The 57,553-nt window shown below is 63.1% G+C and carries 49 protein-coding genes and 1 tRNA gene (1 of these 50 only partly in view); 32 read left to right on the plus strand and 18 right to left on the minus strand.

What is annotated here, in order from left to right; all coding sequences use genetic code 11:
* Positions 1–56: 56 nt before the first annotated feature.
* Positions 57–133 (plus strand) — tRNA-Met (locus tag CHR90_RS03515).
* 134 nt (positions 134–267) lie between these two features.
* On the opposite strand, the gene CHR90_RS03520 is transcribed toward CHR90_RS03515, so the two are convergent.
* Both CHR90_RS03520 and CHR90_RS03525 read right to left on the minus strand, forming a co-directional pair.
* Positions 268–1,755: an aldehyde dehydrogenase family protein gene (locus CHR90_RS03520; protein ID WP_212668599.1), complete on the minus strand. Its 1,488-nt coding sequence runs from the start codon at positions 1,753–1,755 to the stop codon at positions 268–270.
* Positions 1,752–2,858: a mandelate racemase/muconate lactonizing enzyme family protein gene (locus CHR90_RS03525; protein WP_094407604.1), complete on the minus strand. Its 1,107-nt coding sequence runs from the start codon at positions 2,856–2,858 to the stop codon at positions 1,752–1,754. Before CHR90_RS03525 ends, CHR90_RS03520 begins: the two co-directional genes overlap by 4 nt.
* A 115-nt stretch (positions 2,859–2,973) precedes the next feature.
* Here CHR90_RS03525 and pdxR point away from each other — a divergent pair, with 115 nt between their 5' ends.
* The 6 genes from pdxR (at position 2,974) to CHR90_RS03555 (ending at position 10,259) form a co-directional block, all read left to right on the plus strand.
* A complete protein-coding gene (gene pdxR, locus CHR90_RS03530) occupies positions 2,974–4,458 on the plus strand; it encodes a MocR-like pyridoxine biosynthesis transcription factor PdxR (RefSeq protein WP_094407605.1) in 1,485 nt (494 codons plus the stop codon).
* Positions 4,459–4,624: 166 nt separating this feature from the next.
* Positions 4,625–5,692 carry an extracellular solute-binding protein gene (locus tag CHR90_RS03535; protein ID WP_094407606.1) on the plus strand — a complete coding sequence of 356 codons (1,068 nt, stop codon included), beginning with the start codon at positions 4,625–4,627 and terminating at the stop codon, positions 5,690–5,692.
* 93 nt (positions 5,693–5,785) lie between these two features.
* On the plus strand, positions 5,786–6,886 hold the full coding sequence (locus tag CHR90_RS03540) for an ABC transporter ATP-binding protein (RefSeq protein ID WP_094407607.1): 1,101 nt from the start codon (positions 5,786–5,788) through the stop codon (positions 6,884–6,886).
* Positions 6,883–7,764, plus strand: coding sequence for an ABC transporter permease (locus CHR90_RS03545; protein WP_094407608.1), 882 nt, complete (start codon positions 6,883–6,885; stop codon positions 7,762–7,764). The genes CHR90_RS03540 and CHR90_RS03545 overlap by 4 nt, the downstream gene beginning before the upstream one ends.
* 2 nt (positions 7,765–7,766) lie before the next feature.
* Entirely contained in the window at positions 7,767–8,630 is an 864-nt protein-coding gene (locus tag CHR90_RS03550; RefSeq protein WP_094407609.1) for an ABC transporter permease, read from the plus strand.
* Positions 8,631–8,651: 21 nt separating this feature from the next.
* Entirely contained in the window at positions 8,652–10,259 is a 1,608-nt protein-coding gene (locus tag CHR90_RS03555) for a GMC family oxidoreductase (protein ID WP_094407610.1), read from the plus strand.
* Here the strand turns inward: CHR90_RS03555 and CHR90_RS03560 are convergent.
* Positions 10,256–12,520, minus strand: a complete 2,265-nt coding sequence (locus tag CHR90_RS03560; protein ID WP_094407611.1) for a heavy metal translocating P-type ATPase — start codon at positions 12,518–12,520, stop codon at positions 10,256–10,258. The genes CHR90_RS03555 and CHR90_RS03560 overlap by 4 nt on opposite strands.
* A gap of 140 nt (positions 12,521–12,660) precedes the next feature.
* Here CHR90_RS03560 and CHR90_RS03565 point away from each other — a divergent pair, with 140 nt between their 5' ends.
* A complete protein-coding gene (locus tag CHR90_RS03565; RefSeq protein ID WP_094407682.1) occupies positions 12,661–13,107 on the plus strand; it encodes a MerR family transcriptional regulator in 447 nt (148 codons plus the stop codon).
* Here the strand turns inward: CHR90_RS03565 and CHR90_RS03570 are convergent.
* The 12 genes from CHR90_RS03570 to CHR90_RS03625 all read right to left on the minus strand — a co-directional run bounded on the left by CHR90_RS03570 (position 13,071) and on the right by CHR90_RS03625 (position 26,829).
* Positions 13,071–14,603, minus strand: coding sequence for an FGGY-family carbohydrate kinase (locus CHR90_RS03570; protein ID WP_094407612.1), 1,533 nt, complete (start codon positions 14,601–14,603; stop codon positions 13,071–13,073). The two genes, CHR90_RS03565 and CHR90_RS03570, sit on opposite strands and share 37 nt — an antisense overlap.
* Entirely contained in the window at positions 14,596–15,438 is an 843-nt protein-coding gene (locus CHR90_RS03575; protein WP_094407613.1) for a class I fructose-bisphosphate aldolase, read from the minus strand. The genes CHR90_RS03570 and CHR90_RS03575 overlap by 8 nt, the downstream gene beginning before the upstream one ends.
* Positions 15,429–17,153, minus strand: coding sequence for a glycerol-3-phosphate dehydrogenase/oxidase (locus CHR90_RS03580; protein WP_094407614.1), 1,725 nt, complete (start codon positions 17,151–17,153; stop codon positions 15,429–15,431). The genes CHR90_RS03575 and CHR90_RS03580 overlap by 10 nt, the downstream gene beginning before the upstream one ends.
* Positions 17,154–17,217: 64 nt before the next feature.
* Positions 17,218–18,201, minus strand: coding sequence for an aldo/keto reductase (locus tag CHR90_RS03585; protein ID WP_212668600.1), 984 nt, complete (start codon positions 18,199–18,201; stop codon positions 17,218–17,220).
* A gap of 13 nt (positions 18,202–18,214) precedes the next feature.
* Positions 18,215–19,174, minus strand: coding sequence for a sugar-binding transcriptional regulator (locus tag CHR90_RS03590; RefSeq protein ID WP_094407683.1), 960 nt, complete (start codon positions 19,172–19,174; stop codon positions 18,215–18,217).
* A gap of 28 nt (positions 19,175–19,202) precedes the next feature.
* Positions 19,203–20,207: an ABC transporter permease gene (locus CHR90_RS03595; protein ID WP_094407616.1), complete on the minus strand. Its 1,005-nt coding sequence runs from the start codon at positions 20,205–20,207 to the stop codon at positions 19,203–19,205.
* Between the two features lie 21 nt (positions 20,208–20,228).
* Complete coding sequence (locus CHR90_RS03600) at positions 20,229–21,743, minus strand: sugar ABC transporter ATP-binding protein (RefSeq protein ID WP_094407617.1); 1,515 nt, start codon at positions 21,741–21,743, stop codon at positions 20,229–20,231.
* Between the two features lie 71 nt (positions 21,744–21,814).
* Positions 21,815–22,828 carry a substrate-binding domain-containing protein gene (locus CHR90_RS03605; RefSeq protein ID WP_212668601.1) on the minus strand — a complete coding sequence of 338 codons (1,014 nt, stop codon included), beginning with the start codon at positions 22,826–22,828 and terminating at the stop codon, positions 21,815–21,817.
* A 188-nt stretch (positions 22,829–23,016) separates the two neighbouring features.
* Positions 23,017–24,159 carry an N-acetylglucosamine-6-phosphate deacetylase gene (gene nagA, locus CHR90_RS03610; protein WP_094407618.1) on the minus strand — a complete coding sequence of 381 codons (1,143 nt, stop codon included), beginning with the start codon at positions 24,157–24,159 and terminating at the stop codon, positions 23,017–23,019.
* Positions 24,159–25,199 carry an SIS domain-containing protein gene (locus tag CHR90_RS03615; protein ID WP_170941277.1) on the minus strand — a complete coding sequence of 347 codons (1,041 nt, stop codon included), beginning with the start codon at positions 25,197–25,199 and terminating at the stop codon, positions 24,159–24,161. Before CHR90_RS03615 ends, nagA begins: the two co-directional genes overlap by 1 nt.
* A complete protein-coding gene (locus tag CHR90_RS03620; RefSeq protein ID WP_094407619.1) occupies positions 25,196–25,957 on the minus strand; it encodes a GntR family transcriptional regulator in 762 nt (253 codons plus the stop codon). The genes CHR90_RS03615 and CHR90_RS03620 overlap by 4 nt, the downstream gene beginning before the upstream one ends.
* Entirely contained in the window at positions 25,954–26,829 is an 876-nt protein-coding gene (locus tag CHR90_RS03625; protein WP_094407620.1) for a glucosamine kinase nucleotide-binding domain-containing protein, read from the minus strand. The genes CHR90_RS03620 and CHR90_RS03625 overlap by 4 nt, the downstream gene beginning before the upstream one ends.
* Positions 26,830–27,008: 179 nt before the next feature.
* Between CHR90_RS03625 and CHR90_RS03630 the strand changes: the two genes are divergently transcribed.
* From CHR90_RS03630 to CHR90_RS03685, 12 genes are all read left to right on the plus strand, one after another.
* The gene (locus CHR90_RS03630) at positions 27,009–27,908 is read left to right on the plus strand and encodes an N-acetylmuramic acid 6-phosphate etherase (RefSeq protein ID WP_094407621.1); all 900 of its coding nucleotides are present in this window, start codon (positions 27,009–27,011) and stop codon (positions 27,906–27,908) included.
* Positions 27,909–27,992: 84 nt separating this feature from the next.
* Positions 27,993–29,258, plus strand: a complete 1,266-nt coding sequence (locus tag CHR90_RS03635; protein WP_094407622.1) for an ABC transporter substrate-binding protein — start codon at positions 27,993–27,995, stop codon at positions 29,256–29,258.
* Between the two features lie 71 nt (positions 29,259–29,329).
* Positions 29,330–30,259 carry a carbohydrate ABC transporter permease gene (locus tag CHR90_RS03640; protein WP_094407623.1) on the plus strand — a complete coding sequence of 310 codons (930 nt, stop codon included), beginning with the start codon at positions 29,330–29,332 and terminating at the stop codon, positions 30,257–30,259.
* A gap of 11 nt (positions 30,260–30,270) precedes the next feature.
* Positions 30,271–31,110, plus strand: a complete 840-nt coding sequence (locus tag CHR90_RS03645) for a carbohydrate ABC transporter permease (RefSeq protein WP_094407624.1) — start codon at positions 30,271–30,273, stop codon at positions 31,108–31,110.
* 64 nt (positions 31,111–31,174) lie between these two features.
* On the plus strand, positions 31,175–32,176 hold the full coding sequence (locus CHR90_RS03650; RefSeq protein WP_094407686.1) for an ABC transporter ATP-binding protein: 1,002 nt from the start codon (positions 31,175–31,177) through the stop codon (positions 32,174–32,176).
* 66 nt (positions 32,177–32,242) lie between these two features.
* Complete coding sequence (locus tag CHR90_RS03655; RefSeq protein ID WP_094407625.1) at positions 32,243–33,436, plus strand: ROK family transcriptional regulator; 1,194 nt, start codon at positions 32,243–32,245, stop codon at positions 33,434–33,436.
* Between the two features lie 159 nt (positions 33,437–33,595).
* Positions 33,596–34,642 (plus strand): D-xylose ABC transporter substrate-binding protein, encoded by a 1,047-nt coding sequence (gene xylF / locus CHR90_RS03660; protein WP_094407626.1) that lies wholly within the window; start codon positions 33,596–33,598, stop codon positions 34,640–34,642.
* Between the two features lie 80 nt (positions 34,643–34,722).
* On the plus strand, positions 34,723–35,925 hold the full coding sequence (locus tag CHR90_RS03665; RefSeq protein ID WP_094407627.1) for a sugar ABC transporter permease: 1,203 nt from the start codon (positions 34,723–34,725) through the stop codon (positions 35,923–35,925).
* A gap of 13 nt (positions 35,926–35,938) precedes the next feature.
* Positions 35,939–36,700, plus strand: a complete 762-nt coding sequence (locus CHR90_RS03670) for an ATP-binding cassette domain-containing protein (RefSeq protein WP_094407628.1) — start codon at positions 35,939–35,941, stop codon at positions 36,698–36,700.
* Positions 36,701–36,742: 42 nt separating this feature from the next.
* Positions 36,743–38,050 (plus strand): xylose isomerase, encoded by a 1,308-nt coding sequence (gene xylA, locus CHR90_RS03675; protein WP_094407629.1) that lies wholly within the window; start codon positions 36,743–36,745, stop codon positions 38,048–38,050.
* Between the two features lie 11 nt (positions 38,051–38,061).
* Complete coding sequence (gene xylB / locus CHR90_RS03680; protein ID WP_094407630.1) at positions 38,062–39,504, plus strand: xylulokinase; 1,443 nt, start codon at positions 38,062–38,064, stop codon at positions 39,502–39,504.
* Between the two features lie 166 nt (positions 39,505–39,670).
* A complete protein-coding gene (locus tag CHR90_RS03685) occupies positions 39,671–40,612 on the plus strand; it encodes an isoaspartyl peptidase/L-asparaginase family protein (RefSeq protein WP_094407631.1) in 942 nt (313 codons plus the stop codon).
* Here CHR90_RS03685 and CHR90_RS03690 read toward each other — a convergent pair.
* Entirely contained in the window at positions 40,609–41,505 is an 897-nt protein-coding gene (locus CHR90_RS03690) for a LysR family transcriptional regulator (protein ID WP_094407632.1), read from the minus strand. The two genes, CHR90_RS03685 and CHR90_RS03690, sit on opposite strands and share 4 nt — an antisense overlap.
* Positions 41,506–41,613: 108 nt before the next feature.
* Between CHR90_RS03690 and CHR90_RS03695 the strand changes: the two genes are divergently transcribed.
* Positions 41,614–43,113: a CoA-acylating methylmalonate-semialdehyde dehydrogenase gene (locus CHR90_RS03695; protein WP_094407633.1), complete on the plus strand. Its 1,500-nt coding sequence runs from the start codon at positions 41,614–41,616 to the stop codon at positions 43,111–43,113.
* A gap of 16 nt (positions 43,114–43,129) precedes the next feature.
* Positions 43,130–44,017 carry a 3-hydroxyisobutyrate dehydrogenase gene (gene mmsB, locus CHR90_RS03700; protein ID WP_094407634.1) on the plus strand — a complete coding sequence of 296 codons (888 nt, stop codon included), beginning with the start codon at positions 43,130–43,132 and terminating at the stop codon, positions 44,015–44,017.
* Between the two features lie 65 nt (positions 44,018–44,082).
* Here the strand turns inward: mmsB and rhaI are convergent, their stop codons facing one another.
* Entirely contained in the window at positions 44,083–45,375 is a 1,293-nt protein-coding gene (gene rhaI, locus CHR90_RS03705) for an L-rhamnose catabolism isomerase (protein WP_094407635.1), read from the minus strand.
* Positions 45,376–45,386: 11 nt separating this feature from the next.
* The gene (locus CHR90_RS03710; RefSeq protein WP_229671471.1) at positions 45,387–47,477 is read right to left on the minus strand and encodes a bifunctional rhamnulose-1-phosphate aldolase/short-chain dehydrogenase; all 2,091 of its coding nucleotides are present in this window, start codon (positions 47,475–47,477) and stop codon (positions 45,387–45,389) included.
* 246 nt (positions 47,478–47,723) lie between these two features.
* On the opposite strand from CHR90_RS03710, the gene CHR90_RS03715 reads away from it, so the two are divergent.
* From CHR90_RS03715 to CHR90_RS03760, 10 genes are all read left to right on the plus strand, one after another.
* Positions 47,724–48,515, plus strand: a complete 792-nt coding sequence (locus CHR90_RS03715) for a DeoR/GlpR family DNA-binding transcription regulator (protein ID WP_094407687.1) — start codon at positions 47,724–47,726, stop codon at positions 48,513–48,515.
* 75 nt (positions 48,516–48,590) lie between these two features.
* Positions 48,591–49,592 (plus strand): rhamnose ABC transporter substrate-binding protein, encoded by a 1,002-nt coding sequence (gene rhaS, locus CHR90_RS03720; protein WP_229671470.1) that lies wholly within the window; start codon positions 48,591–48,593, stop codon positions 49,590–49,592.
* A gap of 124 nt (positions 49,593–49,716) precedes the next feature.
* Positions 49,717–51,225 carry a sugar ABC transporter ATP-binding protein gene (locus CHR90_RS03725; protein ID WP_094407638.1) on the plus strand — a complete coding sequence of 503 codons (1,509 nt, stop codon included), beginning with the start codon at positions 49,717–49,719 and terminating at the stop codon, positions 51,223–51,225.
* Positions 51,226–51,227: 2 nt separating this feature from the next.
* On the plus strand, positions 51,228–52,199 hold the full coding sequence (locus CHR90_RS03730) for an ABC transporter permease (protein ID WP_094407639.1): 972 nt from the start codon (positions 51,228–51,230) through the stop codon (positions 52,197–52,199).
* Entirely contained in the window at positions 52,196–53,194 is a 999-nt protein-coding gene (locus CHR90_RS03735) for an ABC transporter permease (protein ID WP_094407640.1), read from the plus strand. Before CHR90_RS03730 ends, CHR90_RS03735 begins: the two co-directional genes overlap by 4 nt.
* Positions 53,194–53,508, plus strand: coding sequence for an L-rhamnose mutarotase (rhaM, locus tag CHR90_RS03740; RefSeq protein ID WP_094407641.1), 315 nt, complete (start codon positions 53,194–53,196; stop codon positions 53,506–53,508). The genes CHR90_RS03735 and rhaM overlap by 1 nt, the downstream gene beginning before the upstream one ends.
* A 3-nt stretch (positions 53,509–53,511) precedes the next feature.
* Positions 53,512–54,855 carry an FGGY-family carbohydrate kinase gene (locus tag CHR90_RS03745; RefSeq protein WP_094407642.1) on the plus strand — a complete coding sequence of 448 codons (1,344 nt, stop codon included), beginning with the start codon at positions 53,512–53,514 and terminating at the stop codon, positions 54,853–54,855.
* 51 nt (positions 54,856–54,906) lie between these two features.
* On the plus strand, positions 54,907–55,926 hold the full coding sequence (locus CHR90_RS03750; protein ID WP_094407643.1) for an LLM class flavin-dependent oxidoreductase: 1,020 nt from the start codon (positions 54,907–54,909) through the stop codon (positions 55,924–55,926).
* A 39-nt stretch (positions 55,927–55,965) separates the two neighbouring features.
* The gene (locus tag CHR90_RS03755) at positions 55,966–56,973 is read left to right on the plus strand and encodes a Gfo/Idh/MocA family protein (RefSeq protein WP_094407644.1); all 1,008 of its coding nucleotides are present in this window, start codon (positions 55,966–55,968) and stop codon (positions 56,971–56,973) included.
* Positions 56,974–57,042: 69 nt separating this feature from the next.
* Positions 57,043–57,553: the 5' portion of an AraC family transcriptional regulator gene (locus tag CHR90_RS03760; protein WP_094407645.1), read on the plus strand. It continues 365 nt past the right edge of the window; 511 of the gene's 876 nt are visible here — the first part of the coding sequence; the start codon lies at positions 57,043–57,045; the stop codon falls past the right edge of the window.

Genomic DNA, 57,553 nt, shown 5'->3' on the forward strand with positions numbered 1-57,553 from the left:
CGGTAGGACAAACAAGCGCGCTCAAGTAGGCGTAAGCCGATAGCGCAAAAAAATAACGCGGGGTGGAGCAGCCCGGTAGCTCGTCAGGCTCATAACCTGAAGGCCGCAGGTTCAAATCCTGCCCCCGCAACCAAAAAAGACCAAAATCCCCGCAAATCAAACGATCTGCGGGGATTGTTATCTCTTTATTCTGGGATCGGTGGAACTGCGGGTAGAGGCTGCTGCCGACCGCTCTATTTGGGGGCGGGGGCAGCAGATATCGCAGGATTAAATCCGCGCCACCACGCTTTTCAGTTTGCAGTAGCTGCGCAAGCCTTCCATGCCCTTTTCGCGCCCGAAGCCCGATTGGCGGTTGCCGCCGAAGGGAACCTCGATCCCGCCCGCGAAATATTCGTTGATATAGATTTGTCCAGCATCAACCTCCCGTGCGTAGCGATAGGCTTTGCTGAGGTCGCGGGTATAGATCCCCCCGACCAGCGCATAGCGGGTGGCATTGGCGGCGGCGATGGCTTCGTCGAAGTCTGACACGATCTGCACGGTTAGGACGGGGCCGAAGATTTCTTCCTGCACCAGCGGATCATGGCTATCGCGCGCCATCACCACGGTCGGCTCGAAGAACCAACCGCCGCTATCGCATTGGGCAATGGCACCGCCGGTCAGGAAGTGATTGCCTGCCGCTTTGGCGGCGGCCACATGGGCATTGATGCGGGCGAGATGTTCGGCGGAATTCACCGGCCCCATGTCGCAATCCGACAGACCGTGACCGAGGCGGATGCCCCGCACGCGGGTGCGCAGGGCATCGAGGAAATCATCGGCAATGCTGCGATCCAGGATCAGGCGGGAACCGGAGGAGCAAATCTGCCCGGCATTCTCGAAAATCGCTTCCATCAGCCCGTTGAGGGCAGCGTCCTGGTCGGCGTCGGCCAGCACGGTGAAGGGCGATTTACCGCCGAGTTCGAGCAGTAGGCGCGTCACATGATCGGCGGCGCTGCGCATCACCCACTGCCCCGTGACGACCGAGCCGGTGAAGGTGATGTGATCGACGCCGGGATGGGCGACCAGCGGTGCGCCCGCGTCCGCCCCGGTGCCGGTAACGACGTTCAGCACGCCCGCCGGCAGCCCGGCGCGGTGGAGAAGGTCGGCGAGCAGCAGGGCGGTCAGGGGCGTCTGCTCCGCCGGTTTCGCGACCACGCTGCAGCCTGCCGCCAGGGCCGGGGCGATGCCGCGCGCTGCGGTCGAGATCGGGTAATTCCAGGGGATGATTTGGGCCGCGACGCCAATCGGTTCTTCCAGCGAGAAGCCGATATAATTGCGGTCGAGCGGGAAGCGGTCGCCATGCAGCTTATCGGCGGCCCCGGCGTAATATTCGAACGCCCGGGCAACGCCGCGCACATCGCCCTCGGCCTCCGCAAGCCGCTTGCCGCTATCGAGCGTTTCGGCCACGGCGAGGCGCGGCGCTTCTTCCCGCACCAAGGCCGCGGCGCGGGCGAGGATGCGGCCGCGTTCTGCCGGGCTAGCACTCCCCCAGGGGCCTTTCAGCGCCTTGCGCGCGGCAATTACCGCGCGGTCGATATCCTCGGCAGTGCCCGCCGCAAACCGCGCGAAGGCGACCGCGCGGCCCGGATCGAAGCTCGCAAAACTCTCGCCGCTGGCGCCGGGAACGAAGGCCCCATCAATAAAATGCTGGGTCGGTAGGCCGCTGAGCGTGCCGGTAGCGACCGCTTCGGCGATCAGTTTATTCCGGTCAATGATCACGCTTCCACCTCGCTTACCTGATAGGTCGCGGCGTCAAGCCACGCCGGGTTGATCTCGATACCCCAGCCCGGGCCTTCTGGGATTTGCACCCTGCCGTCCTTGGCGACCAGCGGATTGCGCAGCAGCCCGGTTTCCCAAGGATAGTAATCCGGCCCTTCGATGGAGAACTCCACATAGGGCCCGGCATTCTGAATGGCGCCCATAATGTGCAGGGTGAAGGCGGTGACCAGCGATTGATTGGCGGAATGGGGGGTGACGGGAATGCCCGCCTTCGCCGCCATGTCGACCACTTTCAGGAAGCGGTTGACGCCGCCGATATAGCAGACGTCCGGCTGCACCACATCGACGACGCGGGTTTCGATCATGTAACGCCACAGGGTCAGGTCGCAGTCCTGCTCGCCGCCGGTCACGTCGAGATCGAGCGCTTCGCGCACCTCGCGGGTCCAATGATGTTCCCAATAGGGGCACGGTTCTTCGAAATGGACAATGCCGTGATCTTGCAGGAAATGGCCGACGTCGATGGCTTTTTTCGGCGAATAGGCGGAATTGCCGTCCACCAGCAGCGTGGCGTGATCGCCCAAGGCCTTGCGGACCATCGGGACGATGGCATCGGTACGGCCCGGCCATTCATCTTCGTCATGGCCGCATTCCTTGCCGACGCGGAATTTGAAGGCGGTATAGCCGAACTCCTGCTGCAAGCGCTTCATCCGGTCGGCCTCGGCCTCCGGGGTGATCTCGCCGCGCTTCATCGAGGAGGCATAGACCGGGAAGGGCCGGGGGGTGCCGCCCAACAGCTCGCAGACACTTTTGCCTTCGATCTTGCCGCGGAGGTCCCACAGGGCGGTATCAAGGCCGGTCAAGGCGCGGAAAAGATAGGAGCAGGGGAATTTATGTTCCCGTTCCGGGATCAGCGTTACCAGCGCGTCGATATCGAGCGCGTCTTGCCCCAAGGCCCAGCGGGCGACCTGACGGTGAAAGACTTGGGCGGTAATGTCGGAATTGTAATTGGACAATTGCCCCCAGCCCTGGCGCCCATCCTCGGTGGTGACGCGGACGAAGCCGCAGGCTTGATTGGCGAAGGTTTCGAGCCGTTTGATTTTCATGATGCCGCTGGCCACCCTGTCTCGGAAATCCGTATGGCATCGAATTTAAAGTGGAATGGTCTGTTTCTAAGGGCCATTCTGCCGAAAATAACCAGACCAATTTGCGAGGGGACCAATGGTCCGTTGGGCACGCGGGGCTTTACTCGAATCGCTAACGATCGACCGGTCGGTGCCGCGCCGTCTGGGGCTGCAAATCAGCAATGGTCTGCGCGATCTGATCGTCGCAGGCTCCCTTAAACCGGGCGACCGTTTGCCGGCGACGCGGACCTTGGCCAAGGAATTCGGCGTTTCCCGCGCGACCATTGTCGAAAGTTTCGACCGGTTGATTTCCGAAGGCATTTTGGAAACGCGGGTCGGGGCGGGTACCTATGTCGCCCAAAGCCTGCCCGCCGATCCGCTGCCGAAGACCGCGCCGACGCTCGACCCGCCCCCCGCCCACATTCGCCCAAAGGAGATGGACGGCGCCGCCAACCGCTTCGGTGAACGGCTGGTGCATGCGCCGCGCCCCTTCACGACGGCGATGCCCGCGCTCGATGCGTTTCCGATGGCGCAATGGGCGCGGCTGTCGGCGAAACATTGGCGCGGGCGGCGGAACGATATTCTGGGCTATCCCGAAGCCCTCGGCTATCGCCCGCTGCGGCAGGCCGTGGCGGCACATCTGCGCATCAATCGCGGCATCGTCTGCGATTGGCAGGAAGTGATCATCACGGCGGGGGCGCAACAGGCGTTTCATCTGATCGGCACGACCCTGGCCGCGCCGGGGGATCGGGTGTGGTTCGAAGAGCCGGGGGCGATTGGCGCGCGCAATTCGCTGATCCTCGCCGGGCTAGACCCCGTGCCGGTGCCGGTGGATGCCAGCGGCCTTGATGTGGAGGCCGGGGTCGCGCTGGCGCCGGAATTCCGCCTCGCCTTCGTGACGCCTGCCCATCAGCAGCCCTTGGGGATGAAGATGAGCCTGGAGCGCCGCCTTGCCCTGCTGCGCGCGGCGGGGGCGGCGGGGGCCTTTGTCATCGAGGATGATTGGGACAGCGAGTTCGCGTTCTCCGGTCGTCCGGTGCCGCCGCTGCGCAGTCTCGATACCGGCGGGCGGGTGGTCTATGTCGGCTCGTTCTCCAAATCGCTGTTTCCGGCCCTGCGCATCGGCTTTCTGCTGGCGCCCGACGGGCTGGCCGATCATTTCCGCCTCAGTCTCGATGCGGCGGCGCCCGGGGTGCCGACGGCATTACAGGCGATCTTGGCCGATTTTCTCGACGAAGGGCATTTCACCACCCACGTCCGCCGAATGCGCAAGCTCTACGCCGACCGGCATCAGGTGTTGCAGGCGGCAGCCGCCGAGCATTTAGCCGACTGGCTGGACGTTGTGCCGACCGATATCGGCATGCATACGGTCGGTTGGGTGAAGCCGCCGCTGAATGCCGACCGTTTGGCCCGCGCTGCCGCCGACCAAGGCGTAACCTTGACGCCCGTGGCGCGCTTTGCCCTGCGGCCCTATCCCAAGCAGGGTGTGGTGCTGGGCTTCAGCGGCTTTAGCGAGAGCCAATTGCTCACCGGGGTGCAGGCCTTGCGATGTGTGTTCGATACGCTTGCGCACACGCTATAGGGATCATTCGGATTTTGCGGTTTTCGTGCTACCTTACTTAAAGCGAAAATTGGTCTGCCACTTTTGCCAGAATGGCCCTATCTTCCAGACCAATCGCCCCGTAGCGTTTTTAAAAATAAGAATAGGGTTAGGGTTTCTTCACACGACTTTTCCGGGAGAGGGAAAAATGACGTTACGCCGTTTGCTGTCCAGCGTTTTCGCCGCCTCGGCGCTCGCCTTCGTGGCCATTCCGGCCGAAGCGCAGACCCTGCGCCTGCTGACCTGGGGCGATTATGCGCCGGAAGCGCTGATCAAGAAGTTCAAGGACGAAACCGGCATCACCGTGCAGGTGACGCTCTCCAACAATGAAGACATGATCTCGAAACTGCGGGCCACCGGCGGCGCGGGCTTTGATCTTGCCCAGCCCAGCCAGGACCGCATCACCGGCCCGCAGACCGAGTTTGGTTTCTATAAGCCGCTCGACCTCACGAAGATTGATACCAGCCAGTTCATCCCCGATCTGCTCGAAGCCTCGAAGAAGAATACGACGCTGGACGGCAAGGTCTATGGCGTCGCCCACCTGTGGGGTACCGCCGGTCTCGTGGTGAACAAGGCCAAAGCGCCGGACGTGAAGGGCTGGGGCGATCTGTGTACCGATGCCTATAAGGGCCGCGTTTCGATGCGCCTGAAGCGGATCGCTCTGCTTGGCATGGCTTATGCGAATGGCGACGATCCCTTTGCGGCCTATTCGGATAAGGCCAAATACGGCGCGATTATTGAAAAGGCTGGGGCCAAGCTGGCCGCCTGTAAGCCGAATGTGAAGGCCTATTGGACCGGTTCAGACGCGCTGAACAATATGCTGCGCTCCGGCGAAGTGGTGGCGGCGGAAGGTTGGGATTCCTCGGCCTTCAAGCTCAATGGCGAAAACCCGGATATCGTCTTCGTCGCCCCGACGACCGGCGCCCTGGGCTGGATCGATACTTTTGCGCTGCCCGCCAAGGGCCAGGCCGACGATGCCGCCTATAAGTGGATCAACTTCGTCATGCGCCCGGATAATGCGGCGGCCATCGTCGATGCATCCGGTAGCTTCTCTGCCTCGAAAGGGTCGGACGAAAAAGTGTCGGAAAAAATGAAGAAGCCGTTCCAAGCCTTCTTCCCGCCCGCCGTTATCGCCAATATCAAATGGTTCCCGGCGATCCCGGCTGGTCTTGAAGAAATGGAAGGCAAGATCCTCGATAAGATCGCGGCGCAGTAAGCCCCGATAACGGCCCCGCCGGATCGGTTGCCCCGGTCCGGCGGTTGCTGGCGAGGAGATAGGCCCAACGGGCCGCTGTTTCAGGATAGTCTGATGGCCTATGATCTCGAGTGCGTCGCGCTCGCGAAATCCTTTGCGGGTTTCACGGCGGTTGATCGCATTTCTTTGGAAGTGCCCCAGGGCACGTTTTTCTCGATCCTCGGCCCGTCGGGCTGCGGCAAGACCACGCTGATGCGCATGATCGCAGGGTTCGAGCCGCCAACCTCGGGCGATATTCGCATCAATGGCGCGTCGATTTTGGCGACGCCGCCGAACATGCGGCCCGTCAATATGGTCTTCCAGCATTTGGCGCTGTTCCCGATGATGAGCGTTGCCGAAAATATCGGCTACGGTCTGCGCTGCCGGGGTGTGGCACGCGAAGATATCGCCAAGCGGGTGGACGAGGTTTTAACGCGCATCGGCCTGCCCAATGCTGGGCCGAAGCGGATCAGCCAGCTTTCGGGCGGGCAGAAGCAGCGCGTGGCGATTGCCCGCTGCATGGTGCTCGACCCGGCGGTGCTGCTGCTCGACGAGCCGTTGGGCGCGCTTGATTTGAAACTGCGCGAGCATATGAAGATCGAACTCAAGCAGTTACAGCATCAGTTCGGCACCACCTTCGTTTATATCACCCACGATCAGTCGGAAGCCTTGGTCATGTCCGACCGCATGGCGGTGATGAACGCCGGGCGCTTCGAACAGGTCGGCACCCCGCAGGAGCTATATTTTAAGCCGCAAACCGCTTTTGTTGCCGGGTTCGTCGGCGATAGCCAGCGCTGGCGCGGCACAGTGACGGCGCGGGTGGCGGACAGCGTAACCGTGCGCACCGAGGGCGGTTTGACGCTGACCGGCGTTGCCGCCGGGATATCCGAGGTCACGAACGGCGCCAGCGTCGATATCTTCGTCCGGCCCGAATCCATCGATCTGATGCGGGGCGAGGCGGCATCGAGCGCGGCGAACCGGCTAAGCGGGACGATCGAAACGCTGTTCTTCAACGGTGCCAATAGCCGCGCGATGGTGAAGCTGGCGGGGGGCGATCTGATCGCCGTGGCCCTATCGGCGACGGCGGGGTTTGGCGATCTAACGGTTGGCCTACCGGTCACCCTGGCTTTTGGGGCCGAGCATTTGCTGGTCTTCCCAGCCCAGGGGGCCGCATGAAAGCCGCATCCGTTGGGGGCAGCACCGCCCGCCTAGGGCTGCTGCTGGTCTTCGCGCCTTTCTTTTTGTGGATCGCGCTGCTGGTGATTATCCCGCATATCGATCTTCTCATTCTGTCGCTGCGGGAAAAAGTGGCGCCGCGCGTCTATCAAGCCGGGTTCGGAAATTACATGCAGTTCTTTGGCGAGCGCGTGTATGTGATGGCGCTGCTGCGCACCTTCCTGATGTCGGTGACGGCGACGGCGATTACCTTGGCGGTGGCCTTTCCCATCGCCTATTACATCGCCAAGATCGCGCGCGGCAAAACCCGCAATATCCTCTTCCTCGCCTGCCTGCTGCCCTTTTGGGTGTCGGAGCTGGTGCGTGTATTCGGCTGGATGATTTTGCTGCGCGAAACCGGGGTGCTGTCCAGTCTTCTCGTGTCGATGGGCGTGCTGACCCAGCCGGTCGAGTTTCTCTATAACGATGTGATCGTGATGGTGGGGCTGGTGTATACCTCTATCCTCTTCATGGTCGTACCGCTGATTTCCTCCCTCGATAGTCTCGACGATAGTATGATCGAGGCGGGCTATGATTTGGGCGGCAATAGCCTAACCATCCTGCGCGAAATCGTCGTGCCGCACGCCATGCCGGGCATTGTGGCGGGCTGCATCGTCGTTTTTATGCTCAGTCTTGGGAATTACCTCACTCCGGCGCTGCTGGGCGGCAAATCCGGGCAATGGTTCACCTCGCAGATCTATACGCAGTTCATCACCCGCTTTAACTGGGAAGTCGGGTCGGCCTTCGGCTTTGTACTGCTGCTCACCTCCAGCCTCGTCGTCTGGCTGGGGCTGCGGCTGACCGGACAAACCCTGTCATCGACCTTGGGGAGGGGCTAGACATGCTGCGCACGCTGCCACGGTCCAACGGGTCGCGCTTTCTTTATGCCGCCTATGTGGGGCTGTTCCTAATCTTCCTCATTCTGCCGCTCACGGTGGTGGCGGTCTTTGCCTTCAACGATTCGCAGTTCCCGGCCATGCCGTGGAAGGGCGGGACGCTTGGGTGGTTTTTCGGATCGAAAGACCCGCAAATCGGCCTGTTCTTTGACCGATCTTTGATGAACGGTATTCTTCAGTCGCTGATCGTCGCTTTGGCGGCAACGGTTCTGTCGATTACGGTCGGCACGACCACGGCCTTCATGTTCGAACGGCATGAGTTTCCGGGTAAAAGCCTCTGTTACATGCTGATGCTCTCTCCCTTGGTCATTCCGGGTGTGATCCTGGGGATTTCGATCCTCGCCGCCTCCAGCCGTCTCGCCAATGGCGTCAATGACGTGCTGAATTACGAGATTGATTTCCTGCGGCCGGGGCGTTTCCTGATCGTGCTGGGGCAATTCTCTTTCCTCGCCACGGTGGCGACGCTGGTAATTTCCGCCCGCCTGCGCAAGTTCGACCGCAGCTTGGAAGAAGCGGCCCTTAACCTCGGCGCCACGCCGACGCGGGTGCTGTGGACGATCACGCTGCCCTATCTGCGCCCGGCGATGATCGGCGCGGGGATCGTGACCTTCCTGATGTCGTTCGAAAACTTCAACACCACCCTGATGCTCGTCGGCTCCGACGCGCCGCTAACGATTGCCATGTTCGACCGCATGAAGCAGGGGGCGACGCCGGTACTGAACGCCGTCTCGCTGTTCCTCATGCTCGGGTCGGGCCTGCTTGGGGTGATTAGCGTTCTGGTTCAGCGCGACCGCAGCGGGGCGCGCTGAACCCCTAACAAGGGTCTTTCCATGTCCTCTTACGATATGATTGTGGTGGGCGCCGGGTCGGCAGGCTGCGCCCTCGTGGGGCGGCTTGCGTCCGCAGGCAAGCACCGCATTCTGGTGCTGGAAGCCGGACCGCAGGACCGCAGCCCCTGGATTCACCTGCCCATCGGCTACGGCAAATCCTTCTATGCCCCATCCGTCAACTGGATGTACAGGACCGAGCCGGTACCCGGTCTTGATAACCGTGTGATCTATCAGCCGCGCGGCAAAGTGGTCGGCGGGTCAAGTTCGATCAATGCGATGGTCTTTGTGCGTGGCCAGGCGGGGGATTTCGATGCTTGGGCCGCCGAAGGTAACCCCGGTTGGGCGTGGAAAGACCTGCTGCCGCTCTATCGCCGCATGGAAGATCACGACCTGGGGGCCAGCGCCAGCCACGGCACGGGCGGGCCGGTGCATGTGACCGATATCAGCCGCGACGTTCACCCGCTGACTCATCGTTTCGTGCAGGCGGTGCAGGAAGCCGGGTTGCCGTTCAACTCAGACCTGAATGGTGCTAGTGCCGAAGGGGTGGGCTATTACCAGATCAATACGCGCGGCGGCTTTCGGGATTCGGCGGCGCGCGCCTATTTGCGCCCCGCCCTAAAAACGGGGCGGGTGCGGCTCGAAACCGGGGCGCTGGTGACGCGCATCCTGTTCGACGGGCGCCGCGCTGTGGGGGTGGAATATCGGCAGAACGGCCAGACGCATACCGCGCGTGCGTCCCTTGAGGTCATCCTCTCAGGCGGGGCGATCAACTCGCCGCACCTCTTGCAGCTTTCGGGCGTCGGTCCGGCGGCGCATCTGCGTGATATGGGGATTCCCATCGTGGCCGATCTGCCCGCCGTCGGTGCCCATCTTCAGGACCATCTTTGTTATGATCACGTCTACCGGTCGCGGGAACCGAGCCTAAACGATCTCCTTCTGCCGCTGTGGGGGAAAATCCGCGTCGGCTTGCAGTATCTTCTGACCCGGCGCGGGCCGTTGGCGCTCAGCGTCAATCAAGGCGGTGGCTTTTACTGCACGCGGCCCGATGTGCCGCAGCCCGATATGCAGCTTTATTTCTCGCCGCTATCCTATGAAAAAGCCGTGCCGGGGGTGCGGGCGCTGATGAAGCCCGATGATTTCTCCGGCTTTTCCACCAGCGTCTCGCCGTGCCGTCCGACCAGCCGGGGGGAGATTCGCTTGAAGTCGCCCAAGCCGGAGGAGGCGCCCGCCATCCGCCCGAATTATCTGGCGACGCCGGAGGATCAGGCCGCCCTGCTGGCCGGGGCCAAATTCCTGCGCGAGATTGCCGCGACGCCGACGTTTAAAGCCTTGATCGACGCCGAAATCCACCCTGGCACCACGACCGCCAGCGATGCGGAGCTTCTGGCGGATATTCGTGCCCGCGCCTATTCGGTGTTCCACCCCTGTGGATCGGTGCGCATGGGACGAGACCCCGTGACCGGCGCGGTCGATCCGGCCTTGCGCGTGCATGGGGTGGCGGGGTTGCGCGTCGTCGATGCCTCGATCTTCCCCAGCATCCCGTCCGGCAATATCAATGCCCCCTCGATGCTGGTGGGGGAAAAGGCGGCGGACCTAATCCTCGGTTAACCCCTCTCCTCCGGCTGAAACCCCAGAAGGCGCAGCGCATTCAGCGTTACCAGCACCGTTGCGCCAGTATCGGCTAGGATTGCGATCCAGAGACCGGTAATCCCCAGCACCGAGGTCACGAGGAAAACCGCCTTTAGCCCCAGCGCTAAGGCAATATTCTGGTGAATATTCGTCATGGCAGCGCGGGCGAGGCGGATTTGCGCGGGGACATCCGTTACCCGGTCGCGCAGAATAGCGGCATCGGCCACTTCCAGCGCCACATCGGTCCCCGATCCCATCGCAACGCCCACATCGGCTTGCTTTAAGGCGGGGGCATCGTTGATCCCGTCGCCGATCATCATCACGCCGCCGGTTTCACTGAGGCGGCGGATTGCGGCGAGCTTATCTTCCGGTAGCATTTCCGCGCGATAATCCATGCCGAGGTGCCCGGCGATGGCGGCGGCGGTGCGTGGATTATCGCCGGTCAGGATGGTGGTGCCGATCCCCAGGCGTTTCAATTGGCGAATCGCCTCCGCCGCATCGGCGCGCGGCTCGTCGCGCAAGGCTATCAGTCCGAGCGCGCGGCCTGGGCGGAAAAGGGCGACGGCGGTTTTGCCCTGCGCCTCCAGCCGGGCGGCTTCAGCCAGCCCATCGGCATCCAGGGCACCCTCTGCCGCCGCATGGCGCGGGGAGGCAACCCAAGCGACGCCCTCGCCGACGTGGGCAGAGGCGCCTTTACCGGGCATGGTGCGGGCGTCCTGCGACGGCAGCGGGGCGATCCCGGCGGCGGTGGCCTGGGCCAGAATGGCGCGGGCGAGCGGATGGCTCGATCCGGCTTCGACGGCGGCGGCAATCGCCAAAATCTCCGCCTCCGGAGTGCCGTTGAGCGGCACAATGTCGGTGACGACAGGCCGTCCGTGCGTCAGGGTGCCGGTCTTGTCGAAGGCGACCTGCGTGATCCGCGCCGTTGCCTCGATTACGGCGCCGCCCTTCATTAGCACCCCGCGCCGGGCGCCCGCCGAGAGGGCCGCGGCAATGGCGGCGGGGACGGAAATCACCAGCGCGCACGGGCAGCCGATCAGCAGCAAAGCGAGGCCGCGATAGATCCAGATATCCCACGCCTGCCCGAAGGCCAGCGGCGGCACCAGGATGACCAGCAGGGCAATCGACCCAATCGCGGGCATATACCAGCGGCTGAAGCGGTCGATGAAGCGTTCGGTCGGGGCGCGCGCCTCCTCCGCCTCTTCAACCAGCCGAATGATGCGGGCGATGGTATTATCGGCAGCGGCTTTCGTGACCGTCACGCGCAACACGGCGTCGGTATTGATCGACCCAGCGAAGACGGCATCACCCGGCCCGCGGGTTTTCGGCAGGCTTTCGCCGGTGACGGGGCTTTCGTCGATGCCCGAGGTACCGGTCAGAATATCGCCATCCGCCGGAATGCGGTCGCCGGGACGGATCAGGATGATTTGGCCGGGGGTTAGGCTATCGGCCGGGACTTCCTGGGGACCGTCGCCGGTTTCTAGGAAGGCGGTTTTTGGCACCAGGGCGGCAAGCGCGCGAATGCCGTCGCGGGCTTTGCTGGCGGCCACCCCTTCCAGCATTTCCCCCACGGCAAATAGGAAGACGACCAGGGCCGCTTCCTCCGCCGCATTGATGACGAGCGCCCCGAGGGCGGCGACGGTCATCAGGGCCTCGATGGTGAAGGGTTGGCTTAGGCGCAGCGCGGCAAAGGCGCGGCGGGCGACCGGGGCAAGCCCGATCAGGCAGGCGGCGGTGAAGGCCCAACGACCGAGCCCCGCCGAGGTCAGGGCTTCTGCCAGCCAAGCCAGGCCAAGGAGGGCGCCGGTTAGCACCACCAATTGGCCCTTGCCCGTCTGATACCATGCCTTGCCCCGGTCCGCCGGATCGTCGTGGACGTGCTGGTGCGCCCCCGTATCCGAACCGGCGGGCGGGTGGGCATGATCATGGTCGTGATCGTGGTGATGACCGGAGCAGGTCGCATGATCATGGTCATGCGCATCGGCGGTTTGTGTTCCAAGGGCGCGCGGCACGATGCCGTACCCGAGCGTCCGAACCGCCGCTTCGACGGTGTCACGCCCGGTCTGATTTTCATCCAAGGTCAGCTTCAGTCGTTCGGCCATAACGGCGACGGAAACACCGTCAACCCCGGGAAGCCGTTCCAACGCGCCGCGAATCTTCGTTGCACAGGCGGCGCAATCCATGCCGGTCACCGTCCATTCCAGGGGCTGGGTGGCGCCCGGCGTTTCGTTCCGTTCCATTGCAGTCTCGCTATTGCCATCAGGCCGATCCCCTCTTGTCGGACCTCTAGTCGCTAGAGCTGCAAGGCCGAAATTTCGGTTGGGAATGCTTGAACCGCGCGGCGGCTATTCCTATAGCTTCTAGAGCTATGGAGGGCGCGATGCTGACAATCGGGAAATTGGGCGAGGCGGCGGGCGTGAAAGTGCCAACGATCCGCTATTACGAACAGGTCGGCCTATTACCGCCCGCCGAGCGCAGCACGGGCAATCAGCGGCTATATGGCAAAGCAACCCTGGACCGGCTGCGCTTCATCCGCCATGCCCGCGACTTAGGCTTTCCGCTGGAGGCGATCCGCGACATCCTCAGCCTATCCGATCAGCCCGAGCAATCCTGTGCGGCGGCGGATGCGATTGCGAAAGAGCAGTTGATCGCCGTCCGCGCCCGCCTTGCCCGCTTACAGGCGCTGGAAGCAGAGCTTGAACGAATGGTTGCCCAATGCGCCCACGGCACGGTGGCCGAGTGTCGGGTGATTGAGGTGCTGAGCAACCATGCACTGTGTTCCCACCCGGATCACACTGGGGGCGAGACGTGGGAGGGGGCGGCCTGAGCCTCCGCCGCCCAAAACGGTCGCAGCGCTTCTGTCAGCGCCAAATACTGCTGATAGCGGCGGTCGTAATGGGGGCGTAGGGCGGGGGTGGGGTGATAGTGCTGGATGGGCTGGGTCATCGCCGTGACGGCCGCCTCGTAGCTCGAAAACAGCCCCGTGCCGACTGCGGCACCAATGGCCGCCCCCAAGGCGCCGGTCTCCCGGCAGGCGGCTACCGTAATAGGTATGTTTAAAGCGTCGGCCATGATCTGCGGCCAATGGGGGCTGCGCGATCCGCCGCCCGACATAACCGCAGAGCCAATCCCAAGCCCCGCCGACTGCAAGACGCCGAGGTGCCGCCGATGCTCAAAAACGATGCCTTCGAACATGGCGCGGATCAGATGCCCTTCGCGATGCCATCCGGCAATCCCATAGAAGCCCGCGCGGAACGTGGCCCCTTGCCGGGAGCCATAGAGGAAGGGATGGAAATAGGGATCATCCGCCGCCGGAACAATGTCCCCGACCAGCCGGTTGCAATGGTCGAAGGCGGGAAGGCTATGATCGCCGCGCTCCACAAACTCCCGCACGTACCATTCCAAATTAGCGGCAGAGGTCGCGCTCGATTCGATGGTCACAAACCGGTCGCGGGCGAAGGCGGAAACCATAAAGATTTTCGGATCGACGGTTAGCCGGTCGCTAAAGACCTGATTGATGCTCCAGCTACCGGTGATGATGGAGGCTTCGCCGGGCCGGACGACGCCGGACCCCATCGCACTGGCGATAACGTCGAAATAGCCGCCAATGACCGGAGTACCGACCGCAAGGCCGGTTTCGGCGGCGGCGTCCGCCGTGACCGTTCCCACAATATCCGCCGGGCTGATCAAGGGCGGCAGCAAGCGCCCGGCATCGCTCAGGCCATAGAGCGCCAGCAGGTCGGCGGAGTAACAAAGGTCGGTCATATCCAGCAGACCGGCGCCACTAGCGTCGGATATCTCGTTCGCCAGTCGCCCCGTCAGCTTGAAATTGAGGTAATCCTTGCAGAACAGCAGGGTGCCCGCCCGGGCATAAACATCGGGTGCGTGGCGCTTGACCCACGCTAGCAGCACGGGGGTTTGCGCAGGCCAGGGCCGTTGCAAGCAGCGGGGGAACAGCGCGTCTCCAACGGCAGCCTCTAACTCCGCTGCCAGTGCCGCCCCACGCCCGTCGAGGGATTGAATGCCGAGCAACGGCTGCCGGTCACGGTCGAGCAGGTAAAGCCCATTGCCATGCCCCGCGCAGCCGATGGCCGCGATGGCGGACGGGGCGATACCGGCGGCGGTCAGGACGTTGCGGATGACGGACCGGCCATTGGCCCAAAGTTCCGCAAGGTCGCGCTCCACATGCCCCGGCTGCGGCTTTAGGGCGTGGCCGTCAATCGCATCGGCGGCGATCTGGCGACCGGCGAGATCAAAAAGAACGGCTTTGATGACGGTATTGCCGACGTCGAGGCCGAGCAAAAATTGCGGGGTATCAGCCATTGCAGTAAATATCCCATGCCGCATCGCCGCTAACCCGGTCGTGAATCAACGCCATCAAAGCGCGCACCACCGCTTGCGGATTGGCATGCTGATAGATATTGCGGCCATAGACCAGCCCTTGCGCCCCCTGCGCCAATAGGGCCGCCGATTTAGAGAGAACGGTCTTCAAATCCTCCTTACCGCCGCCGCGGACCAGCACCGGGCAGCGGGCAGCTTCGATAACGCGGTGGAAGTCTTCGGGATCATCGGTCGGATCGGCCTTGATAATGTCCGCCCCCATTTCCGAGGCCAAGCGGACTAGCGGCACGATCTTGTCGGCATCGCCATCGACCTGATACCCGCCGCGCACGTCGTTCGGCAGCATCACCAGGGGTTCGATCATCAGCGGCATGCCGTAGCGGCTGCAATCGGCGCGAACGCGGCTGATATTCTCGACACATTGGCGGAATAACTCCGGCTCGTCGGGCAGCATGAAAAGATTAACCACAACGCAGGCGGCGTCCATCTCCAGCGCGCCCAGGAGCGGGTCGTGATAATTCTGGAGTTGCGACCACATGACCCGGTGGCGCTGGGCGTTATAGGGATTGCCCATATCGATACGCATGACCAGCGCGGGCTTATCGCGCTCGGGCCGGGCCTGTAAGAGGTCGGCTTGACCATAGGCCATCTGGATGGCATCAGGCCGGGCTGCGATCAGCCTATCGACGACGGCGCCCATATCCTCAAGCCCAACCAGAAAGCTCGGCTCGTTACAGACGCCGTGGTCGAGGGCGACATCAAGGCAGCCGCCCTTGTTGAACAGCCGGTTCATCCGGGCTTTTGCGCTTACACGCATGCGTTTTTCCTTTCAGCGGAAGGGGCCGCCCAGCGGGCGGCGGGAAGATCGTGAAATTCGGTCAGCTCGGCGATGAGAGCGGCTTTTTCGTCCGCAGCTTGGGGGGCGGACCAACCCAAGTCTCGCGCCGCAATCGCGGTAAGCCGGTCAAGGCTCCGGGGATCGAGCGCGCCGGTGATGGCGAGCGTGGTGCGCCGCAGCACCAGATCGGCCAGATGCTGGACGTCCTCGGTCGCGATCAGCCAGGTGATTTCTGCCTCGGTCCACGGCAGACCCTCGATAAGCGGGGTATCATCGGCCCGGGTACGGCAGAACTCCAGTAGCGCATAGCTCATCGTGCCATAGGTGCCGGTTAGATGGTCGGCGCGGGCGGGGCTGATCCCAAAGCGGCGGCAGAGATCGGCGGCCAAATCCGCCGGATCGGCGGGAAAATTAAGCCCGCCGCCAATGGGCAGGGGGCGCGTATCCGTTCGCCGTGGATGGTTCAAGCTGGCCAACACCGCATCGGCGGTCTGTTCGGCGAAGGCGCGAAAGGTCGTCCATTTACCGCCGACCATGCAGAACAGCGGGATGTTGCCGTCGATCCGATGGATAAAATGGCCGCGCGAAATGCGCCCCGTAAAGGCGTGATCGCTTTTCGGCAGCGGGCGGATACCGCTGTAGCTGAAGATAATCTGGCTTTCGTCCAGCGGAATGCGCGGGAAAATGCGCTGCACGGCGCCTAAGATATAGTCCCGTTCCTCCGGCGTGCAGCGCACGCGCCCAGGCCGGTCCACGCGAATATCCGTCGATCCGGCCAACACTTTCCCGAGATAGGGGAAAAGGATGCAAACCCGCCCATCATCATTCTCGAAAAACACCATATGGCCGCCCAAAGCCGCTTTCAGCCGGGGATTATCGAGGATGAGGTGCGAGCCTTTGGTACCCGCGACCAAGGGGGCCTCGGTCGCGCGATCTAGGCTGTTTAAGGTTTCGTCCAGCCAGGCGCCGGTTGCATTGACGATGGCGCGGGGGGTGATCGTCAGCGGGGCGTCGATCCCCAGGCCGGATAGGCGGTAGCCGCCGTCCTGCTCGGCCAAGGTCGCGTAATTCAGGGCGATGCAATCCGGCGCATCGCGGCGGCAATCGGCCAGCAGTTCGAGCGCCAGCCGTTCGGGGTGGCTAATCCACGCATCGTGATAGGTGGCGGAAGAGCGCAAATCGGGCATCAACTCCGGCCAGCGCGCCAGGGTTGCCTTAGCCGACCGGAACTGATGCTTGGGCAGGCGGCGGTTACGCCGAACGATGAAATCATAGAGCGACAGGCCGAGCTTGATCGGCAGTGCCCCCCGGCTGGCAGGTTTTCCTGTCACGCCGACAAGCCCGGCGGCGGCATTAAACAGACCGGAAAAGGTCGAGGTGATCGGAATCGTCGTCGGCAGCGGATGGACGAGGTGGGGGGCATTGGCCAGCAGCGCATCGCGTTCGCGCAGCGACTCGCGCACCAGTCCGATTTCGCCATTCTCTAGATAGCGCAAACCGCCGTGGATCATCCGCGACGGGGCGGCGCTGCACCCGGAACTGAAATCCGCCCGCTCGACCAGCAGAACGCGCAGCCCTTGCACCGCCAATTCCCGGAACGTGCCGATACCATTGATACCGCCGCCAAGAATAACGGCGTCGAAGCGGCCATCGTGGCGTATCCGATCGATGAGAGTCGCGCGGCGATTGGACATAACTTCCCCCTGCGCCGGTTTTGGGGACCGGCGTCCTAAGCGACAGCGATGATGAACCGAAGGTTTAGCCGTCGAGACCGACGAGATGCCGGGTTGCAGCGGCCCCGATTAGGCCAATTTCCTCGGGGCTAAGCGCGATCCGCCCGGCGCCCGCATTCTCCTGCGCCTGTCCGGGGTCGCGCGCGCCACAGAGGGCAAACGTGATGCCGGGCTGCTGAAGCGTCCAGGCGATAACGATCTGCGCTAAGGTCGCCCGATGCGCTGCTGCGATGGGGCCAATATCCGCCATCAGCATCGCCACCTTCTGGCGGTTGGCCTGTGAAAAACGAGGGTTATCGCGGCGCTGGTCGTCGCCTGCAAAGCTACGGTCCGGCCCAATTTTGCCGGAGAGCAGCCCGAGCGCGAGGGAGGAATAGGACAGGATAGATACCCCCGCCACCTGGCACGGCGGCACCAGCGTTTTGGCGATCTCGGGCTTCACCATCGAAAATTCTTCTTGAATGGCATCGAGCGGCCCGGCGGCGGTATAAGCCTCTAGATCGTCGGCGGAAACATTACTGGCGCCGATGGCCCGGATTTTCCCTTCTGCCTTTAGGGCCTCCAGGGTCGCCATCGTTTCGGCTATCGGCGTCGTCGGATCCTGCCAATGGGTAATGTAGAGGTCGATATAATCGGTGCGAAGGCGCTTCAGGCTTTGTTCCACCTCGTAGCGGATCGACGCGCCGCCGAGGTGACGTTGAACCGGTTGGCCGTTCTGGCTGAAGAAATAATTCCCCGCCTGGGTGTGCCAGACCAGCCCGCATTTCGTGACCAGCACGGTCTTATCGCGCCGTCCCTGCAGGGCTTGGCCGACAATCTCTTCGGCAACGCCCATACCATAGGCAGGAGCCGTATCAATGAGGCTGACCCCCGCATCCACCGACGCCTGAATGGCGGCGATGGATTGTTCCGTATCGGTGCCGCCCCACATCCAGCCGCCGATGGCCCAGGTGCCGAGACCGACGGCGGAGGCGGCGATGCCGCTGTGGCCAATGGGCCGGGTAAGCATTGGTGCGTTCATGCTAAGACCTTTCTGAATCGAGCAAGCCCTGGGCGGTGGCTTCATCGACGACCAGGGAATGGAGATAGTTTCCGGCGAGCGCCGCCCGCAGTGGGCCAATCTTCTGTGGGCCAGAGGCAACGCCGATAACGCGCGGGCAGGCGGCGATATCCTTTGGGCTCAGGGCCACCACGCGCGAATTCAGCGGCACATCGGCCAGGGTGCCATCAGCCCGGATCAGATGGGCGATGAACTCCCCAGCCACTTCGCGCGCGGCAAAGCCTTGGGCGTCCGGGTCGGGGATCGAGTCATAATAACCAGACCCCGAGGCTTCGACCGCGCCAACCCCAACCACCGCCACAGTCGCGCGGCGGGCAATGTCGAAGACATCGCGGATCGATGCCATGTCCAGCAGGACGTCGCGCTGCGCCTGGGTCTCAGCGAACAGCGGTGCGTGGATCAGCGAAACGGCGCCACCCAACTTTTCGGCAAACTGCATCGCTAAGTGATTGACGTCGGTATAGTAATTCCCCTGCACCCCGCCGGTCAGCGGCACGACGCGGATGCGATAGCCATGCTCTGGCGCCACATGATCAACGACGGCACTGACCGCCCGCCCGCCGGTGATGGCGATCACATCGCCGTTTTTGACGATCTCCAGCAGATGATTGGCGGCGGCGCGGCCGGCTTGCTGCAACGTCGTATCGGGATTGCCGGAAAGAGTGGGCGTAACCACGGCATGGGCAAGGCGGAATTTTTGCAGCAGGGCTTTTTCGACCTCCATCAACCGTTGGAACGGGCTTTCGATGGTGATCTTCACCATGCCGGCCTTTTGACCGCTGGCGATCAGCCGGTTTACCTTGGAAGTCGAGAGATTAAGGTGTTTTGCGATATCCGACTGTTTCATCCCTTCGATGAAATGCAGCATGAGAACGGTGTAGGTTTGGCGCAGAACATCATATTCATCTCTCGTCTCGGCCATCATCGTACCCTTATGCTAGTCCCTGTCCTCAACCGCGCTTCTTGACCAAATAATGATCGAAGACAACGGCGGCCAGCAGGATCGACCCGCGAATAATATCTTGCCAGTACACGGAAACATTCAGAAGGGCGAGGGAGCTTGAGACGACAGAGAGCAGGATTGCCCCCAGGATCGCCCCTAAGATGGTGCCAGAGCCGCCGGAGAGGCTCGCCCCACCGATCACGGCAGCGGCAATGACGTTCAACTCCATGCCAATCCCGAAGGTTGGCTGCGCCGATCCGAAGCGCGCCATCGAGATAATCCCGGCAACGGCGGCCAGCGCGGCGCAGAGCGTTGTCGTCGCGAAAATCACCCGGTCGGTTCGAATGCCGGAATAGGCGGCGGCTTTGCGGTTGCTGCCGGTATAGAAGACCTTGCGAAACATTACTGTTCGGCGCAGCAGAAAATCGAAGACGACCACGACGACTAGAAACAGGCAGATGACGACCGGGATTTGGCCGATACTGCCCTGGCCAATAAACTTAAACTCCGGCGGCAGGCTATAAAGGCCCAGCGGGCGCCCACCAGTCAGCAGCAGGCATAGGCCCCGGGCGATCACCATGACGCCCAGCGAGACGATGAAGTGGTGCAGACCAATCCGCGTGACGCAAAGCCCCATCGCCGCGCCAATGCCGGTGCAGACCAGAATAGCAAGGGCGGAGGCGGTCCAGGGATCAAGGCCGCTCAGGAACAGCCAGCCCGCCAAGACCATCGCAAGCGCCGTGACCGAGCCGACCGAAAGATCAATCCCGCCGGAAATCAGCAAAATCGTCATGCCGACGACGACGATGCTTTCAACCGCAAAGGCCATCGCCATCGCTCGGATATTCGCGACCGTCAGAAAATACGGTGAAATCAACGACATGGTGATGAACAGCGCGGCGATGATAATCACCAACCCGGTTTCCCGCGCGCGCAGCAGGTTCCGCCAGAAGGGTTTTTGGGCGGGCGCATCCGGGGGGGCGGCGGCGCTTTGGCTGTGAATGGTGGACATGCTTCCTCCCGTTTCTTTTTGTTATTCGGCGGCGGCGGTTGATCGAATGGCAGCAAGCTGCATGATCCGCTCTTCGCTAATGTCGGCGCCGGTTAAGGCGCCCGTAATTCGGCCTTCGCGCACGGTTAGCACCCGGTCGCTGATGCCGATGAGTTCCGGCAGTTCCGATGAAATAACGATGATGCCAACGCCGTCGCGCGCTAACTGCCGCAGGCTTCGGTGAATTTCGGCCTTGGCGCCGACATCGACGCCGCGCGTCGGTTCATCAAGGATAATCAGCTTCGGGTTAACCGAGAGCATTTTAGCCAGCGCGACTTTCTGCTGATTGCCGCCGCTAAGCGATGACACCGGATCGGCGACGCTGCCGCACTTAAGGTTCAGGCTTAAGCCGAGGGTTTCCGCCAGCCGCTTTTCCCGTCCGGCGTCGATAATCCCCGCCCGATTGGCCACGCGCCGGGGGTCGAGGGCGGCGATATTCGCGGCAATGGGGAGATTGAGGAACACCCCATCGCCCTTGCGGTCTTCGGACAGGTAGACGATCCCTGCCCGGATACTGTCGGCGTAATGGCGCAGCGTCAGGGGCTGCCCCGCGAGCCGAACTTCGCCGCTTGCCCGTCCTTCCAAGCGGCAGAGACCGCGCATGATCTCACTGCGGCCCGACCCGATCAGCCCGGCGAACCCTAAGATTTCCCCTTGCATTAGATCGAAGGAAATATCGTGAAAGCGGCGCCGGTCGGTCAGACCGCGAACGCTGAGAATGATGTTGTCGCTACGCTCGGCGGCGGATTGCTTCTCGGGGTAGAGCGACGCCATCACCCGCCCGACCATACTGTTCACAAGGTCTTCCGGCGTCGTTTCGGTAATCGGCAGTGTGCGGATATGGCACCCGTCCCGGAACACTGTCACCCGGTCGCAATGGGTGAAAATCTCGGCCATCCGGTGCGAGATGTAGATAATGGCGATCCCCTTCGCCGCCAGCCGGTGCATGATGCGAAACAGCACCTGGGCTTCCGGTTCGGTCAGCGCCGCCGTTGGTTCGTCGAGGATCAGGATGCGGCAGTCGAGGGTAAGCGCTTTAGCGATTTCGACGATCTGCTGCTGGGAAATCGACAGGCTGCCGACTTTGGCGCGCGGGTCGATCTGGCCCAACTCCCCCAAAACCTCCGCCGCGCGCCGATACAGCGCGGCATAATCCATTAAGAAAGCCCGGCTGCGGTTGGTTGCCGCCATAAAGATATTTTCCGCGACGGAAATATCGGGGCATAGGGCGATTTCCTGATGGACCAGCCCGATCCCTAAGCGTTGCGCCACACTGGGGGAGGCGATGCGAACCTTTTGGCCATCGAGCCAAATTTCCCCCGCGTCGGGCTGCAAAATCCCGTCGATGATATTCATCAGCGTCGATTTTCCGGCGCCATTTTCCCCGGCGAGTGCGTGGATTTCGCCCCGGCGCAAGTCGAAATTGACCCCGCGCAGGGCTTGAACCGGGCCAAAGGCTTTCGACAGGTTTTTGATTTCCAGGATGGTCTCGGACATGGACCCGTCTCCTATAGGGTTCCGCCCTAGTCACGCGACGGGACGGAACCCGGCTGCTTAGCGGTCTAACCTCAACGGTTTGCCATATATTTGTTGAGGTCAAAGGCTTCGGCATTGGCCTTGGTGATCACGGCAAAACCGTTATCGACGAAGGGCACCTGCATCGGGTTGAAGCCCGACAGCTTATAGTCGTTAAACGGATCGATCAGCTCTGGGTGCGACCCCAGGAAGGTATTGATGAAGCCGATGTAGCCCTGGATACCCTGATTGGGATTGATGGACATATGGATATTCCCCGCCTTGATATGTTCCAGCGTCGTCGGGGTGATGTCGGCGTGGACGATCAGCACTTTCTTCTTGGCCTCCTGCACGGCAGCCACGGCGCCTTCCGCCGACCCGGCTTCGGGGATCCACAGGGCGGCAAGCTTGGGATTGGCTTGGAGCATCGACGCGACGGCCTTATAGGCGGCGCTGGTGTCCTGATTGGTCGCTTGGCGACCGACCAGCTTCATCTTCGGATGATTTTTTTCCATATAGGCGATCAGGGCCGTGACGCGCAGATCGTGATTGCTCTGGCCCGGATTTTCGAGAACGGCATATTCGGCGGCATTGCCGACCTGCTTCACGATTTCTTCGGCGGCGAATTTCGCTTCCGCAAGATTATCGGACGTAATGTAAGCCGTGCGCTTCGATTTCGGCGAATCGGCGGCGAAGGTCGTGACCGCAATCCCGCTACCGATGGCGCGGTTAATCGGTTCGATGAAGGGATCGGCCTGCATGGGGTGCAGTAAAATCCCCTTCGGCGCCTTCACCAGATCCTGTTCGAAGGACGCGATTTGCTTGGTGATATCGTAATCGGGGGTTCCGGAGAAAACCGCTTTGCAGCCCATCGCCGTCGCGGCCTGCTTAAAGCCCTCGAACACCGGTACCCAATAGGGATGGCCGGAAACCATCACGTTCATCACGTAGAATTCACCCGGCTTGCAGGCAAATTTGCTCTGCGCTGCCGCGCTGCCCGCGGTGAAAGACAAAGCTGCGCCCAGGGCGACCGAAAGCAGGGTCGCCGCCCGTTTCAGGACTACCATCATTTCCTCCCGTAGTGTTCGGACCGGTTTTTTCACCGTGTCTGCAATAAATTTCATCAATCGGTATTTATTGCAGTTCTTGGTATACGCCCCAGGATTTCTGCCGTCAACAAAGGGGGCTGCGTGAAATAAATATCGGCGCCTCGCGGGGAGGCGCCGATCCAAAAGGCCCGAATAAGGGACGCGGCTTAGCGAACGGGTCGGCCGTTAATCCAGACGGATTGAACCGCCAAAGCGGGCGACAGATGGACCAAATCCGCCCGGCTGCCAGGAGTGATGCGGCCATAGTCGGCGTCTAACCCCAGGAACAGGGCGGGGTAGAGGCTGGCCATGCGCAAGGCTTCCGCCAAGCTGACGTCGAGATGATCCACGGCAAAGCGCAGTGCGGCGTCCATCGTCAGATCAGACCCGGCGAGCGTACCGTCTTCGAGCGTCAGCACCCCGTCCCGGCGAACGACCTTGCGGCCATTGAGGTGGAATTCATCGTCGCTATGCCCAGCGGTCGGCATGGCGTCCGTCACTAGGAACAAACGGGCGGGGCCGCGTTTGGCGCGCAGGGCGATGGCGAGCGCCGCCGGGTGAACGTGATGCCCATCGGCGATGATCCCGCCCCACAGGCCGCCATGATCCAGCGCCGCGCCGACCATGCCCGGCGCCCGGTGCGACAGGGGGGACATGGCGTTGAACACGTGGGTTACCCCACGCGCGCCCGCATCCGCCGCCGCCATCGCAACCTCGTACCGCGCGTCGGAATGCCCGAGGCTGACGGTCACGCCCCCCGCCGCCAAGCGGGCGATCAGGGCCGGGGCGACCCGTTCGGGCGCGAGGGTGAGCAGCAACGGGCGCAAGTCGGTTTCGAGAAGTGCGCTCACATCCGCCTCGGTCAGCGGGCGGATATGGTTGGCGTCATGGGCGCCCTTGCGCGCCGGGGCCAGGAAAGGGCCTTCGAGATGAATGCCCAAAACCCCCGGCACGCTGCGTTGCGCCGCTTTTACCGCGTCGATGGCTTGGCGCATGCGCGCGGCATCGTCGGTGATGAAGGTTGGTAGCAGCGCCGTTGTGCCGTGGCGGGCGTGAGCCTGGGCGAGACGGGCGAGGGCCTCAACTTCCGGCGTATCGTTGAACAGCACGCCGCCGCCGCCGTTGACCTGCACGTCGATAAACCCGGGGGCGAGTAGCCCGCCGGTCAGGGGTTCAACGGGGGTTTCAGCGGGAACCTCCGCCTCCGGCACCACGGCCAAAATGCGGCCTGCCGCGATTAGGGCAGCGTGACCGTCCAGAAAACGGTCGCCGGTAAAAATCCGGGCGCCGGTTAGGGCGAAGCGGGTCATCACACCGTCTCCGTTACTTTCTTCAGGCGGCTCGGGCGGTCCGGGTCTTGCCCGCGCGCCCGCGCCACCTGTTCGGCAAGGGCATAGAAGGAGACTGCCATGACCAGTGGATCGAGCAGCGGGTGCAGGCTGGGGGTGAAGGGCAGGCGGCCCGGCTGGCGCGCCCCGGCTTCGGCAACAAAGACCCGGCCCCCGGCCGCGCGCAGCCGCGCCACAGCGTCGCCCATCGCTTCGAACGCCGCATCCTGCGGGCGGAAGGCGACGATGGGGAAGCCCTGGTCTACCAGTTGCAGCGGCCCATGCATCACCTCGGCGCCGCTAAAGGCTTCGGCGTGCAGCATGGCGGTTTCTTTGAGCTTCAGCGCCGCTTCGGCGGCGACCGGCAGGGCGGGGCCGCGCCCGATGATATAGGCCGACGGTGCGGCGGTCAGCACGGGCAGCAGCTCGCTCCAATCTGCCGCTAGGGCGGTGGCGAAGGCATCCGGCAGCGCGCGGACGGCGGCTTTCAGGGCCGCATCGCCGCGCCATTCTGCGACCAGCGCCGCCAGAATGGCGGCGGACGATAGGAAACTTTTGGTCGCGGCCACGCTGCGCTCTTCCCCCGCATGCAGGGGCAGCACGGCATCGGCCCCCTCGGCAAGCGGCGACGCGGTTTGATTGACGATGGCGACCGCCAGCGCCCCGGCGGCCCGGGCATGGGCCTGTAGCGCCACAATGTCTGGGCTTTTGCCCGATTGCGACACGGCGACGATCACCCCATCCGTCAAGCGTAGCGGCGCGGCATAGAGCGAGGCGATGGAGGGGCCGATGGACGCGACCGGCACGCCCATAACAATTTCCGTCAGATATTTGAAGTAGGCGGCGGCATTGTCCGACGATCCGCGCGCGCAGGTGATGATCACGCGCGGATCGCGGGCGGCCAACTTGGCCGCCGCTGCGTCGAGGGCGGGCTGTTCGCGCTCGAAAAATCGGGCGAGCGCCTCGGGCGCCTCGCGGATTTCAACGGCCATCGCGGTCGGGCCGGGGGTGGGAAGGGTCATTCGTGCCTCAGGTTCAATTCGGCGACGAAATCATAAGCGTCGCCACGGTAGAGGGATTGGGTGAATTCGACCGGCAAGCCGCTGTCGAGATAGGATAGCCGGTCGATGGCCAGCCCGGCGGACCCGGGGGCAACTTCCAGCAATGCAGCATCCTCGCCGCTCAGATTGACGGCATGCAGCCGTTGCAGCGCGCGCACGGGCAGGGCACCGCGCGCTTCGAGCACGGCATAGAGGGAGGTATCGACCGCGTCGGGATCGGGCAGAAAGCGCGTCGGCACCGTTGCGCATTCAATCGCCATCGGAACTTGGTTGGCAAACCGCAGGCGGCGCAAGCGCACAACGGTTTCGTTCGGCGAGAGCGCGAGGCGCATCGCTTCCTGCGGCGAGGCGAGGCTAACCGTTCGCCCCAGCCAATAGACGGTGGCGGTCATGCCGCGCCGGCGCATATCTTCGGTGAAGGAAGTGAGGCGCGACAGCGGCTGTTCCACCCGCTCCGGCTTAGCTGCAACGAAGGTGCCGGACCCTTGGCGCTGGGTCAGCAGCCCTTGATCGACCAGTCCAGCAATCGCCTTGCGCACGGTCACGCGAGAGACGTTGAAGGCTTCAGCAATATCCCGCTCGCCGGGCAGGGCTTCCAGCGGTTTCAGGCTGCCTGCGTCAATTGCCGCCTTAATCTGCTCCTGCAAGCGCAGATACAGGGGTGTGGCCGCGCGCGGGTCGAGGTCGAAAGCCCCCAGCAGATCGGCAACGCGGCTCATGCGGCGGCCTTTCGGCGCGCGAGGATCAGGGCGCCGTCCATCGCATCGCCTTGCGGGCGCACCAGCCGGGCGGTGAGATCGTCGGGCAGCAGCGGCGGATAGACCCGGGCGAGGCCGCCCATCAGCGCGATTTTCTCCGCCCCGAGATCAACGAGCCGGTAGAGTAGGCCCGCCACCTCGGCGGCGCCATCGGCCAGCAGGGCCGTGGCGACGGGATCGCCGACGGTGGCATGGTCGAGCAGCAGCGGTACGAAGGCGCCGTAGTCGCGTGGGGTGGCGGTCTTGCCCCAGACGGCAGCCCCGGCAGGGGTGCCGCCGAAGCGGGCGAGCAGCGCATCGGTAAAGGGGGAGGCGGCAGCAAGCCCGTCATAGGCCAAAATCGCCGTGCGGATCGCCTGCTGACCCAGCCGGGCGCCCGATCCGCCGTCCGACAGTTCGAACCCCCAGCCACCGATAGCTTTTTCCTCGCCCGCGTCGGTCAAGATTTGCCCTTGCGAGCCGGTGCCGATGACCAGAATCGCCCCCGCAGTGCCCCCGTGGGCACCTAGGCAGGCGGTGGCCGCGTCGGAAGCCAAAGCAACGCCTGCAAAGGGGAAGGGGTGGGCGAGCAGCGCGTCATGCAGCGCGCCGACGTTCGCCCCAGCAAGGCCGAACCCTGCGGTAATACGGGACAACGCCGTCTCCGTCAGCCCAGCATCGGCGAGAGCGGCGCGGGTGGCGGTCAAAATAGCGTCAGCGGCGGGCGCGATACCAAGGTTGAGGTTCGACGATCCGGCCAGTCCCTCGCCCAGGCGCGCGCCTGCCGCATCGGTCAACCGGGCGCGGCTGGTTGTGCCGCCGCCGTCAATGCCAAGGAACAATCGGTCCGTCATAGGCGCCTCCTGCCCCGAATTAATACCAATCAGAACCAGTTTGTAAACCCCTTTGCGGGGTTTTGGATATAAAGCGCTGATTTTGCGGAAAAATAGGTTTCAATCGAAAAGATGATTGACGAAAGGTTTTATATTGGTATTGTTTTGTATCACCGCAGCCGCTCATTGGTGTTATCCCGATGCCCTTGCCCGTTACCGAAACTTCGCCCGACGCCTATCGTGGTCTCGACCAATGGCCGAGCGCGCAGATTCTGTCGGCGATTGTTGCGGCGCAGACCCAGGCCGTTGCGGCGGTCGAGGCGGCGGTGCCGGTTCTGGCGGCGGCGGGGGAGGCGATTGCCGACCGGCTTCGCTCTGGCGGGCGCATGGTCTATGTCGGGGCGGGCTCCTCTGGCTTGATGGCGCAGATCGACGCGCTGGAACTGCCCGGCACCTACGGGATTCCGGCTCATCTGACCCCGGTGCTGTTGGCGGGCGGCGATGCCGCGTTGCTGACCATGCCAGCGGCGGCAGAGGACGATGGGGAAGCGGCTGTGCACGCCGTCGTCGCGCAGAAGCTGAGTGCGCGGGATGCGCTCATCGCCCTATCGGCCAGCGGCTATACCCCGTTTCCTCTCGCGGCCTTGCGAGAAGCAAAATGGCGCGGTGCCCTGACGGTCGGGATCGCCAATAATCCCGATACGCCGCTGCTGACCGCAGCCGATTTTCCCGTGCTGTTGGCAACCCCGCCAGAAGTGGTGGCCGGGTCGACCCGGATGAACGCGGGCACGGCGCAGAAATGCGCCCTCAATATGCTCTCGACCTTGATTGCCGTCCGCCTTGGCCATGCGTTCGATGGGCTGATGGTCAATCTTCAGGCCGATAATCTGAAGCTTCGGGGGCGGGCGGTGCGCATCGTCGCGCAAGCCTGCGCCCTGCCGGAACCGGAAGCCGCGGCGCTTCTGGCCCGGGCCGAGGGGAACATTAAGACCGCCATTGTTCTGCACCATATCCCTTCTGCTTCGGTTGCCGACGCGCGGGCGCGGCTGGCGGCGGCGCAGGGGGACGTGCGGGCGGCGCTGGCGGTTCCCCAACCCTAGGCGGCACCTGCCGCCCAATCCAAAAAGGCCGCGTGAACGGCCCGAATTTCTGAACAGACAGCGTTTCACGAACAGGAGAGAGACATGGTGAAGACGAGCTTCCGTACCGCTGCCCTGGCCTCGGTCGGCTTGGCTATTCTCGCGGGGGGCGCGGCCCGGGCTGCCGATACCACGCTGATCATCGAAAGCTGGCGGTCGGACGATCTGCCGATTTGGCAGGATAAGATCATCCCGGCCTTCGAAAAATCCCACCCCGGCATCAAGCTAAAGTTCCAGCCGACGCCGCCGACCGAATATAACGCCGCGCTGAATTCCAAACTGGATGCCGGTACGGCGGGCGATATTATCGCCTGCCGCCCGTTCGACGCCTCGCTGACCCTGTTCCAAAAGGGCAATCTGGCGGCGGTCAATGATATTCCCGGCGTCGATAAGTTCAGCGCCGTGGCGAAATCCGGCTGGTCCACCGACGATGGCAAAAGCACCTTCTGCGTGCCCGTCGCCTCGGTGATCCACGGGTTTATCTATAATAAAGACGCTTTCACCAAGCTCGGCATTAAGCCGCCGAAGACGGAAGAAGAGTTTTTCGCCGCGCTTGAGAAGATTAAGAGGGACGGCACCTATATTCCGATGGCGATGGGCACCAAGGAGCAGTGGGAAGCTGCGACCATGGGCTATCAGAACATCGGCCCGAACTATTGGAAGGGCGAAGACGGGCGCCTCGCGCTTATTCGCGGCAAGCAGAAGCTGACCGACGCCGAATGGGTCGACCCCTATAAAACCCTGGCGAAATGGGCGCCGTATTTGGGCGATGGCTTCAAGGCCCAGACCTATGCCGATAGCCAGAACCTCTTCACCCTCGGGCGCGCGGCGATCTACCCCGCCGGGTCGTGGGAAGTGTCGGGCTTTAATGCCCAGGCCAATTTCAAAATGGGCGTCTTCTTCCCGCCGGTGAAGAAAGCCGGGGATGAATGCTATATCTCCGACCATGTGGACATCGCCCTTGGCATGAACGCCAAGAGCAAGAATGCCGATGCGGCCAAGAAATTCCTGGCTTGGGTGGCCTCGCCAGAGTTTGCGTCGATTTATTCGAACGAGCTGCCGGGCTTCTTTAGCCTGCAATCGACCGCCGTTGATCTGAAAGATCCGCTGGCCAACGAGTTTCTGTTCGGTCGCCAGCAGTGCAAATCGACGATCCGCTCGACCTATCAAATCCTGTCGCGCGGGACGCCGAACCTTGAAAATGAAACCTGGGGCGCCTCGGTGAACGTCATCAACGGCACCGAAACCCCGGATGCGGCGGCCAAGCGCCTGCAAACGGGTCTCGCAAGCTGGTACAAGCCGGCCCAATAAGGCAGGATTCAGCCCCGGCCGTAGCCTTTGGGCACGGCTGGGGCTGACCCTTTTTCGGAGCATCGGCTGCAATGACGCCTGATCCGTCCCCGGCCCGCGCACGGCGCTGGCATATCCTGGTTTTTCTGGCCCCGGCCGTGCTGATCTATTCGGCGCTGATGATCATCCCGTTGATCGATACTCTGCGCCTATCGTTCTTCACACCCCAAGACGGCGGCCAGACCTTCGCCGGGTTTCAGAATTTCATCACCCTGTTCACCGATCCGCGCTGGTCGGTCAGCTTTTGGAATGCGTTGAAGAATAATCTGATTTTCTTCCTGATCCATATGGCGATCCAGAACCCGGTCGGGATTGCGTTGGCGGCGATCCTGTCGGTGCCGAAGCTGGCGGGGCGGGCGTTTTACCGCACGGCCTTCTTTTTGCCGACCATGCTGTCCTTCGTCATCGTCGGGTTCGTGTGGAAGCTCATTCTCAGCCCGATTTGGGGCGTGGCGCCGACCTTGATGGGGTTTGTTGGCTTGAAATCCCTCTTCGGCCCGTGGTTGGGGCAGGAGAGTACGGCGCTGCTCACCGTGTCGCTAATCTCGGTCTGGCAGTTTGTCGGCATCCCGATGATGCTGATCTATGCCGCGCTGATCGCTATTCCCGATGAGGTGGTGGAGGCGGCTGAGATGGATGGGCTGACCGGCTTCCGGCAGTTCTGGAAAATCAAACTGCCGCTGATCTTGCCGACGCTGGGGATCGTCTCGATCCTGACTTTCGTGGGGAATTTCAACGCCTTCGACCTGATCTACACGATGCAGGGCGCGCTGGCGGGGCCGAATTTCTCCACCGATCTGTTAGGCACTTACCTGTATCGCACCTTCTTCGGCTTCCAGCTTCAGCTTGGCAATCCGACGATGGGGGCGACGATTGCAACGATGATGTTCCTCATCATCCTATGCGGGGTTATGGCCTATCTGTTCTTCATTCAGCGGCGCATGCGGCGCTATCAATTCTAGGGGCTAGAACCATGAAAACAGCCCGGTCTTCGCCGCTCACCACCGGCCTTCTGCATCTTGGTCTGCTGGCCTATACGGCGCTCTGCCTTGCGCCGCTGCTGCTGGTGCTGATCAATTCGGTCAAATCCCGCGCGGCGGTGTTCCGCGAACCGATGGCGCTGCCGACGCCGCAGACCTTCGATCTCGCGGGATTTACCCTGGTTCTGGCGAAAGGCGATTTTCTTGGCTATTTCGCCAATAGCTTGATCGTTACCTGCGGATCGCTGTTCTGCGTGCTACTGTTCGGGGCGATGGCGGCCTTTGCCCTGTCGGAATATCGCTTTCGGGGCAATGCGCTGCTGGGCTTTTATCTCGCCATTGGCATTATGATCCCGATCCGCCTCGGCACCATCGGCATTCTGAATATGATGGTCGCGACCAATTTGGTGAATACCCATATCGGGCTGATCCTGGTCTATACCGCGCAAGGGCTTCCCCTGTCGGTCTTTATCCTGACGGAGTTTATGCGCCAGGTATCGGGCGACCTTAAAAGCGCCGCGCGGATCGATGGCCTGTCGGAATATGCCATCTTCTTTAAGCTGGTCTTGCCGCTGGTGCGGCCCGCGATTGCCACCGTGGCGGTCTTTTCGATGATCCCGATTTGGAACGATCTGTGGTTTCCGCTCATCCTGGCGCCCAGCGAGGCGACAAAGACCGTCACCCTCGGCGCGCAAGCCTTCATCGGCCAATATGTAACCAACTGGAACGCCGTGCTGGCCGCGCTAACGTTGGCGATCCTGCCGGTGCTGGTGCTTTACCTCGGCTTTTCCCGCCAGTTGATCCGGGGGATTACTGCTGGGGCGGTAAAATAACCTTCTCTTTTCAGACGTTTTGACCCGGCAGGCGCCGCGCGCCGCCCGGTATGGAGATGCGACGATGGGTTCGCTCCTGCTCGACACTATCAAAAAATCCTTTGGCGCCGTCGATGTCATCAAAGGCGTGGACCTGAGCGTTGCCGACGGCGAGTTTTGCGTCTTCGTCGGCCCGTCCGGTTGCGGAAAATCGACGCTGCTGCGCATCATTGCGGGGCTGGAAGATCAGACCTCCGGTCATCTTGCCATCGACGGCAAGCGGATGGACGCGGTGCCACCGGCGAAACGTGGCATTGCGATGGTGTTTCAATCCTATGCGCTCTACCCGCATCTCGACGTGCGGCGGAACATGGGTCTCGCGCTGGAGCAGGAGGGGGTGAGCAAGCCGGAGATTGCCGCGCGCGTGACCCAGGCCGCTGCCATGCTACGTCTCGACCCGCTTTTGTCCCGCCGCCCGGCGGAACTGTCGGGCGGGCAGCGCCAGCGCGTCGCCATCGGTCGCGCCATCGTGCGCCAGCCCAGCCTGTTCCTGTTCGACGAGCCGCTGTCGAACCTCGATGCGGCGTTGCGCGTCGGAACCCGCATCGAAATCGCTAAGCTGCACCGCGACCTTGGCGCGACGATGATCTATGTGACCCATGATCAGGTGGAGGCAATGACCCTTGCCGACCGTATCGTCGTGTTCAACGGCGGGCGGATCGAGCAGGTGGGCAAGCCGATGGACCTGTACCACCGACCGGCCAACCTTTTCGTTGCCGGGTTCATCGGCTCGCCAACGATGAATTTCCTGACGGGGGAGGCCGCCGCGCGGGTCGGGGCCACGACGCTCGGCATCCGGCCAGAACATCTGCGCCTCGCCGCCGATGGGCCGTGGGAAGGCACAGTGATCCATATCGAATATCTTGGTGCCGATACGATGATCTATGTCGACGTTCCCGGCGCGGGCACCTTGACCGTGCGGGCCGGGGAGGAGAGCGAGCATCGGGTGGGCGAAACCCTGCGCCTCGCGCCCATCGAGGCGAAAATCCACCGTTTTGACGGGGAGGGGCAGGCGCTGGCGCGTTAATCTGCCTATCCTTTCGGCAGAAAACCCCTCTATGGTGGGGCAGGGTAACGGGCGGACGAAGGTGCGATGAAAACGGTCGATTCGGAATGGCTGCGGAAGATCAACCGCTTCCATGTTCTCGATTGCCTGCGCCGCCACGAGCCTATCGCCCGGATCGAGCTGGCTCAGCGCACCCAGCTTTCCCCGGCCACAATCTCCGCCATCGTCCAGGATCTTGAAAGCGAAGGGCTCATCGATCTCGCCGAGCCGGATGCCGCGGGCGGGCGGGGGCGGCCCCGCGTGCTGCTGCGCCTGAAGGCCGAGGCGGCGGCCGTGCTGGGGGTGAATATCTCGGCGGATCGGCTCAGTTTTTCCGTCGCCAATCTGAAGGCCGAAGAAATTCAGGCGCTCGCCCTGCCCGCGCAGCCGAAGCGCGATGGGTTGGCGGCCACGCTGCGCAATATCGAAGCCGGGCTGCGGCGGGCAGTCGAGGCGGCGGATATGGAACTGCACGACATCGCCGGGGTCGGGATCGCGCTGCCGGGCATGATCGACGCCGCCCAGGGGATTTGCCATTGGTCGCCGCTGTTCGGCCCCGGGCCGCTGTCGATTGTTGAACCGCTCGCCCAAGCCCTCGGCGTGCCCTGCGTCATGGATAATGAAGCGCGGCTGGTGGCCTTGGCGGAGGTTTGGTTCGGGGCCGAGACGGCGGAACCCTTTCTGGTCGTTACGGTTGATCAGGGCGTCGGCATGGCGCTGGTTCAGGGCGGGGAGGTGGTGCGCGGCGCCTTCGGCCTGGGGTCGGAGTTTGGCCATACCAGCCACCGGGAAGACGGGCCGCTGTGTCAATGCGGTAAGCGCGGTTGCGTCGAAGCCTTTACCGCCGATTACGCCATCGCCCGCGCCGCCGATCCCTTTCTGTCGCCCGCCCCCCATGCCTCCGCCCAAATCCGCTTTCAGGAAGCGCTAGCGGGCGCGCGGGCGGGGAACGCCGACCTAACGGCGGTCTTTGCCGAAGCGGGGCGGATTTTGGGCCAAGAACTTGCCAATGTTTGCAACCTCTTTAACCCGGCGCGGGTCATCCTAGCCGGATCGGGTATTCGGGCCGGGGGGCTATTGTTGGGGCCGTTGCGCGCGGCGTTCGACGCGCGGCTGATTGCCCCGCTCGCCGGGCGCATTCCGCTAACCCCGCTGCCTGATGGGCTTGATCTTTGGGCGCGGGGCGCGGCGGCGCTGGTCGTGCGCGGGCTCTATTCCGCCCCTTGGCACCGCCCCGCCTGATTTTTCGATCGTTAAAATAAACCGGCTTGCAATCACCTCGAAGCCGTTTTACGATTTTTTTCAGCATCCAAAATAATTAACGCCAAACGGCGCGGATGCCGTCGGGCAAGCCTGCCCGGACCAAAAGCGCCGCAGAGCGCAAACAGGAGGAAACGACACATGAGCCTAAAGACACTCGCCTTGGGTCTCGCCGCTGGCGCATCGCTGCTGGCCCTGGCTACCGGGGCGCAGGCCCAATCGAAGCTGGTCGTCGGTGTGTCCTGGTCGAATTTCCAGGAAGAACGTTGGAAAATCGACGAAGCCGCGATCAAGAAGCAGCTTGCTGCTGTCGGCGCCGAATACATTAGCGCCGATGCCCAGTCGAACCCGCAAAAGCAGTTGGCCGATGTGGAAAGCCTAATCGCGCGCGGCGCTAAGGCCTTGATCGTGCTGGCGCAGGATGCCCAGGCTATTCAGCCCGCCGTCGCCAAAGCCAAAGCCGAAAAAATCCCGGTCCTCGGCTATGACCGGCTGATCGAAGTCCCCGGCGTCTTCTACCTGACCTTCGACAATATCGAAGTGGGGCGGATGATGGCGCGCGAAATTCAGAAGGCTAAGCCGACCGGCAATTACGTGTTCATTAAAGGCTATAATGCCGATCCGAACGCCGATTTCCTGGCGATGGGGTCGAAGGAAGTGCTGAAGCCCGCTATCGACAAGGGCGATATTAAAATCGTTGGCGAGCAATATACGGATCGTTGGCTGCCGGAAAATGCCCAGAAGAATATGGAGCAGATCCTGACCGCCAATAACAATAAGGTCGATGCCGTCGTTGCCGCCAATGATGGTACGGCGGGCGGCGCGGTGGCGGCGATGACCGCCCAGGGCCTGTCCGGTATTCCCATCTCCGGCCAGGATGCCGATCAGGCGGCGCTGAACCGCATCGCGCGTGGTCTTCAGACCGTGACGATCTGGAAGGACGCCCGCACCCTCGGCCAAAAGGCCGCCGAAGTGGCCGCCGAACTCGCCAAAGGCACGGCGATGGACAAAATCCCCGGCTCGTTCAAATGGGGCGACGGGCCGAACAAGGTCTCGCTCGATACTATTCTGCTGAAGCCGGTACCCGTCACCCGCGATAATCTCGACGTGGTGATTGCCGCGGGCTGGAGCACGAAGGAACAAGTGTGCCGCGGCGCGACCAATAATCCGCCGGCAGCCTGCAAGTAACCTTTCTCCTGGCCTTCTCCCCCGGGGCGGTTTGCATCCCGGGGGAGCTTTTCGACCCCGCTGCGGGGGAGTTTTTCCGAATGCAGTCTTTTTCTCTCCGGCGCCTTGCGGCGGCGACGGGGCTGGACACGCGCCTGCTGGCGATGGCCGGTGCCCTGGTGCTGATTGCGCTGGTGTTCAATACGCTTAGCGGCGGCGCCTTTCTTTCCCCGCGTAATCTGTGGAACCTGGCGGTCCAAAGCTCGATGGTGGGGATTCTCGCCACCGGCATGGTGCTGGTCATCGTGACGCGCAATATCGATCTGTCGGTCGGCTCGGTTCTCGGGGCCATCGGCATGGGCGCGGCGGTGGTGCAAGTGCAGATTTTGCCGCCGGATGTATGGTGGAATACGCCGCTGACCATTCTGGCCGCTGTGATTTTCGGCATCATCATCGGGGCATTTCAGGGCTTCTGGGTCGCTTACCGCCAAGTTCCGTCCTTCATTGTCACGCTGGCCGGGTTGCTGGTGTTTCGCGGCGTTGCCTGGATGGTGACGGAAGGCCGTACCGTCGCGCCGATGGAAGAGAGCTTCCAGCTTCTCGGCGGCGGTCTGCGCGGCAGCATCGGCGCGACCTGGAGTTGGGTTCTCGGGCTGTTGGCGATTGCCGCCGTCGTCTATCAGTTGTTCCGCGCCCGGCGCCGTCGCAAGACCTATGGGTTTGCCGAAAAGCCGCTGTGGGGCGACCTGTTGACCGGCGGGCTGTGGATCGCCGCCATCGCCGGTTTTGTGCTGACGATGAATTCCTACAATCGGCCCGGCACCAATATTGCGCAGGGGATTCCCATCCCTGTACTGCTGCTGATTGGCACGATTTTGGTGATGGAAACCATCGCCCGCACCACGCGCTTCGGCCGGTATGTGTTTGCCTATGGCGGCAACCCGGAAGCGGCGCGCCTCGCCGGGATCGATGTGCGTAAGCTCGTACTGACGATCTTCATCATCATGGGCATTCTTGCGGCGGTCGCCGGGATTTTGGCGACGGCGCGGCTCAATGCCGGGGTGAATTCCACCGGTACCTTGGCCGAACTGTCGGTGATTGCCGCCGTGGTGATCGGCGGGACCAGCCTTGCGGGCGGCGCCGGGTCGATTGCCGGGGCGATCCTGGGGGCGGTGATCATGCAAAGCCTTGAAAACGGCATGGTGCTGCTGGGGCTGCCCAGCGCTTTGCAACAGGTCGTCATCGGCCTTGTGCTGATCTTGGCGGTATGGGCCGATGTGGTCTACCGCCGCCGCGTTGCCTGACGGGAGACGTGCAATGCGCACCCCTTTGATTGAAATGCGCCATATTCACAAGCACTTCGGTGGTGTCGTGGCGCTTGATGATGTGTCGGTCACGCTGCACCGGGGCGAGGTTGTTGGCCTGTTAGGCCATAATGGCGCCGGGAAATCGACGCTGATCAAAATCCTGTCCGGCGCCTATGAGGCGGATGGCGGCGAGATTTTGGTCGATGGTCAGCCGGTCACGATCAGCAGCCCGCGCGACGCCCGCGCCGCTGGGATCGAGACGATCTATCAAACGCTCGCGCTGGCCGATAATCTTGATGCGGTGGCGAATGTCTTCCTGGGGCGGGAGATTGTGACCCCCTTTGGGCGGCTCGACGATGCGGCGATGGAACATGCGACGCGCGAGGTTCTGTCGAAGCTGAAGGTCGTCGATCTCAAATCCGTCCGCGCGCCGGTGTCCAGCCTATCGGGCGGGCAGCGCCAATCGATTGCCATTGCCCGCGCCATCCACTTCAAGGCGCAAATCTTGATTATGGACGAACCCTGCGCCGCCTTGGGGCCGCAGGAAACGGCGATGGTGGCGGCGGTGATCCAGGAATTGAAGCGCCAGGGCCTGGGGATTTTCCTCATCAGCCACGATCTGCACGATGTTTTCGAACTGGCCGACCGGCTGACGGTGATGAAGGGCGGCCGCGTCGTCGGCCATTGCCACACGAAGGACGTCAGCCACGATGATGTGCTGGGCATGATCATTGGCGGAAAAATGCCGGATAAGGCCACGGCAACCCTCTGATACAATTAAAGAAGACGCCCGGAGTCGGGCGAAGGAGCGATTATGGGGTACTTCAGCGATCTTCCCACCGTCCGCTACGAGGGGCCGGAGAGCCGCAACCCGTTGGCTTTCCGCTATTATCAGCCGGACCGGCTGGTGCTGGGCAAGCCGATGGTGGAGCATCTGCGCCCGGCGGTGTGCTATTGGCATAGCTTCTGTTGGCCGGGCAGCGATGTGTTCGGCCCCGGTACCTTCACCCGCCCGTGGCTGACCCTGGGCGATGGGTTGGACGCGGCAAAAGCCAAGGCGGATGATGCTTTTGACTTTTTCCAAAAGCTGACCATTCCCTATTTCGCGTTTCACGATGTCGATGCGGTCTCCCTCGGGAATAACCTCACCGAAGCGCGCAGTAACCTCGATGCGATTGCCGATTATTTTGCCCAGAAAATGCAGCAGACCGGCGTGAAGCTGCTGTGGGGCACGGCGAACCTCTTTTCGCATCCGCGCTATCAGGCGGGCGGCGCGACCAATCCCGATCCGGCGATCTTCGCCTATGCGGCGGGCCAGGTGCGCAATATGCTGGAAGTAACCCATCGCCTGGGCGGCAAGAACTATGTGCTGTGGGGCGGGCGCGAGGGCTATGACACGCTGCTGAATACAGATATGCGTCAGGAACTCGACCAATTGGGCCGGTTCTTAAATTTGGTGGTCGAGCATAAGCATAAGATCGGCTTCAAGGGCACGATCCTGATCGAACCGAAACCCTGCGAGCCGACGAAGCATCAATACGACTTCGACGCCGCCACCGTGCACGCCTTATTGGCCAAATACGGTCTGCTGGGCGAAGTGAAGCTGAACCTGGAAGTCAATCACGCCACCCTGGCGGGCCATAGTTTCGAGCATGAGGTCGCCTACGCGCTCGGTTATGGGCTGCTCGGCAGCGTCGATCTTAATCGCGGCGACCCGCAGAACGGCTGGGATACCGACCAGTTCCAGAATGATATTCAAGAAACCACCCTGGTCCTGTATCGCCTGCTGCACGCGGGCGGGCTGGACACCGGCGGCTTTAATTTCGACGCGAAGGTGCGCCGCCAGTCGATCGATGCCGTCGATATGCTGCACGGTCACGTCGGCGGGTTGGACCTGCTGGCCCGCGCCCTGTTGAATGCCGAAGCGCTGCTGGCCGATGGGCAGTTGCCCGGCTTCGTCGCCAACCGCTATGCCGGATGGAAGAGCGGTCCGGGTGCGGATATTCTGGCGGGCAAACTCTCGTTGGTGGAGATTGCCGATCAGGCCGTCGCCGCCCCGGTGCCGCACCCGGTTTCCGGCCGTCAGGAAATGCTGGAAAACCTCGTCCAGCGCTTCATTTAGGAGCCTTGCCTGTGTATTTGGGGATCGATCTCGGCACCTCCGGCGTCAAACTGCTGCTGGTGGACGATGCGGATACTATCCGCGCCGAAGCCAGCGCAGCGCTGACCGTGCAGCGCCCGCAACCCTTATGGTCGGAGCAAAACCCTGCCGATTGGTGGGCGGCGCTGGAAACCGCCTTGGCGGCCCTGCGGCGCGATCATCCCCAAGCGCTGGCATCGGTGCGCGGCATCGGTCTTTCGGGCCAAATGCACGGTGCGGTGCTGCTCGATAAAGACGACCGCGTGCTGCGCCCCGCGATTCTGTGGAACGATGGGCGCAGCGGCGCGGAATGTGCGGAACTGGAAGCCTTGGTGCCGCAGTCGCGCCAGATCACCGGCAATCTCGCCATGCCCGGCTTCACCGCGCCAAAGCTTCTGTGGGTGAAAAAGCACGAGCCGGAAATCTTCGCCCAGGTCGCGCGCGTGCTGCTACCGAAGGACTATCTGCGCCTGCGCTTGACGGGGGCGGCGATCTCCGACCTTTCCGATAGTGCCGGAACCCTGTGGCTTGATGTGGCCGCCCGCGATTGGTCGGACGCGATGCTCGCGGCCACCGGCTTAACTCGGGCAGCGATGCCGACGCTGGTCGAAGGCTCGGCGGTCGGGGGGCTGCTGTTGCCCGATATCGCGGCTGCCTTTGGTCTTCCTGCCGGGATTCCGGTGGCGGGCGGGGCGGGGGATAATGCCGCCGGGGCGGTCGGGATCGGCTGCATTGCGCCGGGGAATGGCTTCATCTCTCTCGGCACCTCCGGCGTGCTGTTCACGGCGACGGAAGGGTTTGCCCCCAATCCCGCCCAGGCGGTGCATAGTTTCTGCCACGCGGTGCCGGGGCGCTGGCATCAGATGGCGGTGATGCTGAGTGCGGCGGCGTCCCTGACGTGGGTGGCGCGCGTGACCGGCGCGGCGAGTGAGGCGGCGCTGATCGCAGAGATTGCGGCGGAAACCCACGGGCCGGGGCGGGAGCTGTTCCTGCCCTATCTTTCGGGGGAGCGCACCCCGCATAATAACCCGCACGCGACCGGGCTGTTTGCCAATCTCACCCATGAAACCCGCCGCAGCGACCTGGGGCGCGCCGTGTTGGAAGGCGTAGGCTTCGCCTTTGCCGATGGATTGGCGGCGCTGCGAGCGGCGGGAACGGCGGTTGACAGCCTCTCTGTTATCGGCGGCGGCGCGCGGTCGCGACTGTGGGGGGAAATCCTCGCCTCGATCCTCGATCTGCCGCTGACCTACCCTAAGGGCGCCGACTTTGGCCCGGCCTTCGGCGCGGCGCGGCTAGCGCGGCTGGCGGCAACCGGGGAAGACCCGGCGGCGGTGTGTCGTCCCCCGGCGGTCGATCATGTCATCGACCCGAACCCGCTATGGCGGGACGCCTATAGCATCCAGTATCAGGCCTATCGCGCCGCCTATCGCGGCTAGCCCTCACCCGGCACCTTCGGTGCCACCCTCTCCCAAAAGGAGAGGGGTTTTGCGAGAGCCTCTCTATAACTATCGCCGCGCGCCAAGAACCCTCTCCCTTTGAGAGAGGGCAGGGTGATGGGTTTTCGGTTATAAGCAGGCATTGCCGTTACACGAGGGGGTTCCGATGTCCGTTCCGTTTACTCTGGCCCTGCATGGTGGCGCCGGAACCATCCCCAGCGCGATGATGACCCCGGCGAAGGAAGCCGCCTACCACGCCGGTCTTGCCCGTGCGTTGCGCGCGGGCTATGCCGTGCTGGAAAACGGCGGGGCGGCGCTGGATGCCGTAACGGCGGCGGTCTGCGCGCTCGAAGACGATCCCCTGTTCAACGCCGGGCGCGGCGCGGTCTATACGCGCGACGGCACCCAGGAAATGGACGCGGCGATTATGGACGGGCGCGACCGCAGCGCCGGGGCGGTGGCCGGTCTCTTCGGCCCGAAAAACCCGATCCTCGCGGCCCGGGCGGTGATGGACCGCACGCCCCATGTGCTGATGATCGGCGCGGGGGCCTTGAAAATTGCGCGGGATGCGGGCCTCGATTTCGGCGACCGCGATTATTTCTTCACCCAGGAGCGCTGGGATGCCCTGCAAAGCACGTTGGCGCTGCAAGGCCGCGACGATGGCGATGCCAGCCGCAAGCATGGCACGGTCGGTGCGGTGGCGCGCGATGCCCAGGGCAATCTCGCTGCGGCGACGTCGACCGGCGGCATGACCGCGAAACTCGCGGGCCGGGTCGGCGACAGCCCCGTGATCGGCGCGGGCACCTTCGCCGACAATGAAACCTGCGCCGTTTCGGCAACCGGCCACGGCGAACTCTTCATCCGCTGGGCCGCCGCCCATGAAATCGCGTCCCGCATGCGTCACCGTAGCGAGAGCCTGTTGGTCGCGGCGGAGCATGTCACCCTGCACGATCTGCCGCCGGACTCGGGCGGGCTGATCGCCGTTGGCACCGATGGTTCCGTCGCGCTGCCCTTTAACTCCGAAGGCATGTATCGCGGCATGATCGGCGCGGGCGGCGTCGCTTGGACCGGGATTTACCGGGAAGAGCTGGTCGCCGTCGAAGGCTAATCCGGCAGAAACTCCCCCTGGCGCCGCGCCACCGTCTCCGCAATGAAGTCGGCGGTGGCGGCGACGCGGGCGAGGGCGCGCAGGTCTTCGTGAACGATCAGCCAAAAGCTGCGGGTGACGGTAATGTCTTTGCCGAGCACCGGCACAAGGCCGGGGTCGCGGTCGGCAATGAAGCGCGGCAGAATGCACAGGCCCGCGCCCGCTTGGGTCGCCTTTAACTGGGCGATCAAATTGCTGCTTTTCAGCCGGGGGGTGATATCGCCGAGCGCGGCGATATAATCGAGTTCCGGCGTGAAAATCAGATCATCGATATAGCCGATGAAACGGTGGCCGGGCAGATCGGCGCGCGTGCGGATCGGCGCTTGCGCGGCGAGATAGTCGGCGGCGGCGTAGAGGCGCAGGTGATAATCGGTCAGCTTGCGCACGACCAGCCGCCCTTCGGTGGGGCGGGATAAGCTGACGGCGATATCGGCTTCGCGCTTGGAGAGGCTAAAGACGCGCGGCGTCGCCACCAGTTGCACTTCAAGATCGGGGTGGCGGTCGCAGAGCCGGCCGATATGGGCGGCGAGGAACAGGCTGCCGAAGCCATCGGGCGCGCCGATGCGGACTGTACCGCTCATGGCGCGGTCGGCATCGCCGACGAGGCCTTGCGCGGCAATCGCGGCGCGTTCCATTTCCTCCGCCACGCTGCGCAGCCGTTCGCCCTCCGCCGTTAGGGTGAACCCATCCGGGCGGCGGTCGAACAGAGTGACATTCAAGGCTTCTTCCAGCGCGGCGATGCGGCGGCTCACGGTGGTATGGTCGGCGCGCAAGCGTTTGGCCGAAACCACCAGCTTGCCGGTGCGGGCCACATCCAAAAAATAGCGCAGGTCGTTCCAGTTAAAGCCGCTCATTCCATCCCCTTGCGCGAAAACCCGCACAAAGGATGCGCGGAATTGCCCGTCGCTTCCAGAGGGGGATTACGCTCCCATAGGCGCAATAAAAATTTGGGGGAAGCCATCATGGCGACAGAATTATACCATCTCATCGGCGGGAAAAAGGTTACGGGCACGTCAGGCCGCTTCGCCGACGCCTTCGAGCCGATGACCGGCACCCTGCGCAGCAAGGTTCCGCTGGCGAGTGTGGAAGAAGTAGCGACCGCCGTCGAGAACGCCAAGGCCGCACAGCGCGCCTGGGCCGTGCAGAACCCGCAGAAGCGCGCCCGCGTGATGATGCGCTTCCTTGATCTCGTGCAGCAAGAGTACGACGAACTGGCCCTGCTGCTGGCGCTGGAGCACGGCAAAACCATCGTTGATGCCAAGGGCGATATTCAGCGCGGGCTGGAGGTCATCGAATTCTGCTGTGGTATTCCGCATTTGCAGAAGGGCGAGTTTACCGACAGCGCCGGGCCGGGGATCGATATTTATTCGATGCGCCAGCCGCTCGGCGTCGTTGCGGGCATTACGCCGTTCAACTTTCCAGCGATGATCCCGATGTGGAAATTCGGCCCGGCGATTGCCTGCGGCAATGCCTTTATTCTAAAACCGTCCGAACGCGCCCCCTCCGTGCCCGTGCGCCTCGCAGAACTGATGCTGGAAGCAGGGCTGCCGGAGGGTATTCTCAACGTCGTCCACGGCGATAAGGTGGCGGTCGATGCCATTCTCGATCACCGCGACATCAAAGCGGTCGGCTTCGTCGGCTCCACCCCGATTGCCGAATATGTCTATACGCGCGGCACGGCGGCGGGCAAGCGAGTGCAATGCTTCGGCGGCGCCAAGAACCATGCGCTGATCATGCCCGATGCCGATCTCGATCAGGCGACCGATGCGCTGATCGGCGCCGGGTTCGGCGCGGCGGGCGAACGCTGCATGGCGATTTCCGTGGTTGTTCCCGTTGGCAAGACCACGGCGGAAGCGCTGATGGACCGCCTGGTGCCGCGCGTCGAAGCGCTGAAAATCGGCCCGTCGACCGATCTGGGGGCGGATTTTGGCCCGTTGGTCACGGCGGAGCATCTCGCCAAGGTGAAATCCTACGTCGATCTCGGGGTTTCCGAAGGCGCCAATCTGCGCGTCGATGGCCGGGGTTTCAAAATGCAAGGCTACGAGAACGGCTATTACATGGGCGGCTGCCTGTTCGACCATGTGACGCCGCAGATGCGGATTTATAAGGAAGAAATCTTCGGTCCGGTCCTGTCGGTTGTCCGCGCTGATACGTATGAGGAAGCGCTCGCCCTGCCGAACGATCACGAATACGGTAACGGCGTTGCCATTTTCACCCGCGACGGCGGGGCGGCGCGCGATTTCGCCGCCCGCGTCGATGTCGGCATGATCGGGGTCAATGTGCCGATCCCCGTGCCGCTGGCCTATTATACGTTTGGCGGCTGGAAGCGGTCGGGCTTCGGCGACCTTAACCAGCATGGGCCGGACGCGGTGCGCTTCTATACCAAAACCAAAACGGTTACCTCCCGCTGGCCGACGGGTATTAAGGACGGCGCCAGCTTCGTCATTCCGACGATGAGCTAAGGGGAGGCATAAAACCATGACACAGATCGCATTCATCGGTCTTGGCAATATGGGCGGGCCGATGGCGGCCAATCTGGTGAAGGCCGGGCATAGCGTGACCGGCTTCGATCTGGTTCCGGCAGTATTGGAGGACGCAAAGGCGGCGGGGGTGGCGATTGCCGCCACGCCGGGCGACGCGGTGGGGGGCGCCGATATTGTCATCACCATGCTACCGAGCGGGAAGCATGTGCTGAGCGTCTACGAGGCTATCCTTCCGGCGGTGGTCCCGGGAACGCTGCTGATCGACAGTTCGACGATTGACGTGGACTCGGCCCGCAAAGCCCATGCGCTTGCGGCGGATAAAGGCGCGGTCGCTCTCGATGCCCCCGTCTCGGGCGGGGTTGGCGGGGCGGCGGCGGGAACGCTGACGTTCATGGTCGGCGGCAGCGCGGCGGCCTTCGCCCGGGCCGAACCGATCCTGGCGGCGATGGGTAAGAAAATCGTCCATTGTGGCGACGCGGGCGCCGGGCAGGCCGCCAAGATCTGCAATAATATGATCCTGGGCATTTCCATGATCGCCGTCAGCGAAGCCTTTGTCCTGGCAGAAAAACTCGGCCTGTCCCATCAGGCTCTGTTCGACGTCGCCTCCACCTCCTCCGGCCAATGCTGGTCCTTGACCACCTATTGCCCGGTGCCCGGCCCGGTGCCGACCAGCCCGGCCAACCGCGACTATCAGCCCGGCTTTGCCGCCGCGCTGATGCTGAAAGACCTCGCCCTCTCGCAAGACGCCGCCGCTAGCGCCGGTGCCGCCACCCCCTTGGGGGCCGCAGCAACCAAGCTCTACGAGGCGATGGTGGCCGCCGAGCAGGGCGGCGTCGACTTCTCCGGCATCATCAATCGCTTGCGTGCCGGAGCGACAGCCTAAGGCTCTAGGCTGTTTCTTTCTGTTCCCAAGAACTTGAAGCGCAGGCAGCCCCTGCGCTTCTTTTTTTACACGATCCCCGCCGACGCCCCGCCGCGCGGTGGGCGTTCTTTGGCTTTTTCCGCCCGGTAGCCGCTGGCGCGGTAGACGGCGATGGGGTCGATGGCCCCGCCCGCGCGGCGGCGGACCTCGGCCAGCAGCGGCGAAACATCGGTATTGAACGCCTGCTTCAGCAGCGTATGTGCGCCCAAAGCATCGCAGGCGGTTTGCGCGTCGGTCAGCGCGGCGCGGTCGATCAAGAGGGCCTGGGCGTAGCGGCGCTGCACTTCCATCGCGCTGCTCATCAGGCTTTCGATGGGGTCGGTCACATTGTGCGACTGGTCGAGCATATAGGCGGGCGCAAAACCGGGCGCGCCACGCTGGGCGGCATCGACCAGTTCGTTGAAGATCAGGAATAGTTGGAAGGGGTTGATCGAGCCGCTGTCGAGATCATCGTCGCCGTATTTGCTGTCGTTGAAATGGAAACCCGCAAGCTTGCCGAAGCGCACAAGGCGGGCGACGATCATTTCGATATTGGTATTCGGCGCATGATGGCCGAGATCGACGAGGCATTTCGCCTGCGGCCCCAGTTCGGTTGCGGCCAGATAGCTGCTACCCCAATCGGCGATCACGGTGGCGTAGAAGGCGGGTTCGAAGAGCTTATGTTCAATGAACACCGACCAATCGGCGGGTAGGGCGGCGTAAATTTGCGCCATACTGTCGAGGTAGCGGTCGAAAGCGGCGGTGAAATTCTGCTGGCCGGGGAAATTGGCGCCATCGCCCACCCAGACGGTGAGCGCGGGGGCACCGAGCGTCTGGCCTAAGCGGATACAGTCGATGTTATGGGCGACGGCAAGGTCGCGCACGGCCTTGTCGGGGTGGCTGAGCGAGCCGAATTTATAGGAAACCGGTTGGCCGGGCTGGTCCTGGAAGGTGTTGGAGTTTACGGCATCGAACCCCAGGCCCAAGTCTGCCGCCTGGGCTTTCAGCGCGGCAGCATCGCTGGGTTTGTCCCAGGGGAAATGCAGCGAAACAGTCGGGGTGGCGCGGGTGAGTTGCTGGATGGTGGCGCAATCTTCCAGCTTATCGTCCAGCCCGCGTGGCTCCCCCAGCCCGGCAAAGCGGGCGAAGCGGGTGCCGCCGGTGCCAACCCCCCAGCTTGGCAGGGCGACGCCAAAGGCCGCCACCTGATCGGCGATGGTATCGAGGTCGATGCCGCGCCGGGCGACCTGGCGCTTCAGTGCGGCGTAATCGTCCTCCAAAAACGCGGCGCGGCGGGCGTTGTCACTGCCGATGGCGTCGGCGGAAATCCGAAAGCTCATCTTGCCTCTCCTCAGCGGGTAAATGCGGCGGCGTTGCCCGCATCGACATTCAGAATATTCCCGGTCGATTTCGCCGAAGCGCCGGTGCAGAAGAACAGTACGGCGGCGGCAATATCTTCTGGATAGACCGACCGTTTGAGCAAGCTGCGCTGCCGGTAATGATCTTCCAGCGCGTCGGTGGAGAGATTATAGGCCTCCGCCCGCTCTTGCAGCCAGGAGCCGCTCCAGATTTTCGAGCCGCGCAGGACTGCATCGGGGTTGACGCTATTAACGCGAATGCCGAGCGGCGCGCCTTCGAGCGCCAAACAGCGCGCGAGGTGCAGTTCGGCGGCCTTAGCGGTGCAATAGGCCGAGGCATTGGGGGAGGCGGCGAGGGCGTTCTTGGAGCCGATGAAGACGATGGACCCGCCGGTGCCCTGGGTTTTCATCACCTTAAAGGCCTCCCGCCCGACCAGGAAATAGCCGGTCGTGAGGACGGAGATATTGCGGTTCCAGAGATCGAGCGAGGTTTCCTCCACCGGCGCGGCGGAGGCGATCCCGGCGTTGGAGACCAGGAGATCGACCCCACCAAAGGCCAGCGCGGCAGCTTCGAACCCGGCGGTGACGGAGGCTTCGTCGGTGACATCCACCCGCACGCCCGTCACCCGGTCCTTGCCGAAGCGCTTGGCGAAATCCTGCACGGTGGCGTTGAGACTATCGGCGTCGATATCGGCCAGCACCACGGCAGCGCCATCGCCCAGCAGCGATTCAACCGTGGCCCGCCCGATGCCGCCCGCGCCACCGGTGACGAAGGCAATCTGCCCAGCGAGGCTTTTCGGCTTCGGCATGCGCTGCAGCTTGGCTTCTTCGAGCAGCCAATATTCAATGTCGAAGGCTTCTTGTTCATCGAGACCAACGTAGCGGTCCGCCCCATTGGCACCGCGCATAACGTTGATGGCATTGACATAAAACTCGCCCGCAATCCGCGCGGTGGCCTTATCGGCGGCGAACGTGATCATGCCGACGCCGGGGACCAGATAGACTACGGCATTGGGGTCGCGCATCTTCGGGCTATTCGGGCGGCGGCAGCGCTCGTAGTACGCCGCATAATCGGCGCGGTAGGCGGCAACGGCATCGTCCAGCGCCGCGAGCGTCGCGGGCAAATCGGGCTGCTGCGGGTCGAACGGCACCACCAGCGGGCGGATTTTGGTGCGCAGGAAATGGTCGGGACAGGAGGTGCCGAGGGCGGCCAGCGCATCCCTATCCTTGGCGCAGACGAATTCCAGCACTTCCGGGCTATCGTTGAAATGGCCGACCTTCGGCTGTGTTGCCGAAATTTTGCCGCGCAGGGCGGGCATCAGCGCCGCTGCAATGGTGCGGCGTTCGCTTTCGGCGAGCGGGGCGCAGGCCGGGCCGCCGAAAGCCGGGCCAGTGACTGTGGCGCGCAGCCATTCATCGGCGCGGTTGATAATGCGCAGAGTGGTTTCGTAGCAGTCTTGGGCGGTATCGCCCCACGTAAAGACGCCGTGGCCGCCCAGCATAATGCCGCGCAGCTTGGGGTTGGATCGGGCCACGGCTTCCAGCTTCAGCCCCAGGTCAAACCCCGGGCGCTGCCAGGGCAGCCAACCGATTTCCCCGCCGAAAATCTCCGCCGTCAATTCTTGGCTGCGGGCGGCGGCGGCAATGGCGATAACCGCGTCCGGATGCATGTGATCGACGTGCGCGTAGGGGATATAGGCGTGCAGCGGCGTATCGATACTGGCGGCGCGCGGGTTCAGGTTAAAGGTGCAATGGGGCAAATAGCCGACCATCTCATCTTCATGCTCAAGCCCGCGATAGAGCCCCTTCAACTGCTGAAGCTTATCGAGATAGAGCGTCGAGAACCCATCGAGCGCCATGCTGCCCAGATCGCCGCCCGAGCCTTTAACCCATAGGACCGTGACGTCTTGACCGGTCAATGGGTCAGAATGCGTCAGTTTGGCTGAGGTATTGCCGCCGCCGTAATTGGTGACACGCAGATCGGAGCCGAGGAGGTTGGAGCGATAGAGCAGTAGTTCCGGCGCGGAAAGCGTGGCGGCATGGGCGGCATCCCAAAGGGACGGGAGGGTTGAAGTCGCGGTCACGGTCCGGCTCCAGAATTGTTCAAAATGCGTCATTTGGGGATAGGAATCGGGTCTTGTCCCCGTTTCATCGGCATAAGGCGGTTATTTTTAGCCGCCTGTCAATCGGAATAGATAATTTTGCGTCGCAAAAGATTGTCTGTGCGACGCAATATGACGTTTATGCGATGCAAAATGAACAATTACCATTGACGGGTGATGCTTTTAGGATTTATCCGTTTTGTCACACCCGCCGAAGGGGCCATTTCCATGCATCAACACGAACGTCACGGGCTGATCGCTGCCTTGCTGCAAAAGCAGGGAACCATCGGGATTCAAGAGTTGATGACCCGGCTCGATGCCTCCCGCGCTACCGTTCGGCGCGATTTGCAGGATATGGAAGCGGCAGGCCTATTGCGCCGGGTGCGCGGCGGGGCGCAGGCTTTGGGTGGTCGGCCGACCCAGTTGACCGAACCGCCCTTCGACTATAACGCCACCTTAAACCGCGAAACCAAGCGCGCCATTGCCCGAAAGGCCGTGGAATTGTGCGGGGAGCGCGATTCGATCATCATCGACGGCGGCACGACCACCTTCGCGATGACCGAGTTTCTGGTGCAAACCAAGGTGGAGGTGCTGACCAATAGCATCCCCATCGCCGATTTCCTGATGCGCCACGGTGAGAACCGCGTGACCCTGCCGGGCGGCGAGATTTTCCGCGAGCAGCAGTTGATCCTGAGCCCTTTCGATAATGATCTGACGCATCGGTTCTTTGCGTCAAAACTCTTCATGGGGGCGCAGGCGCTAACCCAGCACGGGCTGATGCAGTCGGACCCGCTGCTGATCCGCGCCGAACAGAAGCTGATCGATCAGGCCGAAAAACTGGTGGTGCTGGTCGATAGCAGCAAATTCCAGGGGCGGGGCAGTCTCATTCTCTGCCCGCTGTCCCGCATCGACATCGTTGTGACCGACGATGGCATCAGCGATACCGCCGCCGCGCTGCTGCGCGATGCGGGGGTGGAGGTGATGACCGTTCCCCGCTGGCAAAACCGCTCAGCGGCCTAACCGACCCTCGACCTTAACGAGTCCGCGCAAGAACGGCTCCGGCGAGGAAAACCCATCCAAGGGAGGATGCAAGCCGTGACCAAATTTCTGAAAACCGCCAGCCTTGCCGTGATTGTCGGGCTGATGGCGATGAACTCCGCCGATGCCGCCGATAAGCTGCGCGTGGCCATGCTGGTCAAATCGCTCGGTAATGGTTTCTTTGAAGCCTGTAAGGAAGGCGGCCTTGAAGCCGCGAACGAGCTGGGTAACGTCGAGCTGATCTACACCGGCCCGACGGCGGCGACCGCCGAAGGCCAGATCGAGCTGATGAATGCACTGATCGCCCAGAAGGTCGATGCGATCGCCATTTCGGCCAACGACCCGAATGCGCTGGTGCCGGTTGCAAAGCGCGCCGCCGAGCGGGGGATCAAAGTCATCTCCTTCGATAGCGGTATCGCCAGCGGTCGCTTGCTGCAGTTGAACCCGTCGAACGCCTCCCTCATTGGGCAGAAGCAGGTGCAGATGGCACTCGATGCCGTTGGGAAAGAGGGCGGGGAAGTGGCCATTCTGTCGGCGACCGCCCAGGCGACTAACCAGAATATCTGGATCGCCGAAATGAAGAAGGAACTGGCGAAGCCGGAGTTTTCCTCGCTGAAACTCGTTTCCACCGTCTATGGTGACGATCAGGCCGATAAAAGCTACCGCGAGGCGCAGGGCCTATTCAAATCCTTCCCGAATTTGAAGGCGATCATCGCCCCAACCTCGGTCGGCATTGTTGCCGCCGCGAAGGCGGTGGCGGATCAGGGGCTAATCGGCAAGGTCTTCGTGACCGGCCTCGGTCTGCCATCCGAAATGAAGGGCCATGTGCAGAGCGGCGCGACCAAGAGCTTTGCCATCTGGAACCCGGTCGATCTCGGTTATACCGCCACCTATGCCGCCGTGCAGTTCACCAAGGGGCAGTTGACCGGTAAGGCGGGCGAAAAAGTACCGGTTGGGCGCATGGGCACGCTGACCATCGACGAGAAGGGCGAAGCCGCGATGGCGGAGCCGTTCACCTTCGATAAGGATAATGTGCTGAAATACGCAAAGTATTTCTAAAGCAATACCCCTCTCCCTCTGGGAGAGGGTTCTGCGGAATAAGAAAAAGGGATTGCCAAGGGATAAATCCCTTGGCTGGGGGTGCCGGGGGCAAAGCCCCTGGCTATCTCAAGGGGAGGAACCAATGGTTCTAGCCGTAGAGGGGCTGAAAAAGTCCTTCGGCGCCGTGGCGGCTTTGCGCGACGGGCGCCTAAGCCTAACGCCGGGCCGGGTCACCGCCTTGATCGGCGAAAATGGCGCGGGCAAATCGACGCTGGTGAAAATCCTCACGGGGATTTACCGGCCGGATGCCGGTAGCTTGCGCCTGGATGGGGCGGAGTGCAGCTTTGCGTCGCCGCAGGAATCGCAAGCGGCGGGGATTGCCGCGATCCATCAAGAAACCGTGATGTTCGACGATCTGACCGTTGCCGAAAACATCTGCGCCGGGCATTGGCCGCTGCACGCGCGCGGCTGGCGCAAGGGGATGATCGATTGGAAGGCCCTGCTGGCCCAAGCGCAGGCGGTGCTAGACCGGTTGGGCGCGGATCTGCCCTTGCAGGCGCGCTGCGGCGATCTCTCCATCGCGCAAAAGCATCTGGTGGAGATGGCCCGCGCCCTTTGTCACGACAGCCGCGTGCTGATCATGGACGAACCGACGGCGGCACTATCGCACCGGGAAATCGAAGACCTGTACCGGCTGGTGCGGCAGCTCAAAGCCCAGGGCGTCGCGATCCTCTTCATCTCCCATAAGTTCGAAGAAATCTTTGAAATCGCTGACGATTATGTGGTGATGCGCGACGGCGCCTTCGTGGCGGCGGGGGCGATTGCCGAGACGGATACCAACGCGCTGGTGGCGATGATGGTGGGCCGTGCGATGGGGGCGATTTTCCCCAAACGCAGCGTGCCGATTGGCGCGCCGGTGCTGGAGGTCGCGGGCCTAAGCCATCCCACAGAATTCGACGATGTTAGCTTTACCGTGCGTGCCGGGGAAATCCTGGGCTTCTATGGCTTGGTCGGCGCCGGGCGCAGCGAGGTGATGCAGGCGCTCTTCGGCCTAACGCCTATCAGTGGCGGCGCGATTCGCCTTGCCGGGACCAGCCTTCAACTCAACGGCCCGAAGGATGCCATCGCCGCCGGGATCGCCTATGTACCGGAGGATCGCCAGAGCCAGGGCGCCATTTTGCCGATGAGCATCCGCGATAACATCACCCTGCCGCTGTTGAACCGCATTACCGGGGGCTGGTTGCTGGCGCCGAAGAAGGAAGGCGCGGTGGCGGAGGCTTTCGCCCGCCGTCTTGCCGTGAAAGCCCCCGATTGGCATACCCGCGTCGATGCCCTCTCCGGCGGCAATCAACAAAAAGTCGTCATCGGTAAATGGCTGGCGACGGCCCCGAAAGTGATCATCCTCGACGAGCCGACCAAGGGGATCGACGTGGGATCGAAAGCAAAAGTGCATGATTTCATGAGCGATCTGGTTGCCGAAGGCTTGGCGGTGATCCTCGTGTCGTCCGAGTTACCGGAGGTAATGGGCATGGCCGACCGCATTATCGTGATGCAGCAGGGCCGCCCCTGCGGCAGCTTTACCCGCGACGAGTTCGCCCGCGATCCCGCCCACGGCGCGGCGATGCTGGCGCGTGCGGCGACGGGGGCCTAGCCATGCGGCGCGATCTGCTTTTGGCCGCTGTCATCCTCGGCCTCGCCTTGCTCATCGGCTGGCGCGCGCCGGTATTCCTAACCCTGGGAACGCTGGACGATATTGCCACCGATACCGCCTTGTTGACGATGATGGCACTGGCGCAGATGTTGGTCATCCTGACGCGCGGGATCGATCTGTCGGTTGCCGCCATGTTGGCCTTCTGCGGTATGGCGGCGGCTTTGACCGGGCAGGCTTTTCCCGATGCGCCGGTTGGCCTGCTGCTGGCGCTCGGCCTTGGCGTTGGGGGCATTCTTGGGGCGATCAATGGCGCCTTCGTCGCCTTTCTGAAGGTGCCGCCCATTGTGGTGACGCTCGCCAGCATGAGCCTTTATCGCGGCGCGACGTTTTTGCTGAGCGGCGGGCGTTGGGTCTCCTCCCACGATATGCCTGCCGCCTTCCGGGGTTTTCCGACCGACCGGCTTCTGGGCATGACCCATCTGGTATGGTTCGCCCTTCTGGCAATCCTGCTGGCCTATGCCGGGCTGCGCTACAGCCGCTTCGGGCGGTCGCTTTACGCCTATGGCGGCAACCCGAGCGCGGCGCTGTATGTTGGTATCGCGCCGGGGCGGGTGCTGTTTTCCGTCTATGCGATCAGCGGCGCGGTGGCGGGGCTGTGCGGTGCACTATGGGTTGGGCGGTATGGCATCGCCTTTACCGACGCGGCGCAAGGTTTTGAGCTTCAGATTATCGCCGCCTGTGTTATCGGCGGGGTCAGTATCGCGGGCGGCATTGGCACGGTCACGGGTTGCCTGCTGGGCGCGATCTTCCTGGGGATGATCGGCAATGCCCTGCCGATTATGGCGATTTCGCCCTTCTGGCAGATGCTGATTTCCGGCGCGGTCATTCTGGCTGCGGTGATGATCAACCGGCAAAAGGGCCGCGCTACCAAAATCATCCTGCGGCCCAAAACAGCTACGGAGGGGGCGCGATGACCAGCTTGAAACTCGCCCCATTACCGCCGTCTTCTTTCACCTGGGGGCTGCGACTGATGCGCCGATGGGAACTGCTGCTGGCGGTGCTGCTGGTTCTGGTGATGGCCGGAAACAGTCTGCTGTCGCCCTATTTCCTCGATCCCTATAACCTTGCCGACGCAACGGCCAATTTTACCGAAAAGGCGATGATCGCCCTGCCGATGGCGCTGCTGATCATCGTGCGGGAAATCGATATTTCCGTCGCCTCGATCATGGCGCTTGCCTCGTTACTGATTGGCCTTGCGGCGGAAGCGGGGGTGGGGACGCCGGGGCTGGTTGCCATCGGGCTTCTCACTGGGCTTGCCGCCGGACTGCTGAACGGCGCCTTAGCGGCGGGCCTCGGGCTGCCGTCCATCGTCGTCACCATCGGCACACTGTCGCTGTTTCGCGGCATTACCTCCGTCGTGCTCGGTGACCGGGCGATTACTGCCTATCCCGAAGCCTTTACCGATTTAGCGGCACTGAAGGTTATTCCGTTCGTTAGCCTGGAATTTGCGCTCTTTTTGGCGCTAGCTGCGGTCTTCGCCCTGGTGCTGCATGGCACGGTGATCGGACGGCGGCTGTATGCGATCGGTCTCAACCCAATTGCCGCGCGGTTTTCTGGGCTGAATGTGGCGCGCACGAAGCTCGTGCTATTTGCCCTCACCGGCTTGGTTGCTGGCTTGGCCGCCGTCTTCTTAACCGCCCGCATCGGCAGCACCCGCCCGAATATCGCCAGCGGGTGGGAGCTTGAGATTATCACCATGGTGATCCTGGGCGGCGTCAGCATCGCGGGCGGCGCCGGAACCATTGGCGGTGTCGTGCTGGCGGTCTTCCTCTTGGGGATGGCGGGGTTCGGTATGGGGCTGCTCAACGTCCCCGGCATCGTCATGAGCACGCTGATCGGCGCCTTGTTGCTGGTGGCGGTGGCGGTGCCGCAGCTTGCCGCGCGCCTGCGCCCGAAGGGGAAAGCCTGATGGACAAGATCGCCTTCGCTATGCAGTTGAAGCCGGGGAACGAAGTGGAATATCAGCGCCGTCACGATGCCATTTGGCCGGAGCTGAGCGCCCTACTGAAAGACGCCGGGATTGCCGATTATAGCATCTTCCTCGATCCCCACAGCCTCACCCTCTTCGGGGTGCTACGCCGGGCGGATGGGCATGGGATGGACCGGCTGCCGGAGCATCCGATCATGCAGCGCTGGTGGGCCTATATGGCCGATCTGATGGAGACGAACCCCGATCAGTCCCCGGTGGTGCGCCCGCTGCCCTGCGTTTTTCATTTGGATTAAACCATGGCGATTGCGGTTTTCGACTGCGGTAAAACCAATCTGAAACTCTGCGTGCTCGATGGCGAGCGGCTTGTGTGGTCAGCAACGCGCCCGAATGCGCCCCTCGTCGCGCCGCCCTATCCCCATGCCGATGCGGCGGGGGCGGAAGCTTGGCTTCGGGAAAAACTGACTGAGGCGGCGCAGCGCTTCGCCATTACCGACCTTGTTCCCGTTACCCACGGCGCCTGTGCAGCGCTGGTGACGGCGGCAGGGGATCTGGCGCTACCGATCCTCGACTATGAAACCCCCTTGCCGGAAGCCGTCGCTTACACTGCCGCCCGGCCCGATTTTACCGAAACCCTATCGCCCGATTTGCCCCTAGGCTTGAACCTCGGGCGGCAGATTTTCTGGCTTCAGCAGCAGTTTCCCGCCGAATTTGCGCGGGCGCACTGGTTGCTGACCTATCCGCAGTATTGGGCCTTCCGCCTGACCGGGCGCGCCGTGAGCGAGGTGACCTCCCTCGGCTGCCATACCGACCTTTGGGCCCCCGGCGCGCAGCATTTTTCGTCTCTCGTGACGGCGCAGGGGTGGGGGGGATTGTTCCCGCCGCTCGCCGCGGCGGGCGATACGGTCGGCACGATCACGCCCGTCGTCGCGGCACAGACTGGCCTGTCGCCCGATTGCCGCGTGCGCGCGGGGATTCACGATAGCAATGCCTCCTTCCTCCGGCATCGGTTGGCGGCGGACGGTGTATTTTCAGTGGTTTCGACCGGCACATGGATCATCGCCATGAGCGGCGGCGGGGCGATGCCCGCGCTCGACCCGGCGCGCGATTGCCTTGCCAATGTTGATGCCTTCGGAACCCCGGTTCCTTGTGCGCGCTTCATGGGCGGGCGGGAGTATCAACGGTTAACCAACGGGCAGGGCCACCCCAATGCCGCGCGTGCCGAACGGCTGGCGGCCGCGGGGGCGATGATCCTGCCGGGCTTTTCCGAAACCGGTGGGCCGTTCCCCGGTCGGGCTGGGGAAATACGCGCGGGGGCGCTGTCGCCTGACGACCGAGCGAGCCTCGCCAGCCTCTATCTCGCGCTGATGACCGATGTGTGCCTTGATCTCTGCGGCAGTGCTGGGCCGATCCAGATCGAAGGGCCGATGGCGGCCAACGCGCTCTATGCCGGGGTGCTGGCGGCGTTGCGGCCTGCGCAGACGGTAGCCTTGTCGGAAGATGTCGCCGGAACCCTGCTCGGCGCAGCGCTGCTGGCGGGGGTAGACCTACCGCCCCCTGCCGCCGTGGCGGTGCCGCCGCTGGCCGGGGCCTGGCCCGCCTATCGGCAGGCGTGGCGGGCAGCCCTGGACAAACCCGCTTAAGCCTTCCATATATCAGTCTCTTAACTGCGTTAATCGAGCGGGAGAGGCTGAATGGTAGCGCTGTCGATTTTGGACCTTGTGCGTATCCGCGAGGGCAGCGATGCGGGCACGGCCATCAACCATGCGCGCGATTTGGCGGCCCATGCCGAAACCTGGGGCTATACGCGTTTCTGGGTAGCGGAACACCACAATGCGGCGGGGATTGCCAGCGCCGCTACTTCCATTGTCATCGGCCATATTGCCGAGGGGACCAAGCATATCCGCGTTGGGGCGGGCGGTATCATGCTGCCGAACCACGCGCCCTATATCATCGCCGAACAGTTCGGCACGCTGGCCTCGCTCTATTCCGGGCGGATCGATTTGGGTTTAGGGCGCGCGCCGGGGACCGATCAGATGACCCTGCGCGCCTTGCGCCGCGCCCCGGAAAGCGCCGATAGTTTCCCCCGCGACGTGGTGGAACTGCAGCATTATCTGGCCCCCGCCCAGCCGGGGCAGCGCTTGCGGGCGATCCCGGGGGCGGGGACGGAAGTGCCGCTGTGGATTCTCGGCTCCAGCCTCTTTGGTGCGCAACTCGCAGCGCAATTGGGGCTGCCCTATGCCTTCGCCTCGCATTTCGCGCCGGGGCAGTTGCTGGAGGCGTTGGAGATTTACCGCCACCGCTTTACCCCATCCGACCAATGCGCCAAACCCTATGCGATGGCCGGGGTGAATATCATTGCCGCCGAGACGGATGCGGAGGCGAAACGGCTGGCGACGACGCAGCAGATGTCCTTCACCAACCTCGTGCGCGGGCGGCGCAACCTTAGCCTGCCGCCGATTGACGATATTGAAAGCTACTGGACCCCGGTTGAAAAGGTGCAGGTTGGTCAGATGATGGCGCGCACCATTATCGGTTCGCCGGAAACCGTGCGCGCCGGGCTGGCGCGCTTTGTGGCTGAAACCGGGGTGGAGGAGGTGATGATCGTCTCCGATATCTTCGATCACCGGCTGCGGCTGCGCTCCTACGAGATCATCGCTTCGGTGGCCGACTCAACGGTGCCCGATCTGGCTTTTTCCACCGCAACCCCCTAAGCTCTCGCCCAATCCCTCATACAAATAAGGAGCGGGCAAATGGGGCGGAAAGTCGCGTGGGGCGTTCTCAGCACGGCCAAGATCGGGACGGCGAAGGTCATTCCAGCGATGCAGCAGGGCGCGGCAACGGTGATTGCTGCCATTGCCTCCCGCGATCTTGCCAGTGCGCAGGCGGCGGCAACGCAGTTGGGCATCCCCAAGGCTTACGGCAGCTATGAAGAGCTGCTGGCCGATCCCGCCATCGAGGCGATCTACAACCCGCTGCCCAATCACCTGCACGTTCCCTGGACGCTGAAGGCGTTGGCGGCGGGCAAGCATGTGCTGTGCGAAAAGCCCATCGGCCTGACCGCCGAGGAAGCTGGGGCGCTGATTGCAGCGCGCGATGCGTCCGGCAAGCATGTCGCGGAAGCCTTCATGGTCCGCTTCCACCCGCAATGGCGGCGGGCGCGGGAGATCGTGCGCTCGGGCGAGATTGGGGAGGTCCGTGCGATCCAGACCGCCTTTTCCTATTTCAATGCCGACCCCAACAATGTCCGCAACCAGGCCGATATCGGCGGCGGCGGGCTGCTGGATATCGGCTGTTATGCGGTCGCGACCGCCCGCTATATCTTCGGGGCGGAGCCGGAGCGGGCGGCGGCGCTGGTCGATTTCGATCCAGCCTTCGGCACCGACCGGCTGACCTCCGGCCTACTGGCTTTCCCTGGCGGGCGGCAGGTGACCTTCACCTGCTCAACCCAGCTTGTGTCCTATCAGCGCGTGCAGATTTTCGGCACCAAGGGGCGGCTGGAGGTGGAAATCCCCTTCAACGCCCCGCCGGGTTACGGGTGCAGCATCGGCATCGATAGCGGTAAAGATCACTTCGGTAGCGGCATCCGCCGCGAAACCGTGGAGGCCTGCGATCAATATACCCTCCAGGGCGATGCCTTCTCCCGCATCATTTTGGGCGACGAGGCGCAGGAGTTTGGCATCGAGGACGCGATTGCCAATATGCGCGCCCTCGATGCCCTGGCCCGTTCAGGCAAAAGCGGCGGGTTCGAGCGCGTATAACCGCAAGATCGGTCAGGCGGCCTTGGGCGGCGGCAGGCTAGGGTTCCCCCGTCACGACGCGAGGGAGACATGGAGCTAACCGCCACCTACCGCGCCCGCCTGGACCGGGTTTTACGCTATCTCGACGAAAACCCGGATGGGCCACAGGATTTGGAGACGCTGAGCGGCATCGCCGCTTTCTCCAAATTCCATTTCCAGCGGCAGTTCAGCGCCTTTTTTGGTGTGAGCGCTGGGGCCTATGGGCAGCGGTTGCGCTTGCTGCGGGCGGCGCAGTGGCTGGCCTATTACCCGAAACGCCGGGTGTTGGACATCGCACTCGATAGCGGTTACGCCGGACCGGAAGCCTTTGCCCGCGCTTTCCGGCAGCTTTTCGGGCAAAGTCCCAGCGCTTTCCGTGCCGCCCCCGATTGGCCGTCGTGGCATGCCGCAACCCAAGCGATCCAGGAGGTTCGCATGACCCAGGCCCGCCGCGATTATTCCCCGTCCGATGTTGAAATCGTCGATTTCCCCGCAACGCCGCTGATGGTGCTGATGCATCGGGGCGATCCGGCTTTATTGGGCGAGACGATCCGCCGCTTCA

Source organism: Elstera cyanobacteriorum, from assembly GCF_002251735.1.
Taxonomy (GTDB): domain Bacteria; phylum Pseudomonadota; class Alphaproteobacteria; order Elsterales; family Elsteraceae; genus Elstera; species Elstera cyanobacteriorum.

What these genes read in the sequence shown, in the direction of transcription:
- CHR90_RS03535 (WP_094407606.1), top strand. Translation starts at nt 4,625, where the DNA reads ATGACGTTACGCCGTTTGCTGTCCAGCGTTTTCGCCGCCTCGGCGCTC.
- CHR90_RS03575 (WP_094407613.1), bottom strand. Translation starts at nt 15,438, where the DNA reads ATGCGTGTAAGCGCAAAAGCCCGGATGAACCGGCTGTTCAACAAGGGC.
- CHR90_RS03650 (WP_094407686.1), top strand. Translation starts at nt 31,175, where the DNA reads ATGGGTTCGCTCCTGCTCGACACTATCAAAAAATCCTTTGGCGCCGTC.
- CHR90_RS03630 (WP_094407621.1), top strand. Translation starts at nt 27,009, where the DNA reads ATGCCCTTGCCCGTTACCGAAACTTCGCCCGACGCCTATCGTGGTCTC.
- CHR90_RS03585 (WP_212668600.1), bottom strand. Translation starts at nt 18,201, where the DNA reads ATGCTTACCCGGCCCATTGGCCACAGCGGCATCGCCGCCTCCGCCGTC.
- CHR90_RS03735 (WP_094407640.1), top strand. Translation starts at nt 52,196, where the DNA reads ATGACCAGCTTGAAACTCGCCCCATTACCGCCGTCTTCTTTCACCTGG.
- CHR90_RS03655 (WP_094407625.1), top strand. Translation starts at nt 32,243, where the DNA reads ATGAAAACGGTCGATTCGGAATGGCTGCGGAAGATCAACCGCTTCCAT.
- CHR90_RS03645 (WP_094407624.1), top strand. Translation starts at nt 30,271, where the DNA reads ATGAAAACAGCCCGGTCTTCGCCGCTCACCACCGGCCTTCTGCATCTT.
- CHR90_RS03620 (WP_094407619.1), bottom strand. Translation starts at nt 25,957, where the DNA reads ATGAGCCGCGTTGCCGATCTGCTGGGGGCTTTCGACCTCGACCCGCGC.
- CHR90_RS03590 (WP_094407683.1), bottom strand. Translation starts at nt 19,174, where the DNA reads ATGGCCGAGACGAGAGATGAATATGATGTTCTGCGCCAAACCTACACC.
- nagA (WP_094407618.1), bottom strand. Translation starts at nt 24,159, where the DNA reads ATGACCCGCTTCGCCCTAACCGGCGCCCGGATTTTTACCGGCGACCGT.
- CHR90_RS03560 (WP_094407611.1), bottom strand. Translation starts at nt 12,520, where the DNA reads ATGGAACGGAACGAAACGCCGGGCGCCACCCAGCCCCTGGAATGGACG.
- CHR90_RS03570 (WP_094407612.1), bottom strand. Translation starts at nt 14,603, where the DNA reads ATGGCTGATACCCCGCAATTTTTGCTCGGCCTCGACGTCGGCAATACC.
- rhaI (WP_094407635.1), bottom strand. Translation starts at nt 45,375, where the DNA reads ATGAGCTTTCGGATTTCCGCCGACGCCATCGGCAGTGACAACGCCCGC.
- CHR90_RS03640 (WP_094407623.1), top strand. Translation starts at nt 29,330, where the DNA reads ATGACGCCTGATCCGTCCCCGGCCCGCGCACGGCGCTGGCATATCCTG.
- CHR90_RS03545 (WP_094407608.1), top strand. Translation starts at nt 6,883, where the DNA reads ATGAAAGCCGCATCCGTTGGGGGCAGCACCGCCCGCCTAGGGCTGCTG.
- CHR90_RS03595 (WP_094407616.1), bottom strand. Translation starts at nt 20,207, where the DNA reads ATGTCCACCATTCACAGCCAAAGCGCCGCCGCCCCCCCGGATGCGCCC.
- CHR90_RS03730 (WP_094407639.1), top strand. Translation starts at nt 51,228, where the DNA reads ATGCGGCGCGATCTGCTTTTGGCCGCTGTCATCCTCGGCCTCGCCTTG.
- CHR90_RS03745 (WP_094407642.1), top strand. Translation starts at nt 53,512, where the DNA reads ATGGCGATTGCGGTTTTCGACTGCGGTAAAACCAATCTGAAACTCTGC.
- CHR90_RS03550 (WP_094407609.1), top strand. Translation starts at nt 7,767, where the DNA reads ATGCTGCGCACGCTGCCACGGTCCAACGGGTCGCGCTTTCTTTATGCC.
- CHR90_RS03580 (WP_094407614.1), bottom strand. Translation starts at nt 17,153, where the DNA reads ATGTCCAATCGCCGCGCGACTCTCATCGATCGGATACGCCACGATGGC.
- CHR90_RS03715 (WP_094407687.1), top strand. Translation starts at nt 47,724, where the DNA reads ATGCATCAACACGAACGTCACGGGCTGATCGCTGCCTTGCTGCAAAAG.
- CHR90_RS03605 (WP_212668601.1), bottom strand. Translation starts at nt 22,828, where the DNA reads ATGGTAGTCCTGAAACGGGCGGCGACCCTGCTTTCGGTCGCCCTGGGC.
- CHR90_RS03600 (WP_094407617.1), bottom strand. Translation starts at nt 21,743, where the DNA reads ATGTCCGAGACCATCCTGGAAATCAAAAACCTGTCGAAAGCCTTTGGC.
- CHR90_RS03525 (WP_094407604.1), bottom strand. Translation starts at nt 2,858, where the DNA reads ATGAAAATCAAACGGCTCGAAACCTTCGCCAATCAAGCCTGCGGCTTC.
- CHR90_RS03565 (WP_094407682.1), top strand. Translation starts at nt 12,661, where the DNA reads ATGCTGACAATCGGGAAATTGGGCGAGGCGGCGGGCGTGAAAGTGCCA.
- CHR90_RS03555 (WP_094407610.1), top strand. Translation starts at nt 8,652, where the DNA reads ATGTCCTCTTACGATATGATTGTGGTGGGCGCCGGGTCGGCAGGCTGC.
- CHR90_RS03750 (WP_094407643.1), top strand. Translation starts at nt 54,907, where the DNA reads ATGGTAGCGCTGTCGATTTTGGACCTTGTGCGTATCCGCGAGGGCAGC.
- CHR90_RS03540 (WP_094407607.1), top strand. Translation starts at nt 5,786, where the DNA reads ATGGCCTATGATCTCGAGTGCGTCGCGCTCGCGAAATCCTTTGCGGGT.
- CHR90_RS03670 (WP_094407628.1), top strand. Translation starts at nt 35,939, where the DNA reads ATGCGCACCCCTTTGATTGAAATGCGCCATATTCACAAGCACTTCGGT.
- CHR90_RS03725 (WP_094407638.1), top strand. Translation starts at nt 49,717, where the DNA reads ATGGTTCTAGCCGTAGAGGGGCTGAAAAAGTCCTTCGGCGCCGTGGCG.
- CHR90_RS03635 (WP_094407622.1), top strand. Translation starts at nt 27,993, where the DNA reads ATGGTGAAGACGAGCTTCCGTACCGCTGCCCTGGCCTCGGTCGGCTTG.
- CHR90_RS03665 (WP_094407627.1), top strand. Translation starts at nt 34,723, where the DNA reads ATGCAGTCTTTTTCTCTCCGGCGCCTTGCGGCGGCGACGGGGCTGGAC.
- CHR90_RS03755 (WP_094407644.1), top strand. Translation starts at nt 55,966, where the DNA reads ATGGGGCGGAAAGTCGCGTGGGGCGTTCTCAGCACGGCCAAGATCGGG.
- pdxR (WP_094407605.1), top strand. Translation starts at nt 2,974, where the DNA reads ATGGTCCGTTGGGCACGCGGGGCTTTACTCGAATCGCTAACGATCGAC.
- CHR90_RS03615 (WP_170941277.1), bottom strand. Translation starts at nt 25,199, where the DNA reads ATGACCCTTCCCACCCCCGGCCCGACCGCGATGGCCGTTGAAATCCGC.
- rhaM (WP_094407641.1), top strand. Translation starts at nt 53,194, where the DNA reads ATGGACAAGATCGCCTTCGCTATGCAGTTGAAGCCGGGGAACGAAGTG.
- mmsB (WP_094407634.1), top strand. Translation starts at nt 43,130, where the DNA reads ATGACACAGATCGCATTCATCGGTCTTGGCAATATGGGCGGGCCGATG.
- CHR90_RS03685 (WP_094407631.1), top strand. Translation starts at nt 39,671, where the DNA reads ATGTCCGTTCCGTTTACTCTGGCCCTGCATGGTGGCGCCGGAACCATC.
- xylF (WP_094407626.1), top strand. Translation starts at nt 33,596, where the DNA reads ATGAGCCTAAAGACACTCGCCTTGGGTCTCGCCGCTGGCGCATCGCTG.
- CHR90_RS03695 (WP_094407633.1), top strand. Translation starts at nt 41,614, where the DNA reads ATGGCGACAGAATTATACCATCTCATCGGCGGGAAAAAGGTTACGGGC.
- xylA (WP_094407629.1), top strand. Translation starts at nt 36,743, where the DNA reads ATGGGGTACTTCAGCGATCTTCCCACCGTCCGCTACGAGGGGCCGGAG.
- CHR90_RS03625 (WP_094407620.1), bottom strand. Translation starts at nt 26,829, where the DNA reads ATGACGGACCGATTGTTCCTTGGCATTGACGGCGGCGGCACAACCAGC.
- CHR90_RS03690 (WP_094407632.1), bottom strand. Translation starts at nt 41,505, where the DNA reads ATGAGCGGCTTTAACTGGAACGACCTGCGCTATTTTTTGGATGTGGCC.